52 protein-coding genes, 2 pseudogenes and 1 riboswitch (2 of these 55 only partly in view) are annotated in these 56741 nt (G+C 69.6%); of the genes and pseudogenes, 28 read left to right on the plus strand and 26 right to left on the minus strand.

Annotated elements, in window-relative coordinates:
• On the minus strand, positions 1 to 218 hold the 5' portion of the coding sequence (locus tag G406_RS0125625) for a PTS sugar transporter subunit IIB (protein ID WP_028935960.1). It extends 13 nt beyond the left edge of the window; 218 of the gene's 231 nt are visible here — the first part of the coding sequence; it begins with the start codon at positions 216 to 218; the stop codon falls past the left edge of the window.
• Between the two features lie 217 nt (positions 219 to 435).
• Between G406_RS0125625 and G406_RS49895 the strand changes: the two genes are divergently transcribed.
• From G406_RS49895 to G406_RS0125655, 6 genes are all read left to right on the plus strand, one after another.
• Complete coding sequence (locus tag G406_RS49895; protein ID WP_156935164.1) at positions 436 to 1701, plus strand: PTS transporter subunit EIIC; 1266 nt, start codon at positions 436 to 438, stop codon at positions 1699 to 1701.
• A gap of 35 nt (positions 1702 to 1736) precedes the next feature.
• Positions 1737 to 2006: an HPr family phosphocarrier protein gene (locus G406_RS0125635; protein ID WP_028935961.1), complete on the plus strand. Its 270-nt coding sequence runs from the start codon at positions 1737 to 1739 to the stop codon at positions 2004 to 2006.
• A complete protein-coding gene (ptsP, locus tag G406_RS49900) occupies positions 2003 to 3658 on the plus strand; it encodes a phosphoenolpyruvate--protein phosphotransferase (protein WP_064743024.1) in 1656 nt (551 codons plus the stop codon). Before G406_RS0125635 ends, ptsP begins: the two co-directional genes overlap by 4 nt.
• Complete coding sequence (locus G406_RS0125645; protein ID WP_211241255.1) at positions 3651 to 4832, plus strand: N-acetylglucosamine-6-phosphate deacetylase; 1182 nt, start codon at positions 3651 to 3653, stop codon at positions 4830 to 4832. The genes ptsP and G406_RS0125645 overlap by 8 nt, the downstream gene beginning before the upstream one ends.
• Before the next feature lie 2 nt (positions 4833 to 4834).
• Positions 4835 to 5611 (plus strand): glucosamine-6-phosphate deaminase, encoded by a 777-nt coding sequence (locus tag G406_RS0125650; RefSeq protein ID WP_028935963.1) that lies wholly within the window; start codon positions 4835 to 4837, stop codon positions 5609 to 5611.
• 77 nt (positions 5612 to 5688) lie between these two features.
• Positions 5689 to 6414, plus strand: a complete 726-nt coding sequence (locus G406_RS0125655) for a GntR family transcriptional regulator (RefSeq protein WP_028935964.1) — start codon at positions 5689 to 5691, stop codon at positions 6412 to 6414.
• A gap of 19 nt (positions 6415 to 6433) precedes the next feature.
• Here G406_RS0125655 and G406_RS0125660 read toward each other — a convergent pair whose 3' ends face one another.
• Positions 6434 to 6841: a hypothetical protein gene (locus tag G406_RS0125660; RefSeq protein WP_028935965.1), complete on the minus strand. Its 408-nt coding sequence runs from the start codon at positions 6839 to 6841 to the stop codon at positions 6434 to 6436.
• Positions 6842 to 7027: 186 nt separating this feature from the next.
• A complete protein-coding gene (locus tag G406_RS0125665; protein WP_156935165.1) occupies positions 7028 to 7210 on the minus strand; it encodes a hypothetical protein in 183 nt (60 codons plus the stop codon).
• A 374-nt stretch (positions 7211 to 7584) separates the two neighbouring features.
• Between G406_RS0125665 and G406_RS0125670 the strand changes: the two genes are divergently transcribed.
• Entirely contained in the window at positions 7585 to 8268 is a 684-nt protein-coding gene (locus G406_RS0125670; protein ID WP_156935166.1) for a hypothetical protein, read from the plus strand.
• A 170-nt stretch (positions 8269 to 8438) separates the two neighbouring features.
• Here the strand turns inward: G406_RS0125670 and G406_RS0125675 are convergent, their stop codons facing one another.
• Positions 8439 to 9038 carry a TetR/AcrR family transcriptional regulator gene (locus G406_RS0125675; protein ID WP_028935968.1) on the minus strand — a complete coding sequence of 200 codons (600 nt, stop codon included), beginning with the start codon at positions 9036 to 9038 and terminating at the stop codon, positions 8439 to 8441.
• Positions 9039 to 9135: 97 nt separating this feature from the next.
• Here G406_RS0125675 and G406_RS0125680 point away from each other — a divergent pair, with 97 nt between their 5' ends.
• The 4 genes from G406_RS0125680 (at position 9136) to G406_RS49905 (ending at position 13477) form a co-directional block, all read left to right on the plus strand.
• Positions 9136 to 9954 carry an enoyl-CoA hydratase-related protein gene (locus tag G406_RS0125680; RefSeq protein ID WP_028935969.1) on the plus strand — a complete coding sequence of 273 codons (819 nt, stop codon included), beginning with the start codon at positions 9136 to 9138 and terminating at the stop codon, positions 9952 to 9954.
• Positions 9955 to 9956: 2 nt separating this feature from the next.
• Positions 9957 to 11102, plus strand: a complete 1146-nt coding sequence (locus G406_RS0125685; protein WP_028935970.1) for an acyl-CoA dehydrogenase family protein — start codon at positions 9957 to 9959, stop codon at positions 11100 to 11102.
• Between the two features lie 31 nt (positions 11103 to 11133).
• On the plus strand, positions 11134 to 11880 hold the full coding sequence (locus G406_RS0125690; protein ID WP_028935971.1) for an SDR family NAD(P)-dependent oxidoreductase: 747 nt from the start codon (positions 11134 to 11136) through the stop codon (positions 11878 to 11880).
• Between the two features lie 64 nt (positions 11881 to 11944).
• Entirely contained in the window at positions 11945 to 13477 is a 1533-nt protein-coding gene (locus tag G406_RS49905; RefSeq protein WP_037078414.1) for a CYTH and CHAD domain-containing protein, read from the plus strand.
• An 87-nt stretch (positions 13478 to 13564) separates the two neighbouring features.
• Here G406_RS49905 and G406_RS0125700 read toward each other — a convergent pair whose 3' ends face one another.
• Genes G406_RS0125700 through G406_RS0125720 form a run of 5 tightly spaced genes read right to left on the minus strand, consistent with a single transcriptional unit; the run spans position 13565 to position 18689 of the window.
• Positions 13565 to 14896, minus strand: a complete 1332-nt coding sequence (locus G406_RS0125700) for an MFS transporter (RefSeq protein ID WP_028935972.1) — start codon at positions 14894 to 14896, stop codon at positions 13565 to 13567.
• Between the two features lie 31 nt (positions 14897 to 14927).
• Positions 14928 to 15950, minus strand: coding sequence for a 2Fe-2S iron-sulfur cluster-binding protein (locus G406_RS0125705; protein WP_028935973.1), 1023 nt, complete (start codon positions 15948 to 15950; stop codon positions 14928 to 14930).
• Complete coding sequence (locus G406_RS0125710; RefSeq protein WP_028935974.1) at positions 15947 to 16948, minus strand: PdxA family dehydrogenase; 1002 nt, start codon at positions 16946 to 16948, stop codon at positions 15947 to 15949. Before G406_RS0125710 ends, G406_RS0125705 begins: the two co-directional genes overlap by 4 nt.
• Positions 16945 to 17433 (minus strand): aromatic-ring-hydroxylating dioxygenase subunit beta, encoded by a 489-nt coding sequence (locus tag G406_RS0125715; protein ID WP_156935167.1) that lies wholly within the window; start codon positions 17431 to 17433, stop codon positions 16945 to 16947. Before G406_RS0125715 ends, G406_RS0125710 begins: the two co-directional genes overlap by 4 nt.
• The gene (locus G406_RS0125720; RefSeq protein WP_028935976.1) at positions 17430 to 18689 is read right to left on the minus strand and encodes an aromatic ring-hydroxylating dioxygenase subunit alpha; all 1260 of its coding nucleotides are present in this window, start codon (positions 18687 to 18689) and stop codon (positions 17430 to 17432) included. The genes G406_RS0125715 and G406_RS0125720 overlap by 4 nt, the downstream gene beginning before the upstream one ends.
• A 193-nt stretch (positions 18690 to 18882) precedes the next feature.
• Here G406_RS0125720 and G406_RS0125725 point away from each other — a divergent pair, with 193 nt between their 5' ends.
• A complete protein-coding gene (locus G406_RS0125725) occupies positions 18883 to 19617 on the plus strand; it encodes an IclR family transcriptional regulator domain-containing protein (RefSeq protein ID WP_028935977.1) in 735 nt (244 codons plus the stop codon).
• 10 nt (positions 19618 to 19627) lie between these two features.
• On the opposite strand, the gene G406_RS0125730 is transcribed toward G406_RS0125725, so the two are convergent.
• On the minus strand, positions 19628 to 20560 hold the full coding sequence (locus tag G406_RS0125730) for an aldose 1-epimerase family protein (protein ID WP_028935978.1): 933 nt from the start codon (positions 20558 to 20560) through the stop codon (positions 19628 to 19630).
• Between the two features lie 449 nt (positions 20561 to 21009).
• Between G406_RS0125730 and G406_RS54550 the strand changes: the two genes are divergently transcribed.
• The 3 genes from G406_RS54550 to G406_RS0125750 all read left to right on the plus strand — a co-directional run bounded on the left by G406_RS54550 (position 21010) and on the right by G406_RS0125750 (position 24182).
• Positions 21010 to 21933: a coiled-coil domain-containing protein gene (locus G406_RS54550; RefSeq protein ID WP_156935168.1), complete on the plus strand. Its 924-nt coding sequence runs from the start codon at positions 21010 to 21012 to the stop codon at positions 21931 to 21933.
• Between the two features lie 756 nt (positions 21934 to 22689).
• A complete protein-coding gene (locus G406_RS0125745; RefSeq protein WP_245607214.1) occupies positions 22690 to 23490 on the plus strand; it encodes an MOSC domain-containing protein in 801 nt (266 codons plus the stop codon).
• The gene (locus tag G406_RS0125750; RefSeq protein WP_028935981.1) at positions 23487 to 24182 is read left to right on the plus strand and encodes a hypothetical protein; all 696 of its coding nucleotides are present in this window, start codon (positions 23487 to 23489) and stop codon (positions 24180 to 24182) included. The genes G406_RS0125745 and G406_RS0125750 overlap by 4 nt, the downstream gene beginning before the upstream one ends.
• A gap of 8 nt (positions 24183 to 24190) precedes the next feature.
• On the opposite strand, the gene G406_RS0125755 is transcribed toward G406_RS0125750, so the two are convergent.
• On the minus strand, positions 24191 to 24829 hold the full coding sequence (locus G406_RS0125755) for an HD domain-containing protein (RefSeq protein WP_028935982.1): 639 nt from the start codon (positions 24827 to 24829) through the stop codon (positions 24191 to 24193).
• A gap of 77 nt (positions 24830 to 24906) precedes the next feature.
• Here G406_RS0125755 and G406_RS0125760 point away from each other — a divergent pair, with 77 nt between their 5' ends.
• Entirely contained in the window at positions 24907 to 25890 is a 984-nt protein-coding gene (locus G406_RS0125760; RefSeq protein ID WP_051342831.1) for a GlxA family transcriptional regulator, read from the plus strand.
• Here the strand turns inward: G406_RS0125760 and G406_RS49920 are convergent.
• Positions 25829 to 26707 carry a CPBP family intramembrane glutamic endopeptidase gene (locus G406_RS49920; RefSeq protein WP_084216380.1) on the minus strand — a complete coding sequence of 293 codons (879 nt, stop codon included), beginning with the start codon at positions 26705 to 26707 and terminating at the stop codon, positions 25829 to 25831. The genes G406_RS0125760 and G406_RS49920 overlap by 62 nt on opposite strands.
• Positions 26708 to 26800: 93 nt before the next feature.
• Between G406_RS49920 and G406_RS49925 the strand changes: the two genes are divergently transcribed.
• Positions 26801 to 29149: a glycerol-3-phosphate 1-O-acyltransferase gene (locus G406_RS49925; protein ID WP_156935169.1), complete on the plus strand. Its 2349-nt coding sequence runs from the start codon at positions 26801 to 26803 to the stop codon at positions 29147 to 29149.
• On the opposite strand, the gene G406_RS0125775 is transcribed toward G406_RS49925, so the two are convergent.
• The 4 genes from G406_RS0125775 to G406_RS0125790 form a co-directional block, all read right to left on the minus strand.
• The gene (locus G406_RS0125775; protein WP_245607215.1) at positions 29135 to 29740 is read right to left on the minus strand and encodes a TetR/AcrR family transcriptional regulator; all 606 of its coding nucleotides are present in this window, start codon (positions 29738 to 29740) and stop codon (positions 29135 to 29137) included. The genes G406_RS49925 and G406_RS0125775 overlap by 15 nt on opposite strands.
• 91 nt (positions 29741 to 29831) lie before the next feature.
• Complete coding sequence (locus G406_RS0125780; RefSeq protein WP_028935985.1) at positions 29832 to 30323, minus strand: SRPBCC family protein; 492 nt, start codon at positions 30321 to 30323, stop codon at positions 29832 to 29834.
• Positions 30324 to 30383: 60 nt separating this feature from the next.
• Entirely contained in the window at positions 30384 to 31016 is a 633-nt protein-coding gene (locus tag G406_RS49930; protein WP_064743026.1) for a L,D-transpeptidase, read from the minus strand.
• Positions 31017 to 31145: 129 nt separating this feature from the next.
• Positions 31146 to 32153, minus strand: coding sequence for an AraC family transcriptional regulator (locus G406_RS0125790; RefSeq protein WP_028935986.1), 1008 nt, complete (start codon positions 32151 to 32153; stop codon positions 31146 to 31148).
• Between the two features lie 249 nt (positions 32154 to 32402).
• Here G406_RS0125790 and G406_RS49935 point away from each other — a divergent pair, with 249 nt between their 5' ends.
• A complete protein-coding gene (locus tag G406_RS49935; protein ID WP_245607216.1) occupies positions 32403 to 33815 on the plus strand; it encodes an MCE family protein in 1413 nt (470 codons plus the stop codon).
• A gap of 6 nt (positions 33816 to 33821) precedes the next feature.
• Here the strand turns inward: G406_RS49935 and G406_RS49940 are convergent, their stop codons facing one another.
• From G406_RS49940 to G406_RS59845, 7 genes are all read right to left on the minus strand, one after another.
• Positions 33822 to 35129, minus strand: coding sequence for an amino acid permease (locus G406_RS49940; protein ID WP_037078877.1), 1308 nt, complete (start codon positions 35127 to 35129; stop codon positions 33822 to 33824).
• 53 nt (positions 35130 to 35182) lie between these two features.
• On the minus strand, positions 35183 to 36301 hold the full coding sequence (locus tag G406_RS49945; protein ID WP_051342689.1) for an LLM class flavin-dependent oxidoreductase: 1119 nt from the start codon (positions 36299 to 36301) through the stop codon (positions 35183 to 35185).
• Positions 36298 to 37929: a dipeptide ABC transporter ATP-binding protein gene (locus tag G406_RS0125810; RefSeq protein ID WP_211241291.1), complete on the minus strand. Its 1632-nt coding sequence runs from the start codon at positions 37927 to 37929 to the stop codon at positions 36298 to 36300. Before G406_RS0125810 ends, G406_RS49945 begins: the two co-directional genes overlap by 4 nt.
• Complete coding sequence (locus G406_RS0125815) at positions 37929 to 38834, minus strand: ABC transporter permease (RefSeq protein ID WP_028935988.1); 906 nt, start codon at positions 38832 to 38834, stop codon at positions 37929 to 37931. The genes G406_RS0125810 and G406_RS0125815 overlap by 1 nt, the downstream gene beginning before the upstream one ends.
• Positions 38831 to 39775 (minus strand): ABC transporter permease, encoded by a 945-nt coding sequence (locus G406_RS0125820; RefSeq protein ID WP_028935989.1) that lies wholly within the window; start codon positions 39773 to 39775, stop codon positions 38831 to 38833. The genes G406_RS0125815 and G406_RS0125820 overlap by 4 nt, the downstream gene beginning before the upstream one ends.
• Positions 39775 to 41391, minus strand: coding sequence for an ABC transporter substrate-binding protein (locus tag G406_RS0125825; RefSeq protein ID WP_028935990.1), 1617 nt, complete (start codon positions 41389 to 41391; stop codon positions 39775 to 39777). Before G406_RS0125825 ends, G406_RS0125820 begins: the two co-directional genes overlap by 1 nt.
• A 66-nt stretch (positions 41392 to 41457) precedes the next feature.
• Positions 41458 to 41544 (minus strand): putative leader peptide, encoded by an 87-nt coding sequence (locus G406_RS59845; protein WP_425414633.1) that lies wholly within the window; start codon positions 41542 to 41544, stop codon positions 41458 to 41460.
• Between the two features lie 215 nt (positions 41545 to 41759).
• A riboswitch (guanidine-I (ykkC/yxkD leader) is annotated at positions 41760 to 41869 on the plus strand.
• Positions 41870 to 41927: 58 nt separating this feature from the next.
• Between G406_RS59845 and G406_RS49950 the strand changes: the two genes are divergently transcribed.
• The 5 genes from G406_RS49950 to atzF are packed head-to-tail and all read left to right on the plus strand — an operon-like array spanning position 41928 to position 48582.
• Positions 41928 to 43487, plus strand: coding sequence for an amino acid permease (locus G406_RS49950; RefSeq protein ID WP_051342690.1), 1560 nt, complete (start codon positions 41928 to 41930; stop codon positions 43485 to 43487).
• On the plus strand, positions 43487 to 44179 hold the full coding sequence (locus G406_RS0125835; protein WP_028935991.1) for a DUF1989 domain-containing protein: 693 nt from the start codon (positions 43487 to 43489) through the stop codon (positions 44177 to 44179). The genes G406_RS49950 and G406_RS0125835 overlap by 1 nt, the downstream gene beginning before the upstream one ends.
• Positions 44176 to 44817 (plus strand): urea amidolyase associated protein UAAP2, encoded by a 642-nt coding sequence (locus tag G406_RS0125840; protein ID WP_028935992.1) that lies wholly within the window; start codon positions 44176 to 44178, stop codon positions 44815 to 44817. The genes G406_RS0125835 and G406_RS0125840 overlap by 4 nt, the downstream gene beginning before the upstream one ends.
• Before the next feature lie 2 nt (positions 44818 to 44819).
• The gene (locus G406_RS0125845; protein ID WP_084216449.1) at positions 44820 to 46883 is read left to right on the plus strand and encodes a 5-oxoprolinase/urea amidolyase family protein; all 2064 of its coding nucleotides are present in this window, start codon (positions 44820 to 44822) and stop codon (positions 46881 to 46883) included.
• Positions 46876 to 48582 (plus strand): allophanate hydrolase, encoded by a 1707-nt coding sequence (atzF, locus tag G406_RS0125850; RefSeq protein WP_037078887.1) that lies wholly within the window; start codon positions 46876 to 46878, stop codon positions 48580 to 48582. The genes G406_RS0125845 and atzF overlap by 8 nt, the downstream gene beginning before the upstream one ends.
• A gap of 66 nt (positions 48583 to 48648) precedes the next feature.
• On the opposite strand, the pseudogene G406_RS59850 reads toward atzF, so the two are convergent.
• Together G406_RS59850 and G406_RS57335 are read right to left on the minus strand one after the other, a co-directional pair.
• Positions 48649 to 49107: pseudogene (locus tag G406_RS59850) on the minus strand (hypothetical protein); the annotation flags it as partial.
• A 214-nt stretch (positions 49108 to 49321) separates the two neighbouring features.
• Positions 49322 to 50899, minus strand: a complete 1578-nt coding sequence (locus tag G406_RS57335; protein ID WP_169736785.1) for an HNH endonuclease signature motif containing protein — start codon at positions 50897 to 50899, stop codon at positions 49322 to 49324.
• Positions 50900 to 51226: 327 nt separating this feature from the next.
• Between G406_RS57335 and G406_RS0125860 the strand changes: the two genes are divergently transcribed.
• Genes G406_RS0125860 through G406_RS59055 form a run of 3 tightly spaced genes read left to right on the plus strand, consistent with a single transcriptional unit; the run spans position 51227 to position 54737 of the window.
• Positions 51227 to 52081: a tryptophan 2,3-dioxygenase gene (locus tag G406_RS0125860; protein ID WP_028935996.1), complete on the plus strand. Its 855-nt coding sequence runs from the start codon at positions 51227 to 51229 to the stop codon at positions 52079 to 52081.
• Positions 52078 to 53301, plus strand: a complete 1224-nt coding sequence (locus G406_RS0125865; protein WP_028935997.1) for a kynureninase — start codon at positions 52078 to 52080, stop codon at positions 53299 to 53301. Before G406_RS0125860 ends, G406_RS0125865 begins: the two co-directional genes overlap by 4 nt.
• Positions 53298 to 54737: an amino acid permease gene (locus G406_RS59055; RefSeq protein WP_051342691.1), complete on the plus strand. Its 1440-nt coding sequence runs from the start codon at positions 53298 to 53300 to the stop codon at positions 54735 to 54737. The genes G406_RS0125865 and G406_RS59055 overlap by 4 nt, the downstream gene beginning before the upstream one ends.
• Here the strand turns inward: G406_RS59055 and G406_RS56140 are convergent.
• Positions 54729 to 55538: pseudogene (locus tag G406_RS56140) on the minus strand (DMT family transporter); the annotation flags it as partial. The gene G406_RS59055 and the pseudogene G406_RS56140 overlap by 9 nt on opposite strands.
• 79 nt (positions 55539 to 55617) lie before the next feature.
• Between G406_RS56140 and G406_RS0125875 the strand changes: the two are divergent.
• Together G406_RS0125875 and G406_RS0125880 are read left to right on the plus strand one after the other, a co-directional pair.
• Positions 55618 to 56463, plus strand: coding sequence for an AraC family transcriptional regulator (locus tag G406_RS0125875; protein ID WP_028935998.1), 846 nt, complete (start codon positions 55618 to 55620; stop codon positions 56461 to 56463).
• 94 nt (positions 56464 to 56557) lie between these two features.
• Positions 56558 to 56741, plus strand: the start of a protein-coding gene (locus tag G406_RS0125880; RefSeq protein WP_051342692.1) for a VC0807 family protein. Its footprint extends 461 nt past the window's final position; the window shows 184 of its 645 coding nt (coding positions 1-184); its start codon is at positions 56558 to 56560; the stop codon falls past the right edge of the window.

A 56741-nucleotide genomic window follows, 5' to 3' on the forward strand; every position in this document is an offset into this window, starting at 1 on the left:
TGGATGTCGTCGGCGAGCGAGTCCGCCTCCGGGCCGACCACCACCTGCACCACCTGGCCGGCCTGGACGACGCCGAAGGCGCCGGTGCGCTTCAACGCCGCCTCGTCGACCAGCCTCGGGTCCTTGACCTCGGTGCGTAGCCGGGTGATGCATCCCTCGACCTCGACGATGTTCGCCGCGCCACCGAGACCGGCCACGATGTCATCCGCTTTCGACATGTCTGCTCCCTTGCAGGGTGCGTTGCGCACCCCGGCCGATGTCAGAACCGAGAAGATGCCAGACCGGCGGTTGACAGCACAGGGCCTGTCAGCCCATCCTCTCGTAACTGGTTATGACCGGACCGTACCGGTGCGCCCGAGGAGCCGCAATGGTCCACCGCGCATCCGGTCGGCCGGGAGTCCTGTCCATCTGAGCGAGCCAGAGGTCGCCATGAGCATGAGCGCCGCCACGCCGACGAAGAACCGTAGAGGACTTGCCGGGCTGCAACGCCTCGGCCGCAGCCTGATGCTGCCGATCGCCGCGCTGCCGGCCGCGGGTCTGTTGCTGAGACTGGGCCAGGACGACCTTCTCGGTCATTTCTCGGCGCTGAAGACCGTCGCGGCCGTGCTGGCCGCGGCCGGCGGCGCGCTGTTCGACCACCTGCCGCTGATCTTCGCGGTCGGCATCGCGATCGGCTGGGCACGGAAGGCGGACGGGTCGACGGCGCTGGCCGCGGTCGTCGGATACCTGGTGCTGGACGGGGTGTTCACCGCGTTGAGCCCGGTGCTGCTGCCCGGCAAGCTCGACAGCCACGGAAAACCCGAGCTGATCAACTACGGTGTTCTCGGCGGTATCGTCGTCGGCCTGCTCACCGGCATCCTGTGGCAGCGGCTCTACCGCACCAAACTGCCTACCTACCTGGGCTTCTTCGCCGGTCGCCGGTTCGTGCCTATCGTGGTCGCGATCGTCATGATGGTGCTCGCCGTCCTCATGAGCCTGGTCTACCCGCTGTTCAACGCGGGACTGACGGGCCTGGGAAACGCGGTGAACAGCAACGTCGTGGTCGGTGGCGGGGTGTACGGGGTGGCCAACCGGCTGCTCGTGCCACTCGGTCTGCACCACATCCTGAACTCCGTCGTCTGGTTCATCCTCGGCGACTTCAACGGCGCGCACGGTGACCTGAACCGGTTCTTCGCCGGCGACCCGACCGCCGGGACGTTCATGACCGGCTTCTTCCCGATCATGATGTTCGGTCTGCCCGCCGCCGCGCTGGCGATCTGGCACGAGGCGAAGCCCGCGCAGCGCAAGGTCGTCGGCGGCGTGATGCTCTCGGTCGCGCTGACCTCGTTCGTCACCGGCATCACCGAGCCACTGGAGTTCTCCTTCGTCTACGTCGCGTGGCCGCTCTACGTCATCCACGCGATCCTGACCGGCACGTCGATGGCGGTCACGAACGCGCTGGGCATCCACGACGGGTTCAGCTTCTCGGCGGGCGCCATCGACTACCTGATCAACTTCGGGCAGGCGACGAAACCGCTGCTGCTGATCGTGATCGGCCTGGTCTACGCGGCGATCTACTACGTGGTCTTCCGGTTCGTCATCCGTCGGTGGAACCTGCGCACTCCTGGCCGGGAGGACGAGATCGACGAGACCACGAGCGACGCACCGGCCGCCGTGTCCGGCGCGGTCCAGCCGAACGCCGACCCGACACCCAGCAGCTGACCACCTTCACCCCTGCCCGAGGAGTTGACCACGCCATGCCCAGCCGTACCGTCACCGTCGCGTCCGCCGTCGGACTGCACGCCCGGCCGGCGGCCACGTTCAGCCGCGCCGCGGCGGCCACCGGTTTCGCCGTGACGTTGAGCGTGCCCGACAAGGAACCGGTGAACGCCGCGAGCATCCTCGCGGTCATGGCGCTGGGCGTCGAACACGGACAGGAGGTCACGATCGCGGCGGAGGGTGAGGGCGCCGACGCCGCGCTGGAGAAGCTGGCCGATCTCCTCGCCACCGACCAGGACGTCCGATGAGCGACGCCGCCCTGCTCGGGAGGGGGGTCAGTCCCGGCGGCGTGTGCGCGCGGCTGGCCAGGCTGGCGCCGCCACCGGCGACCTCGGCGGACGACCCGGTCGGCGAGGATGTCAGGACCGAGCTGGCACGGGCGAACCAGGCGCTCGACGACGTCGCGGCGCTTCTCGAGGAACGCGCCGCGAAGGCCGAGGGGGTCGCGGCGGAGGTACTGGTGACGACGGCGGCCATGGCTGCCGATCCCACACTGCGCGACGCGGTGGCGGAACAGCTGAACCAGGGCAGACCGACGGCGCACGCGGTCACACTGGCGGTCGAGGGTTTCTGCGCCCAGTTGCGGGCGATCGGCGGTTACCTGGCCGAACGAGTCACCGACCTGCGCGATGTCGCCGCCAGGGCGGCTGCGCTGCTGCTCGGCGTCGACATGCCGGGGATCCCGTCGCCCGGCCATCCGATCGTGCTGACCGCTGTCGATCTGGCGCCCGCCGACACCGCGACGCTGCCGGGCAGTGACGTCGTGGCGTTGGTGACCGAGCAGGGTGGGCCGACCGGGCACACCGCGATCCTCGCCAAATCTCTCGGTCTGCCGGCGATCGTGGCGTGCCCGGCGATCGCCTCGGTCCCCGCCGGAACGTGGGTTCTGGTGGACGGATCGACTGGAACCGTTGAGGTCGATCCGTCGCGGGAGGCACGGGCCCGGGTCCACGCGGTGAAGCGGCCGGAGGGCGAACCCGGCCCCGGGCGAACCAGGGACGGCTCGCCGGTCGCGCTGCTCAGCAACATCGGCACCACCGCCGACGCCAGCCGGGCGGCGGCGAGCGGCACCGAGGGGGTCGGGCTGTTCCGGACCGAGTTCCTGTTCCTCGACCGCCGGACCGCGCCGACCGAGGCCGAACAGACCGAGACCTACGCTTCGGTGCTGGCCGGCTTCGGCGAGCGACCGGTCGTGGTGCGCACGCTCGACGCCGGCTCCGACAAACCGCTGCCGTTCCTCCCGCTCGGCGTGGAACAGAACCCGGCGCTCGGCGTCCGGGGACTGCGCACCTCGGCGCTGCACCCGGACGCTCTCGAGACCCAGCTGCGCGCGCTCGCCTCAGCGGCACGGGACACCGGGCGACCGGCGCGGGTGATGGCACCCATGGTGGCGACCGCCGACGAGGCGCGCCGGTTCGTCGAGCTCGCGCACGCCCATGGGCTGGCCGAGGCAGGGGTGATGATCGAGGTGCCCGCCGCCGCGCTACGCGCCGAGGAGATCCTGCGCGTCGTGGACTTCGTCAGCATCGGCACGAACGACCTCGGTCAGTACGTGATGGCGGCGGATCGCACGTCCGGGGCGCTGGCCGAGCTGCTCGATCCCTGGCAACCGGCCCTGCTCGACCTGATCGCGCTCGTCGGGCGTGCCGGAGCCCTGCACTCCACACCCGTCGGGGTGTGCGGTGAGGCGGCCGGCGATCCGCTGCTGGCCGCCGTGCTCGTCGGGCTCGGTGCGACGAGCCTGTCCATGGCGCCGCTCTCGCGGGCCGGTGTCCACGCCGAACTGGCGGCTCTGAGCAGGCCGGACTGCCGGGCGATCGCGGACGCGGCACTGGCCGGGACGGGCCCGGCCGACGCCAGGGCGCGGGCACTGGGCGTCCGGGAGCGTGTCGGTGGCTGAGCAGCTGCTGCGCGGTGTCGTCGTGAGCGCGGGGCAGCGGATCGACGACGGGTTGGTCGCGGTCGACGGTGACCGGCTGAGCTGGGTCGGACCGGTGAGGTCGTGGCGCGGGGCACCGCCGCCTCCGCCCACCGAGCGCTTCGTGCTTCCCGGCCTGATCGACGTGCATTGCCACGGTGGCGCGGGGTTCGGTTTCCCCGAGGCCGACGCCAGCGGCATGACGATCGCGGTCGAACACCATCAGGCGCACGGCACCACCTCGTTGCTCGGCAGCCTCGTCTCCGCGCCGGTCGATGTACTGGAGAAGCAGATCCGCATCCTGGTGCCGCTGGTCGAGAGCGGTCGGCTCGCCGGCATCCACCTCGAGGGCCCGTTCCTGGCCACGGCCCAGTGCGGCGCACAGGACCCGAACGCGATCATCCCCGGTGACCCCGAGGTACTCACCGGGCTGCTCACCGCGGGTGAGGGGCATGTCCGTTCGATGACGCTGGCACCGGAGACCCCCCGGTTCGGGGAGCTGCTGCGGGTCATGGAGGAGCACCGGGTGCTGCCGAGCTTCGGGCACACCGATGCCAGCGCCGCGGTGACCAGGGCAGCGATCGACCGGACCGGCGGCGCGCCGGTGAGTGCCACCCATCTGTTCAACGGCATGCCCCAGATGCATCACCGTGCGCCGGGACCGGTCGCCGCGTGCCTCGCCGGAGCCGCGCGCTGTGCGTTGGTCGTCGAGCTGATCGCCGACGGGGTGCACCTCGCCGACGACACGGTCTCCGCCGTGTTCGACATGGTGGGTCCCGACCACATCGCGCTGGTCACCGATGCGATGGCCGCCGCCGGGATGCCGGACGGGCGCTATCCACTGGGACCCAAGCTCGTCGAGGTGGTCGACGGTGTCGCCCGGCTCGTCGATCATCCGAGAGGTATCGCCGGCGGCACCGCGCGCCTCGTCGACGTGCTACGCCGAGTCGTACGGCGCGCCGGAGTCCCGCTGGTCGACGCGATCACCTCGGCCAGCTCGACACCGGCGCGTCTGCTGGGTATCGATGACGAGGTGGGCGACCTCGTCCCTGGCCGTCGGGCCGATGTCCTGGTCACCGACGCCGACCTGACGCCGGTCGCCGTGATGCGCTCCGGTGGCTGGACCACCGGATCCCCGCAGCAGAGAGGAAACTGACGATGGAGGTCGTAATCCTGCCGACCGCCGAACAGGGCGGAAAGCTGGTCGCGGACATCATCGCGTCGGCGCTGCGCACCCCGGGGACGATCGGGCTGGCCACCGGCTCGTCGCCGCTGCTGGCCTACCGCGAGCTGATCCGGCGCCACCGAGAGGAGGGGCTGTCCTTCTCCGGGGCACAGGCGTTCCTGCTGGACGAGTACGTCGGCCTGCCGTTCGGACACGAACAGTCCTACCGCCAGGTGATCCGGCGTGAGCTGACCGACCACGTTGACATCGACCCGGCGGCGGTGCACTCACCGGACGGCTCGGGCGACGACCCGTTGTCCGCCGCCGAGGCCTACGAGAAGGCGCTGGTGGCGGCAGGTCCGGTGCGGGTGCAGGTCCTGGGTATCGGCGCGAACGGGCACGTCGGCTTCAACGAGCCGGGCTCCTCGCTGTCCTCGACGACCAGGATCAAGACCCTGACCGAGCAGACCCGCCAGGACAACGCGCGCTTCTTCTCCTCAGCCGAGGAGGTGCCGCGCCACGTCATCACCCAGGGGCTGGGCACCATCCGCCGTGCCGAGCACCTGGTGCTCACCGCCGTCGGCGAGCACAAGGCAGCCGCCGTGGCGGCGGCGGTGGAAGGCCCACTGAGTGCCTCCTGCCCGGCGTCGATCCTGCAATGGCACCAGCACGCCACGGTCGTCATCGACGACGCCGCCGCCGCACAGCTGCACCGGGCCGACTACTACCGCTACACGTTCGAGCACAAACTGACCGGCCAGGGGTTCTGACGACCGGCTGGTTATGACCAGATGAGATACTCGGAAGCGTCCACGTTCATCCATGTCGACCGGCACGGAGGCCACCGATGGCGCAAGCCACGCGCATCGTCGACGGGGCCGTGCCCAAACACGAACAGCTGCGCTCGATCCTGATCGACCTGGCGACCCGGGAACTCACGCCCGGCGACATGTTGCCCAGTGAACGGCAGCTGTGCCTGGACCACAGCGTCAGCCGGATCACCGTCCGGGCGGCGATCGGTCAGCTGGTCAGTGAGGGGCTGCTGGTCCGGGTGCACGGTAAGGGCACGTTCGTCGCGGAGCGCACCGTCCGGTCACGGCTGCACCTGGCCTCCTTCGCGGAGGACATGCGCCGGATGGGGCTGGAACCGACCACCGTGCTGCTGTCGGTCCAACGCACCGTGCCGCCGGACCGCACAGCCGAGCTGTTCGCGTCCCGGGTCGGGCCGGAGGCACTGCACGTCCGGCGGCTGCGAGTGGCGGGCGGATCGCCGATGGGGGTCGACGACGCCTGGTACAACTCGGAGCTCGCGCCGGGGCTCGACGAGTTCGACCTGACCCGCTCGATCTACCGGACCCTGACCGAGCACTACGGACGCCGGCCCGATCGCGCTGAGCAGACGGTCGGTGCGATCGGCGCGGACCAGGAGATCGCCGCGCTGCTCGGCGTCTCGCCGTCGCACCCGATCTTCGTGTTCGACCGGATCACCTACAGCGGTGACCGGGTCATCGAGCACGCCCAGTCGTGGTACCGGGGTGACCGCTACGAACTCCAGATGACCCTGGAGAGCTGACCGGTCGGGCCCGAAGGCCTCAGCGACCGACCTTGATGTCGCCGTCCACCGGCATGGTGGCGACGTTCGGGTGGCAGCCGGGGAACGCGGCGGCGGGCGCGGGGCCCACGAACCCGATGGCGTCGGTCTGGCCGGGGCCGTTGTCCTGGGCGGTGATCAGGATGACCTGGCCCTTCAGCGCGGCGGGCCTGCTGTTGTCCTCCAGCGGATAGAGGAAGCCGACCTTGTTGCCATCGAAGGCGACGCAGGTCGCCGGTCCCTGAGGCGCGATCAGTGTGTCGGCGGGCGAGGTGGCCTTCGCGGAGAAGTAGCCGTGTGCGTGGCCGTCGGAGTCGCGGTGAACATCGAACTCGAATGCGAATAGTGCGGTCGTCCCGGATCCGCTCGCGCTGTTGTCATCGCTTTCTCGGGCGGACGCCACGCCCACCGTCGCAAATAGTGCACTGATTGTGACAACGGTGGTCACGGTCGCGGCAATGCGCACCCGAAGGCTCATGTCTCGACAACTTGCGGGAACCGCATTCGGTACGTGATCGGCGCCGAGTACAGCCAAACGTGGAGGCGCGACCGTGGAGAGAATGTAACTATAACTAAGAGTGAGCGACGATGGCGCTCAGTCGCGGTCTATCGGCTTGCGGTGACGCCCGCCCAGTCCAGGCCGGGACGACAACATGCGGACAACGGCCTGCCCTCCGGAGTCGTCCTCGTCCGAGAGCTGTCGGCGGGCTCGGGGCACGGTGTGGCCGAGCGCGGCCGACCTCGCGCGCAGCCCGTCGTAGATCGGGGTAACACTCACATCGGTCAAGGTATCCATTACTTGCGGCGATGCAACCGCACCACAGTGCGAATCGCTCAACACAATCGAGTGGTTCCTTGTCGAGTTTAATATTATATCAGCACTCTGGGCAATCGCATTGCTGGTCAAGGGCAGTTCTGCGGATCACGCTCTCTCGCTACGTGGGGTGAGGCGCTTGTTGCCTAATGGGGTGATGTCGGAGTGTCCTATTGGGTGGCGTCTCGCTTCGGTGATCACTATCCGATAGAGATCTGCGGGTCCGGAAAACCTGTCCCCGAGGAGGCTTCCAGCTCGTGACGAGCTCTGCTCCCGATCCCGGCGATCACCCTTCCGGGGATGCTCGGTCTCAACCCAGCGTGATCACGCTTGCCGACATGCTCGGCAAGCGAGCCCGTTCCCTGTCTCGTCGTGGTGCCGAGCCCACGCGGGAGGAAGGCTGCCCGTTGTACGCGGCGGCGGCCAGGCACAAGGCGACCGCCACCGCGGGAGTGGTCGTCGCGGTCGGCTCGCTCGTCGCCACGGCGGCCCTGTTCGGCCACGTCGACCGCGCGAATGCGCCAGGACAGCTTCCGCCGTCGAGGCACCCCGGAGGTGGGGCTCCCGGCGCGGACCAGCCAGCCGAGCTGCCGGGCCGGACGCGGGAGATGGTCCCCGGAACGCAGATGATGCGCGACCTGACCACGGTTGCGCTGCCGACCCTGTCGGACCTGACCGTGCCGAACCGCCCCGCGCGGGTTCGCGGTACGGGACGAACGGTGCGCGACACGACCACCGCGAGCCTGACCGCGGCGGACTCTCCGGCCTCCGCGGACCCGGAACAGCCTCGCGATGTCACCGGTCTGGTCGGTGGGACGGTCGAAGCGGTGGGGGAGACGCTCGGTGGACCGGGTGAACCGGTGGCCGAGGCTGGGCGCGGTGCCCGGCACGCGGCCCCGGTCGAGCACCGGGGCAACCGGTCGATCGGACCTCTGTCGAGTGCCCACCAGCGGACGGGCCGCCACGCCGCGCCCGACTCGGTCACCGGCGGAACGGTCAGGTCGATCGGCTTGCTCGGCTAGCACGACCTCGCAGACCCTGCTGTCGCATCGCGGACTGCGCCCGAACGGCCCGCGCCGAGCCCGACTTCGCAGAGCTTCACGTCGTGTCGCAGACGCTGCAGTGTCTGCGACACGACATGATCCTCTGCGAGACGGCACGGACGAGGCGTGTGGAGCTGGCGGGGCATCGTTCAGCGCACCAGCTTCAGCAGGGTCTCGGTCAGCTCGAGGATCGCCCGGTCGCGGTGTTCGTCGTCCAGCTCGCCGCACCATTGCGGCGCCTGGGTCATCGCGGCGTGCAGGCACTGCAGGACCGTGTCGACGGAGGTCACGGTGAACTCGCCGGACCCGACACCCTGCTCGACCACCGTGCGGAAGATCCTGTCGTGACGTCTGCGCAGTTCCTTGATGCGTGCCCGCTGTGCGTCCGGCCATTCGTTCGGGACGAGGAACAGGCGTAGCGCGGCGGGATGGTCGCGGACCGCGATGGCGATCTGCCGCTGGACCAGCGCGCGGAGGCGTTGGGTCGCGGTGCCGGTCTGTTCCTCGGCCAGTGCTTCCAGTCGGCTGCTCCAGTCGTTGCCGAGTGTCTCGATGGCGGCGGTGCCGAGCTCGTCCTTGCTGGCGAAGTAGTGGTACAGCGAGCCCTTCGTGACGTCCAGCCGTTCGGCGACGTCCTCGAGGCTGACCGAGTCGTAGCCGTGTCTGCCGAACAGCTCGGCGGCGGTCGCCAGGATCTCCTGGGTTCGCCGATCCCGCCTGCGTTCCCATCGGCTCGGCTGTTCCGTCATCGGTCCAGGGTGCCAACTACTGACTCTAGGGTCAACTCTTGACCATAGAGTCAAAAGTTGGCATGTTCGACACGACGCGAACGCGAAGGAGCCGACAGTGACGACGATTCCGGACAGTGCGGCGGGCTACGAGGACATCCGCTACGAGATCGACGGCCCGGCCGCGATCATCACGATCAACCGCCCGGAGCGCTACAACGCCTTCCGGGGCAAGACGGTCGAGGAGATGGTCAAGGCGTTCCGTTCGGCATGGGCGGACCGGCGGGTCCAGGCGGTGATCCTGACCGGGGCGGGCGAGAAGGCGTTCTGCACCGGCGGCGACGTCAAGCAGCGAGCTGAGACCGGTGACTACGGCCCGACCGAGAGCGGCATGTTCGAGATCGGCTACCTGCACAAGCTCATCCGGGACATCCCGAAGCCGGTCATCGCCGCGGTCAACGGCATCGCGGTGGGTGGCGGGCACGTGTTGCACGTGCTGTGTGACGTGTCGATCGCCAGCGAGACCGCGCGCTTCGGCCAGGCGGGCCCGCGCGTCGGCTCGTTCGACGCAGGCTTCGGCTCGGCCTACCTGGCCCGGGTGGTCGGGGAGAAGAAGGCACGCGAGATCTGGTTCTGGTGCCGCCAGTACAGTGCGGCGGAGGCGGAGCGGATGGGCCTGGTGAACGCGGTCGTGCCGGCCGACCGGCTGCTCGACGAAGCGAAGTCCTGGGCGTTCGAGGTCGCGGAGAAGAGCCCGACCGCGCTGCGGTTCCTGAAGCAGTCCTTCAACGCCGACACCGACCACCAGGCGGGCCTGAGCAACCTGGCGATGTCCGCGCTCGATCTGTTCACCGCATCCCCGGAAGGGCTGGAGGGGGCAGCCGCGTTCGCCGAGAAGCGCAAGCCGGACTTCGCCCAGCACGTGAACTGGCACTGACCGTGGATTTCCTGTTCGACTCCGACCAGGAGTCCTATCGCCAGGAACTGCGCCGGTTCGCCACCCGGATCCTCGCTCCGCACTACCAGCTCGACGACAAGGCGGCCCGGCTGCGGCCGGGGCTCGCCGAGGCGATGGCCGGCATGGGGCTCACCGGCCTGCGGATTCCGGAACGGTTCGGCGGTCAGGACGCGGGGGCGGTCGTCGCCGGGATCGCGGCCGAGGAGATCGGCAGGGCCGACTTCAACGCGACCTACCTGATCATCAACACCTCGCTGATCAGCGACGTGCTGGTTCGCAACGCGACCGCTGAGCAGCAGGCCGACTGGCTGCCGCCGATCGCGTCCGGACGGGCGCTGCCGTGTCTGTGCGTCACCGAACCCGGCCACGGCAGTGATGCGGCGAACCTGCAGCTGAAAGCCGAGCCCGACGGCGCCGGATGGCGCCTGATCGGCGAGAAGACCTCGATCACCCTGGGGATGAACGCCGACACCGCGCTCGTGCTCGCCAGGACGGGAGGGCCAGGCGCGCGTGGGGTCAGCGCCTTCTACGTCGACCTCGACGACCGGTACGTCCAGCGGTCGGCGTTCGACGACCTCGGCGGCAGATCCATCGGCCGGGCCGCCTTGCACTTCGACGGACTGCCGGTCGCGCCCGACCGGCTGATCGGCGAGCAGGGAGCCGGGTTCGTCTCCGTCATGCAGGGCTTCGACTACTCGCGGGCGGTGATCGGGCTCGGCTGCCTCGGCGCCGCCCAAATCTCGCTCGAGGAGGCGGTGGGGTGGGCCCGCGATCGAGAGGCGTTCGGCCAGCCGATCGGCCGGTTCCAGGGCGTCGCGTTCCCGCTGGCCGAGTACGCCACCCAGCTGCGAGGTGCCCGCCACGTGTGTTTCGAGGCGTTGTGGCGCAAGGACAACGGACTCGACCACAGCGCGGAAGCGGCGATGGCGAAGCTTTGGGCCCCGAAGCTCGCGGTCGACGTCATCCACCAGTGCCTGCTGACCTTCGGCCACCTGGCCTACTCGACCGACAGCCCGTTGGGCCAGCGGATGCGTGACGTCATCGGGCTGGAGATCGGCGACGGAACCGCGCAGGTGTCCAAGCTGATCATCTCCCGGCACCTGCTCGGCCGCGACTACGCGCCCTGACCTGGAATCGAATCACACCGGAGGCACGGACATGACAAGACTGCGGGACAAGATCGCCATCGTCACCGGGGCCGGTCGCGGCATCGGCAGAGGCATCGCGGAGAAGATGGCCGCCGAAGGCGCTACGGTGGTGGTCACCGACATCGACGAGACCACGGCCTCGGAGACCGCGGCGGCACTCGGTGGGGAGGCCATCGGAATCCGGACCGACGTCACCGCGCGTGACTCGGTGAACGCCATGGTCGAGCAGGTCACCGAGCGCTACGGCCGGATGGACGTGCTGGTCAACAACGCGGGCTGGGACAAGGTCGGCCCGTTCGTCGACTCGGACCCGGCGGACTGGGACCGGGTCATCCAGATCAACCTGTACGGCGTCCTCAACACCAGCTACGCGGTACTCCCGATCATGGGGGAGCAGGGGCACGGCTCGGTCGTCAACATCGCCTCGGACGCCGGCCGCGTCGGCTCGTCGGGTGAAGCGGTCTACTCGGCGGCCAAGGGCGGCATCATCGCGTTCACCAAGACCATGGCGAGGGAGATGTCGCGCCGTCAGGTGAACGTCAACTGCGTGTGCCCCGGCCCCGCCGACACCGCGCTGTTCAACTCGATCGGCGGCGACAACCCGAAGCTGCGTGAGGCGCTCATCAAGGCGATCCCGTTCCGGAGGCTCGCCCAGCCGTCCGACCTGGCCAACGTCGTCGCGTTCTTCGCCTCGGACGAGGCCGGCTACGTGACGGGCCAGACGATCAGCGTGAGCGGTGGCCTCACGATGGCGTAGAAGCCGTCAAGGTTACGTTGATCGGCGGGTTTGGAGTGGGGTACCGGTAGGGAAGGCTGTCCGTATGGTTGGTGCAGATGCAAGCGTCGTTCGGGAGACCGAACGCAAGTACGAGGTCAGTGGGAAGGCACGGTTGCCGGAGCCGGGGAAGCTGCTCGGTTCGGCGACCGGAGGCGCGCACGCACGTGAGCTGGTCGCGACCTACTTCGACACCGAGGACCTGCGCCTGCTCACTGCCGGGATCACCCTGCGTCGCCGCACCGGCGGCTCGGACGAGGGGTGGCATCTCAAGCTGCCCGCCGGCCCGGACAGCCGTGACGAGCTCCAGCTCCCGCTGGGCCGTTCCCTGGCCGAGAACCTCCCGCCCGCCGAGCTGCTCGGTCTGGTGCGGGTGCACACGCGTGGCGCGGCGGTGGCCCCGGTCGCCGAGCTCCGTACCCAACGGCGGAGCTGGCAGCTCGCCGAGACCGGCGGTGACGACCTCGCGGAGCTGGTGGACGACCAGGTCGTCGCTCGCACGATGGGCGCGAAGACGACCACGGTCTCCTGGCGCGAGCTGGAGGTGGAGCTCGCCGAGGCCGGCTCCACGAGGCTGCTGGACCGGATCGAGAAACGACTGCTGCGCGGTGGCGCCACCCGCTCCGCGTCGAGCTCGAAGCTGGCCAAGGTGCTGAAGGTCGAGCGCGCCGCGACACCCGCGCCGGTGGGAAAGTCCTCGTCGGCGGGCGAGGTCGTCCTGGCCTACCTGCGTGCCCAGGCAGACCAGCTGAGGACACAGGACCCGCTGGTGCGGCGGGACGCTCCGGACTCGGTCCACCAGATCCGGGTGGCCGCGCGCCGCATGCGCAGCACCCTGCGCGCGTTCGGGCGGGTCCTCGACCGGGAGAAGACCAAGCCGCTCGCCGACGAGCTGCGCTGGCTGGGCCGCGCCCTGGCGGATGACCGCGACAGCGAGGTACAGGACGAGCGCTTCTCCGATGCGGTGTCGCGGCTGCCCGACGACCTGGTGTTCGGCCCGGTCCACGCGACCCTCACGAGGGTCATGCAGCGCCGGCAGGCCGAGGCACGCGAAGCGACGCTCGAGGCGTTGAACAGCGATCGGTACCTGGCGCTACAGGCTCGGATCGACGAGCTGCTGACGAGCCCGCCGCTGACCCGCAAGGCACGTCGACCGGCGCGAAAGGTACTGGCCAAGGACGTGGCCAAGTCCTACCGGCGCCTGGAACGCCGGATGAGCGATGCGGCGGACCAGCCCGAGGGCGAACAGCGCGACCACGGCCTCCACGAGGCACGGAAGGCCGCCAAACGCGCCCGCTACGCCGTGGAGACGGCCGCGCCCGCGATCGGCAAGCCCGCGCGGCGCACGCGCAAGAACCTGAAGAAGATCCAGAGCGTGCTGGGCACCCACCAGGACACGGTGGTCGCGCGGTCCGTGCTGTGGCGCTTCGGCGCACTGGCCGGCCAGGAGGACCAGAACGGTTTCACCTACGGCGTCATGCACGCCAACGAGCGTGCCGAGGCCGACCGGGCGGAGCGCGCCCTGCCCGAGGTCTGGAAGAAGGCCACGAAGAAGAAGACCACGAAGTGGCTCACCTGACCTGACGAGCCGTGACCGCTCGGTTGGTCGTGAGTGTTGAGTATGGCTATGGCCACACTCAACACTCACGACACGGGCATGAGCTGATCAGGTCGAGTACCGGCGCCCGAGCACCAGAACCACCAGCCCGGCCACCAGCATCGGGACGGCCATCGCGTAGAACACCGAGCGAGGGTCCCACCCGGCGCTCAACGCGGCCCCGACGACGAGTGGGCCGGCGATTCCACCGAGCCGGCCGATGCCGAGTGCCCAGCCGACGCCGCTGGACCGCATCGCGGCCGGATAGAACACCGCGGCGAGCGCGATGACGCTCTTCTGACCGCCGCTGACACAGCATCCCGACAGGAAGGTCGCGGTCAGCAACAGCCACACCGGGCTGCCCAGCGCGAGCCCGGTGAGCGCGACGAACACGCAGCCGGCGAGATAGACGCAGGCGACCGTCCCGTACGCGCCGAGCCGGTCCATCGACGGCCCGGTCAGGAAGGCCGCGACGATGCCGCCGACGGTCGTCAGCGTGGTGGCGCTGACCACCGTGCTCATCGGGTAGTGCAGGTCGGTGAGGATGCTCGGCAGCCAGCTCTGCAACGCGTAGAACTCGCCAAGGTTGATCACGAAGACGAGCCAGAGCAGCACCGTGCCCCACACCCAGTGCCGGGTGAACAGGCTGCTCAGCGCGGCCCGCCCGGCGGTTGTCCGGTCCTCCACCGCGACGGCCGACGGCGTCCAGGTGTCATCCAGCGTGGGGTCCACCCGGCGTAGAACCGCCAGCACGCGGCTCGGGTCGTACCGGCGGCGGATCATGAACGTCGGGGACTCCGGCAGGTAGCGGATGAGCGCGGGCACCAGGACGAGCGGTACGAGCGCGCCGACCCAGAACAGCGAGCGCCACCCGTGGTGCGGCAGCAGCCAGCCCACCGCGAGCCCGGCCGCGACGAAACCGAGGGAGAAGCCGCAGTAGATCACCAGCACGAACGTGGCGCGCAGCCGGGCGGGGCTGAACTCGCCGGTCAGCGCGATCGCGCTGGGTGCGGCCGCGCCGAGACCGACGCCGGTCAGGAAACGCAGTGCGACCAGCTCGGTGACGTTGCCCGACCACACCGCGAGCAGCGTGAACACCGCGAACGACGCGGTCGCCACGACGAGCACGCGCTTGTGGCCGAACCGGTCGGACAACGGTGACAGCACGAGATAGCCGACCATCAGCCCGAGCAGCGCCGAGGAGAAGATCGGGCCGAGGACGGCCTGGGACAGTCCCCATTCCTTCGCGATGTGCGGTGCCAGGTAGCTGATGGCCTGGGTGTCGAACCCGTCGATGAACATCACCAACGCGCATAGCGTGATGACGCCGTACTGGAAGCGGCTCACCGGCCGCTGGTCGATCAGTTCGGGTAGTGGGGTGGAGCCGGTGTCGAGGGACATCGTTGGCCTCGTTTCGATGTTCGGGACGGCCTCACTGGTGGGCGGCGGGTTCGAGCTGGTCGCCGAGGCCGGAGGGGACGAATGCGTCGCAGTGGAAACGCTCGGGGGGCAGCCCGGCCGCGAGGAGGTCGCTGCGCGCGGCGTCGGTCATCGCGGGGTTGCCGCAGGCGAACACCTCGCGGTCGGACAGCTCGGGGTGATCGTCGACCACCGCCCGATGCACCGGGCCGGTCCGGCCGGACCACCTGGCGTCCGGCTCGGACAGCACCGGGGTGAACCGGAACCACGGGTATCGGCTCGCCCACCTCGACGGTAGGTCGGCCAGGTACAGGTCCGACGAGGTGCGAGCACCCCAGTACAGGTGCACCGGCCGGCCGTCGCGCCGCTGGATCAGGTCCTCGATGATCGACTTCGCGGGCGCGAACCCGGTACCGGTGACCAGCAGCACGATCGGCCGGGACGACACCGCGTCCACGGTGAACCCGCCGAACGGCAGCTCGACGGTCAGCTCGTCACCCCGGCGCAGTCCACTCACCACCTGCTCGGAGAAGCGCCCGCCGGGAACCCCGCGCACGTGCAGCAGCACCCCGTCGTTGCGGTGCGGGGGGTTGGCCATCGAGTAGTTGCGGGTGTCCCCGTCCGGAAGCCGCACGGTCAGGTACTGCCCCGCCCGGAACCTGACCCGTTTGCCGATCGGGTAGCGCAACACCAGCACCGCGACGTCCGGCGCCGGACGGGTGATCTTGTGAACGGTCGCGGTCATGGTGCGCCTGCTCGGCGGTTCACCACGGGTGACGCTGGCCGGCGCGATCTCCAGTGACGAGCACGCCGTCGCTCGGCACAACAGGAGATCCTCCGATGGCGCCTCGACCAGCCCCCGGCCGCTCTGCCGAGCGGTGCCGTCGACCAGGCCCGCCGCGCACGTCGTGCAGACACCCTTGCGGCACGAGTAGGGCAACAGGTAGCCCGCTCGTTCGGCCGCGTCCAGCACGGTCTCGTCAGGTCCGCAGTCGAATGCGATGTCGGTGCCCGCGACGCGGACGCTCGCCGTCATGACAGCACCTGCTCGGCGCGTTCCGACGGGGCACGCACGAGGCGGATGGCCCCGAGAACCGCATTGGGGTCGGCGCGGTCCCGGCCCGCGATGTCGAACGCGGCACCGTGACCGACGCTGCTGAAGACCAGCCCGGCGCCGAGCGCCACCGCGGCCGACATCCGGCCGGCGAGCATCTTGACCGGGATGTGCCCCTGGTCGTGGTACATCGCGAGGTGCGCGTCACAGCCTTCGCGGCGGCCCGGAGCGAACAGCAGGTCGGCGCCGAACGGGCCCACCGCGTCGATGCCCGCTGCGCGCAGCGTCGCGACGGCCGGCCGGGTGACACGTTCGTCGTCGTCGCCGAACAACCCGTTCTCCCCGGCATGCGGGTTGATCCCGCAGACCCCGATCCTCGGTGACCGGATCCCGCGCTGGGTCAGGAACGTGGCGACGGCCTGGCCCGCCGCGACGACGAGCTCCGGGGAGAGCCTGCCCAGTGCGCCGGCCAGGCTCTCGTGCAGGGTCACGTGCACGACGCGTAACCCTCCACCGACCAGCATCAGGAACACCTGATCCCTCGGGACCCCCGCGAGGTCGGCGAGCAGGCCGGGATAGCCGTCGAAGGCGATGCCCGAGGAGTTGACCGCGGTCTGCGAATGCGGACAGGCGACGATGGCGTTGCCGATGCCGGCGCGGACGGCGTCGACCGCGGCACGCAGGTAGGCGACCGTCGCCGCGCCCGCCTCGGCGCTGACGGTGCCGGGGGAGAAGCTTTCCTCGGGCAGCGCATCGACCGGCACGAGGTCGAGCACCCCTGGTGTCGCCTCGACGGGCGCGGACACCGGACGGATGTCGAGACCGTGCTCGTGAGCAAGCCCCTGTACGACATGCCGGTCCGCGACGAGGACCGGTGCCGCGACACCGTAGCGATCGGTGTCCAGCGCGGCGGCGGCCTTGACCGCGATCTCGGGCCCGACGCCGTTCGGGTCGCCGACGGACAACAGGACCCGGTTCACAGCGGGAGCGCCAGGAGCGTGTCGATCCGGTTGCTGTCGCACACGACCGTCCGCTCGACCAGCTTGGGCGTGGCTTCGGACAGCGTCCACCGGTCCAGGTAGCGGCCGGAGGCGAACAGGTCGGTACGACCGTCCCGCATGACCCGCACGACCATGAAGGACGTCTCGGTACGTGGCTCGTCGCCCGGGTCGTCCGGCGCCGCCGGACACAGCAGCGGCTGGCCGAGGATGTGCCGGTAGGTGTGCCGCTCGTAGATGTTCGCCTCGCGCAGCGCGGACACCCGGTCGGTCAACATGCCCTTGGTGTCGGCCCAGATCAGCCCGGCGGGCAGGCCCGCGCGGTGGTTGTCGGCCGTGGTGATCGAGTAGAAGCACGACGTGTCGGAGAAGAAGTCCGGCCAGGTCTCCAGCTGATCGGTGTCGATGCAGCGTGCGTACTCGGCCTGCGCCTGGCTGATCAGCCAGGCCTGGTCCCGGTCGATCATGCGCTCGCCCCGTTCGCGGCGCGCATGTCCATCGCGGCCAGGTAGGCCTGCCAGAACCCGCGCACGGACGCCTCGGTGACCCGGCTCTCGCTCGACTCGGCCGTCGCACCGCCCATCTGCAGCACCGCTGACTGGTCGGCGGCACCGGCGACACCACGCTGGACGAAGCCGCCGACGCAGCCGTCCTCCATGGAGATGTACCCGGCCGACCCGACGAGGTTGGCCTGCTTGAGCCGCACCCTACGCTGCTCCTCGGTGTCCTCCTCGAAGCCGAGCAGGGTCCAGTTCAGCTCGGTGCTGGCGACCCCGCGCGGCAGGATCTGGCGGACGGCCACCGAGTTCTGGATCTGCTGGAGCACGAAGGCAGGGAAGGTGGAGAGGATCTGCAGCGTCGTGTCGTCGCCGCACTCGGGGAACCCGTCGAGCAGGGACGGATCGGCGAGCCGGTAACCGCTGTCGGATCGGATCTTCTGCTCCGAGTAGCTCCCGTCCTGCTCGGCCTCGCGGTCGATCGCCGAGTAGCTGACGTGATGGCCGCCGTCGGGGCTCACGATGATCCCGCCGCGCATCGAGAGCTTGTTCAGCTCGAACGTCGTGAAGAACAGATGCAGGATGCTCGCGTGGTAGGAGTCCTTGACGTTCTCCACGTAGAGCTTCCAGTTGTTCGGCAGCATCTGGGTGAACCGCCCGAGTACCACCGGGGTGCGCCCGCCGAGGACGCGCTCGATGCGGTCGAGGATCTCCTCGCCGAAGTAGTCCTCGACGTCGGGGACGTCGTTGTCGAAGCTGCCGAAGATGAGTCCGTGCACGACGGCCAGGCGGAGCTTGCGGGGCCAGTGCCGTGCCATGCAGAACGACTCGGGCATCCCGCCCTTGCCCTTGATCCCGTCCTTGAACGCCACGCCGGTCAGCTCGCCCTCGACCGAGTAGGTCCAGGCGTGATAGACGCAGGTGAACTCGGTGGCGGTGCCCTGGGTGTCCAGTGCGATCAGGGCGCCGCGATGCGCGCACCGGTTCTCGAACGCGTACAGCTCGCCGTCGCGGCCCCGGCTGACGATCACCGGGGTGTCGCCGAGGAACGTCGTGCGGTACTGGCCCGGGTCGGTCAGCTCGCTCTCCAGGCACAGATAGTTCCAGTGCGGACCTCGGAACAGCTTCTGTTGTTCGGCGGCGTACACGTCCTCGCGTTGGAAGACCCAGTACGGAACCCGGGTCAGGCCCTCGGGCCAGGACGGGAGTTCGGTGGTGGCGGTCACCGGTCACCTCTGATCGCAAAATGTTCGAATAACGAACAATGAGTTCTTGTACGAACAGTAGAAAGGCCTCATTCTTGTTCTGTCAAGTGCGTCGGCCCGGATGCTTGACAGATCGAGTCGATGTTCGTATAACGAACGCGTGACGCCAGTCCGAACAAATGGTGGTGAGGGTCCGGTTCGTGCCCCGGAGGGGATGGCGGGGCTCGGGAAGGGCCTCGCGCTGATCGAGGCGTTCGGCAGGGAGCATCCTCGGCTCACCGTCGCCGACGCCGCGAGGGCGACCGATACGACGCGTGCCACGGCCCGGCGCTGCCTGCTGACCCTCGAAGCGCTCGGCTACGTGGTGCACGACGGCAAGTTCTTCCATCCCACGCCCAGGATGCTGCGGCTCGGTGCCTCGTTCCTGGAGACCTCGCCGCTGCCGACGCTCGCCCAGCCGCACCTGGAGTCGGCGAGGAACGAGCTCGCCGAGTCGATCTCGTTGGCGGTGCTGGAAGAGGACTGGTCGGTGTTCGTGGCGCGCGCCGAGGCCCAGCGCATCGTGTCCACGGGCGTCCGGCTCGGCGCCCGGCTGCCCGCGCACGCGTCGGCGACCGGGCGGGTGCTGCTCGCGGCGCTGTCGGACGAGGAGCTCGATGCGCACCTACGGCTGTGCCGGCCTCGGCGCCAGACGCCGCACACGATCACCGGGAAGGCCGCGATCCGGACGCGGGTCGAGACGGCACGTGACGAGCGGATGGCCTACACCGACGAGGAGCTGGAGCTCGGCATGCGCACGATGGCCGTGCCGGTCGCCGACGCGCGCGGCACGGTTCGCGCCGCGATGAGCGTCAGCACGTTCGCTGCGCGGGTCACCCTCGACGAGATGCGTGAACAGTTTCTCCCGGTACTCCGGGTGCACGCGGACCGGGTGGGCCGAATGCTCTAGCGCGGGCCGCTCAACCGGTTTGGATTCCCCATGTGCTGGTCGTCGACTCGCCAGGGGCCAGCGTCCTGATCCCGACGCCGGTCGCGAAACCGTTCGGTGGGCAGGTCATCGGCTCCACGGCGAGGCTACGTCGGCGCTTGTCCGGGGACTGAGTGTCACCGGTGAACAATTGAACGTACGGGTAGCTCTCATCGGCCCAGACTCGGTCGCACGTGCCGTCCGGAGCGGTGAGCTCCACCCGGGCCAGGCCGTCCTCGCCGCGGTGCAGGTCGGTGAAGGCGTTGTCGAGGCGGGTGTCGCCGATCCTGCGCGGGACCCGGAAGTCGAACGGTGTGTCGGCCACCGGGCGCTGACCGGTGGGAATGCCCCGCTCGTCGGTGGGTAACCAGGTGTCGGCGGGCATCCTCAGGGTGGCGTGGTCGATCCCGTTCTCACCGGCGACCAGATAGGGATGCTGACCCGCTGCATACGGGCAGGGATTGTCCCCGATATTTGTGGCCGTTGTGGTCACTGACAGTCCGCGCTGACTCTTTTCCGAGGGATTCTGCTGGACGGAATACGTGATGGTGACATCGAGAGAAAAGGGATAGCCGGGTTTCGGGTGCAGTACCGTCCCGAGCACGATGCTGGACGGGCTCTGTTCCCGAGGTGCCCAGTTTCGCCACCGCAGCAAACCGTGGATCGCATTACGGTGTGCCGGCTCGGTGAGTGAGAGCTGGTGACTCACGCCACTGAAAGTGAACTGTCCATTAAGGATTCGGTTGGGCCAGGGAATGAGGGGTGCGCCCCGGGCGCCGCCGCACATCTCGTCGACGCCGTAGCCGTCCAGTACGGCTCGGCCGTCGCTGGAGTACGCACGGATGCCGCCGCCGACCTCCACCAGCGTGGCGCGCTGGCCGCCGTCGGTGATCTCGTACTGCTCCCCGGACGGTGCATGTCCCATCGATGCTGCTCCTGACCTGGCGTTATTCAGCCGGCCGCGACGGCTGACAGGAGTGATCATGCTCGTGGTCGTCCGGTTGCGCCACTCGACTGCCGGTACCGTGCGGACCCATGCCGTCGACAGCCGCCCGGATCGCCGATCCCCTGTTTCACATCCGTACCAGTGGACATCAATTGCACTTTGTGCATCGTCATCTTTGATGAACTTGAGACCGGTCTGAAATGATCCAGGAGTGCTGAATGAAGAGTGCTTTTGGAAACAACTAGCAGGCGATTGAAGCCGAGGGGGTCGCCGTGATTCCCCTGTGATGTCGCGTGTATCGTCGCTCGCAGTGTTCCTGGAGTTCACTCGGTCGGGGTGGATTAGGGCTCCTGGAGCCCTGTCCTTTGCGCACTACTACGAAGAACCGGGGGTCCTTGTGTCCCATCAGTACTGCTGTGGCGCAACCGATGTCTGAGCCACTGGCGGAGCCGACCCAGATGTCGATGTTCGACCTTGTACGGCGTGGCTACGACCGCCGCCAGGTCGACGATCACATGCAGACCTTGAGTGCTCAGCTCGCCGAGGTGCAGCAGGCGCACCAGCGTGAACACCGCCGGGCCGACTGGGCCGAAGGTGAGCTGCGCAACGCTCGGAGCCAGCTGGAGCAGCAGAGCGCCCAGCTCGCGGAGAGCCAGAACTCCGGCGGGCCGCAGGGCTTCGGTTATCGCGTCGAGAAGCTCATGCGTACCGCCGAGCAGGAGGCCGCCGAGGTGCGTACCAGCGCGGCCCGTGAGGCCACCGCACTGCTGGAGCGGGCTCGCGCGGACGCCGAGGCACATCGCCACGAGGTGGAGCAGTCCCTGATCACGCGCACCGCGATGCTCGATCAGGAAGCCGCGCAGCGCAAGGTCGAGCTCGACGAGCGCGAGCGGCAGATCGGCGAGCAGGCGGCCGCGTCCCGGCAAGAAGCCGAGCGCATGCACGCCGACGTCAAGCGTCAGGCCGAGCAGGTTCGGCAGGAGGCGCAGGCCCGTGCCGAGCAGGAGCGGGTCAAGGTCGAGAAGGCGATCCGCGAGCGGCAGGCCGCCGCTGAGCAGGAGCTGACCCGGCTGCGCTCGCTGCACGACGAGGTCCGCGGTCAGCTGGCACGCCTGCTGGAGTCGCTGGCGGGGGAGTTCAGCACGTCACCGATCCCGTACCAGGCGCAGGCTCGCCAGCAGTCGCACCAGCAGCAGTCGCAGCAGCGCGCGCACTCACAGCAACATGCGCAGCAGCACCCGCAGCCGTACCCGCGCCAGTCGCTCGCCCAACACCGTTCCACGGAGCAGTCGATCCCGATGGGTCAGATCGATACGCACGAGGATCGACCGGAGCCGCAGACCGCGAACTAGTGGCCGGGCGCCCGCTCGCAGTCGTCGGGCGGGCGCCCATAGTCACAGCGCCCCGCGTCCGTCATCGGCCATCCGAGTGGCCACGCTCCCTCGTGGAGTACGAGGTTGTTGCGACAAATGTGAGCGGAGCGTCGCCTTGAGGGCCTATCGGCCACTCGAACTGGTCAATGTGATGGCGCCAGACGTGTGACGTAGCAGACGACGGCTGGAGCTGAGCCGTCCCGGGGATATTCTGGCGACAACGAGCGAGTCGTTACCACACACGACTTGCCGCTTGTCGCTGGGGAGCGGGCGAGCGGCTGCGCGGCCGGGGCCGGTCGTCTCGGGGGATGACCGCCCCGGCCCAAAGCGCCATTCAGAGTCTGCCGTTCAGAGCCCGGCGCTCAGAGTCTGGCAGTCCATGGCTCGGCGGCAGAGAGGCGGGTGGGGGACTTCCCCCACCCGCCTCGGCTTGCCGGACGCCTGCCTGAGAGCGACATCGGCGTTGCTGGGGAGCTGGCACCTTTGTTCTTAGTGTGCCGGCGGTCTCACCGCTACCGGGGACCTGCCTCCAGCGGTTAAGCGGAGAGCACCCAGCGGTTAATGAAAGTTTGGTCTCCTCGCCACGCCGGTCGCTCGACATGCGGCCGTTCGGCGCGCGGATCGGCACCGTCCGGCGCAGAGTGGGACCGTGGATCGCGCCGCGCTCCGACGTCGGCCGGTGAGCGGCCGCCGGTACCGGTACGGTCGGAATCTCGGACGCCGAGGAGGTTGCCGGTGGAGATCGTCGCCCTGTGGCGCTACCCCGTGAAATCGATGCTGGGTGAGCCGTTGACCAGCATGGTGGTCGACGATCAGGGCGCCGAGGGTGATCGTGGCCTGGCGCTCGTCGACGTCGAGACCGGCCGAGTGGCCACCGCGAAGCACCCGCGTCTGTGGCGGGGGTTGCTCCAGTTCTCCGCGAGCGGTGAACCCGGACAGGTGCACATCGAACTGCCCGATGGTCGACGAGTACCGGCCGTTGAACGAGACATCGATGAGCTGCTCTCCGCATTGCTGGGTCGGCAGGTCCACCTGGCGTCCGAGCGGGCCGACGGCGCGGAGGTCGAACGTCCCGCACCGGAGGACGTCCTCGAACACGGCGTCGACGCGCAGGTCGACTTCGTGACGCTGGCGATCTCCGGCGGCACGTCCGGGGCGAAGTTCGTGGACCACTCGCCGCTGCACCTGATCACGACGGCCACGCTGGAGCACATCGGCGCGGAAGCCGTCCGCTATCGGCCGAACCTGGTGGTGGCCTCGCCGCCCGGTCAGCGGCCGTTCGTCGAGAACGACTGGGTGGGGCGGGAGCTGACGGTCGGCGACGTGCGGCTGCGGGTCACACTGCCGACCCCGAGGTGCGCGGTCCCGACGCTGGAGCACGGCGACCTGCCCCGAGCGCCGCACGCCGTCCGGATCCCGATGGCCCGCAACCGGGTCGAGGTTCCCGGGTTCGGCACGCTGCCCTGTGCCGGGGTCTACCTGGAGGTCGTGGACGCCGGCACGATCCGCTCCGGTGACCGGGTCGAGCTGCGGTGAGCGCCGAGCAACCACACCATGAGCTCGACGCCTACCTCGACCGGCTGCGCACCGAGCTCGGCCCGGGCACCGGCTCCGAGGTGACGGACCTGATCGACGAGTGCCGCGACCACGTGCTCAGCCACGCCGAGGAGTCGGTCGCCCACGGCGGATCGCCCCGGTCGGCGATGGTCGAGGCGCTCAGTGACTTCGGCGCGGCGAGCTCCGTGGGCCCGGTGATGCGGGGTGAGCTGCGTCGGCGTCCGCTGCGACGGCTGAGCGCCGCGCTCCTGGCGGCGGGCGCCGTGCTCGGTGCGGGATGGCACTGTGTCATCGCGTTCGGGCCGCCCGCTCCGTGGACCGACGAGGCCCGGCCACTGCGGATCGAGGCGATCCGCGTGGTCGGTCACGTCAGCACGCTCGTCGCGGTCGTGCTCGCGCTGGCAAGCCTCGCGTTGCTGACCGTGCCAGGACGGCTCAACGCCTACTCGACCGCGCGCTCACTGTGCCAGGGGCTGGCGATGCGCGCGTGCGTGATCAGCGTGGTGCTCGGGGTGGTCGCGGCGACCCAGGTGGCGGCCTACCTGCTGTCTCGGGGCACGGTCCGGCCCGAGTCGCTGGCCTGGCCCGCGGTGTGGGCGGCCGTCGGGCTCACGGTGGCGGGCGTCCCGGTCGTCCTACGCCCGCTGCGCACCGTGGTCGCCCTCCGCTGACCCTCCGGTCACTCGGACCAGTCGGAGTTCTTGATCACCTCGACGAAGTCGCCGCGCTGGAAGCCCGGGACGAAATGCTCGAGCACGTCCGCCTTGACGTTGCCGAACGTCGTGTCCGGGCGGTCGGAGATGCCGTCGGTGAACGCGGCCAGAATTCGGTTCTTGAAGTCCGGTCGCGGGTGGACGGCGACGATCGCGGCACGGTCGGCGTCGCTCACCGTGTCGTAGCCGAGGCCCAGCACGTCGAGCTCGACCCCTCGGGTCACCAGCGCGATCTCGGGTTCCATGTGCAGCGGAACCTCGGGTGTGGTGTGCAGCGCGATCGCGGTCCAGACGCGCGCGGCGGGCTCCTGAGCGATCCCGTGGGCGAGCAGGAACCGTCGGGCCTCGTCCGCGCCGTCGATCTCGAAACGCTGGTCGGTGCGGCGGTAGCGTTCGGTCAGACCGAGGTCGTGGAACATCGCTCCCACGTAGAGCAGCTCGGGGTCGAACTCGAGCCCCTGCTGGTGGCCGCGCAGCGAGCCGAACAGGTACACGCGGCGCGAATGGTGGTAGATCAGCTCGGTCGCCACGTCCCGCACCAGCTCGGTGGCCTCGGCGGCCAGCTTGCTGTCCGGGATCGTCACCTGGGCGATGGTCTCGCTCATCGGGGGTCTCCTTCGAATCGGTCACTTCTGGGTGGGACCGATACTCGTCGGATGTATGCATGCGGCACCATGTCTGGATGGACAGCTACCCCACACATCTGGACAAAGGCACGTCGAGGCGTGTGGCCGTGCTGGTGTTCGACGGGGTGACGATGCTCGACGTCAGCGGACCGGCAGAGGTGCTGAGCAAGGCCGCCACGTTCGGGGCGCACTACGAGCTCACCCCGGTCTCACCGGCGGGTGGCGAGGTGCGCACCTCCACCGGGATGGTGCTCGCGGGGACCAGGCGGTTCGACGAGCTGCACGATCTGGACCTGGCGATCGTGGCCGGTAGCGATGACCTCCCGGTCGGGCCGATCGACGAGGAACTGAGCGCCGCGGCTCGCGGGCTGTGTTCCAGGGCGCGAGTGGTGGCTTCGGTGTGCACCGGCGCGTTCGTGCTCGCCGCGATCGGCCTGCTCGACGGGAAGCGGGCGGCGACCCACTGGCGGCACACCGCGACGCTCGCGCGGCGCCATCCCCGGGTCGACGTGCACCCGGACGCGATCTACGTGCGGGATGGAGACGTGCTCACCTCCGCGGGGGTGAGCGCCGGGATCGACCTCGCGCTGGCCGTCGTCGAGCACGATCACGGTGCCGAGACGGCCCGGCAGGTCGCTCGCGAGCTCGTGGTGTTCCTGCAGCGTCCGGGCGGGCAGTCGCAGTTCGGCGCGGCCACCCAAGGGCCGGCACCGCGCAGCGCGCCGCTGCGTGCGTTGCAGGCCGCGATCGTCGCGGAACCGACGGCCAACCACTCGCTGTCGAGTATGGCCGCGCTCGCCGCGATGAGCCCTCGCCAGCTCAGCAGGCTGTTCCACGAGCAGGTCGGCACCACACCGGTGCGCTGGGTGGAATCGGTGCGCCTGGAGACCGCGCAACGGCTGCTGCTGGACGGGTACAGCGTCACGGCGGCGGCCGAGAAGAGCGGCCTCGGCAGCGACGAGACACTGCGCCGGGTGTTCAGCCGTCGTGTCGGCGTCGCGCCGAGCGACTACCGGCAGCGCTTCGCCACCACGAGCTGAGCGTGCGTGGTCCCCACAGGAGGGTCACCGCGCCCGCGACGAGCACCAGGATCACCGCCGTGCTCACCGGGTCGTAGTGGGAGCCGTAGCGGGGGAACAGGGACTCGCTGACGTTGATCATGGCGTGGTGGAGCACGGCGATCGGGACGGCTCCTCCCACCTGGTTGTAGAGCCACACGACGAGGACCCGGCCGGCCACCGAGCCGACGAACTGACCGGTCGTCCAGGCCAGGGTGTGGCCGGACTGTGCGTACCAGGCGACGACGTGCCATACGGCCCAGATCGTGCCGACCACGAGCGCGGATGCGAGCGCCGACCAGCGTCGCGGCAGCGCGTCGATCAGGTAGCCCGACCAGCCGACCTCCTCACCGATGGCACCGGTCAGAAGAGCGCCGCACAGCAGCGCGGCGGTTCCGGGGGAGACCTGCCAGCAGGGGATCTCCGCGCCCATGAGGCGCAGGTAGAGATACGACGTGGTCAGGACGGCGGGCATCAGCAGGAGCGCGACGAGGTACCAGCGGGCGGGGCCGCCGAAATCCACCAGACGCCGCAGCAGCCTCCGCGCTCCGCCGGGCCCGTCGTCCCAGCGGACCAGGATCACAGCCACCAGGAGCGGACAGAACGCCTGCAGCGCGCTGAGCGGCACGTCGATCGGTATCGGCAGGCGGCCGACCACCGAACCGAGGACCCACAGCGGAACCGACGATGCGAACACGAGGACCGTGAACACGACCGGTCGCCGACGGGGCGGCGAACGACGGTCGTTCACGTGACCGGTCACACCTGCCTCCTGGGTAAAGCCCGTGAGTATGGTCATCGGGGTACCGTCGTGCGATGTTTTTCCGACGGTCCGGTTCTGGATCGTGCGGTGTGGCACGAGGTCACGGTGCGATGCGAGATCGGTGGGTGCATGTCGGAACAGCGTGATGGCGTACAGGTCGTGGTGCTCGGTGAGGTCGGCTCACGTACCGAGCGGGAGCTGGTCGAACGCTGGGCGGACACCGAGCATCCCGGCGCCCGGACGGTGCTCGTCGGGTCGCCCACCCCAGGCCCGGATCTGACGCCTGCGCTGGACCGTGACGACGTGCGGATCGTCCCGGCCCGTGTGGTGTGGCTGCCGCCGGAGCAGTCGGGCGGCAAGCGCGGCGGCGCCGTCGAGCTGTTGTCGGTGCTGGCGATGCGGCGCCCCTGGCCGGCGCTGCAGTCGCACGTACTGCGGGGTGCTCCCGGGTCGGCGCGCGTGGTCGCGGGCGCCGAAGCGACCGTGCGCGAGCTGCGTGAGTCCTTCGCCGGTCAGAGCCGGGACGAGGCGGAAGCGGGCTCGTTCGGGAGGTTCGTGCTGCGCCAGGCGACGCTGGCCTGCGATCGTGCCGAGCGCCAGGTCGTCGGCGACCGGTACAAGGTGCCTCGGCTGATGGTCGAGCAGATCACCGCGACCAGCCGGTTCGCCGATCTGGTCGCCCGGCTGGCCAGGACCGAGGAACGACCGCCGCGTGAGGTGGAGGCACGGCTCCGGGAGTGCCTGTCGGAGATGGTCGCGGTGCAGAGCGCGGCGGCGATCGACGCGTTCCGCGCCGCCATGGCGCCGTTGCACTCCAGGGCGTGGCACGTCGAGGTCGACGAGGCGGGGCTCGAACGGCTCCGGGCACTGAACCGGCAGCATTCGCTCGTCTTCCTGCCCTCGCACCGCTCGTACGCCGACCCGTTGCTGTTCGCCGAGGTACTGCACGAGAACGACTTCCCACGCAACCATGTGCTGGGCGGGGACAACCTGTCCTTCTGGCCGATCGGCCCGCTCGGCAAACGGGCCGGGCTGGTGTTCATCCGCAGGACGTTCGGTGCCGACACCGTCTACAAGGCGGCGATCCAGGAGTACCTCGGCCATCTGATGGAGAAGCGGTTCAACCTGGAGTGGTACATCGAGGGCGGACGCACCCGGACCGGCAAGCTGCGCCGGCCCCGGTACGGCCTGCTGCGCTACCTCGCCGCCGCGATGGAGGAACGGCCCGACGTCGACCCGCTGCTGGTCCCGGTGTCCATCGTGTACGACCAGCTGCACGAGGTCGGCGCCATGGCGGCCGAACAGCGCGGTGCCGCGAAGCCCGCCGAGGGATGGCAGTGGCTCGCCCGGTACGTCCGCGACCAGCGTCGCAACATCGGCACCGCACAGCTGCGGATCGGTGAGCCGTTCTCCTTCCGCGAGGCGCTGGCCGAGTCCGATCCCGGTTCGGCACAGCTGGAGAAGGTCGCCTTCCGGGTGTGCGCCGAGATCAATCGGATCACCCCGGTCACCGCGACGTCGCTCGTCACCTTCGCGCTGCTCAGCGCGAGGGACCGGGCGCTCACGCTGCCCCAGATCTGCGACGTGGTCGCACCGCTGGTCGACTACCTGCAGAGCCGCGACATCCCGGTGCCCGCGCAGGACCTGCGCTCGATCGACGGTCTGCGCCGAGCGCTGGACGAGCTGGCCGCCGCCGACGTGGTGGGCCGCTACGAACGGGGCACCGAGCCGGTGTTCTCGGTCCGGCCGGGCCGCCATCACGTCGCGGCCTTCTATCGCAACGGCGCGCTGCACCATCTGGTCAACCGGGCGCTCGTGGAGGTCGCGGGAGTGCGGGCGGCCACCCGGGGCGGGCAGGTTCCCTGGGCGACGGCCTGGGCTGAGCTGCTGCGGCTGCGGGACCTGGTCAAGTTCGAGTTCTTCTTCTCCGACAAGCACGAGCTGCGCTACGAGCTGCGGCGTGAGCTGGAGCTGATCGACCCCGAGTGGCGCTCGCGGGAAGCCACGGCCGACGGTGCTCTGCAGGTGCTGGGCAACGCGAAGTTCTACGTGGCCCACGCGGTGCTCCGGTCCTTCCTCGACGCGCAGCTGGTGGTCGCGGAGCAGCTGTTCTCGCTCGGCGACGACGCGCCAAGGGACTCGGAGAGCTTCCTGGACGACTGCCTGGGGCTCGGCCGCCAGATGTTGCTGCAGCACCGCATCGATCGCGCGGACTCGGTGTCCCGCGAGCTCTACGCGGGTGCGGTGCGTCTCGCGGAGAACCGGAACCTGCTCGGGCCGGGTGGTCCTGAGCTGATCGCGGCCCGGCGCACCTACCGCGCCGAGGTGCGGGCCTTCCTCGGGGCCTTGGCCTACACGGGGGAGATGGAGCACGCGAGGCTGGAGCGGATGCTCGACAGGTCTCAACGCTCACCGGTCTCGCCGGCCGTGGCCGAGCTCGTCGACGATCCGGGGATGGCGGACTCAGGGGCGCAGTGAGTGCAACACCATCGACTGGGCGGTCCTGATGACATCCTCCAGCGATCCGCGCTCCGGCTTCCACCACTCTGCGGCCCAGTTCAACGCACCCAGCACGATCATGCGGGCGACCGAGGGCTCCAGTCCGGAGCGCAGCTGGCCCGCGGTGTCGAGTTCGGTGACCAGGGTGCGCCAGATGTCGTTGTAGTGGGTGATCTCCGCGAGCGCCCGTTTGCTCACCTGCTCGGGCAGCTGGTTGCCGTTGCGAATGATCGACTTGGCGTAGTCGGAGATCTCCAGCTCGTGCCGCAGGTGGGCCTCGACGGCGGCGGAGATCCGTTCGACGGGTGTCGCGTCCGAGGGCAGCCCGGCGAGGACCTCGTCCAGATGGGCGCGCATCGCCGCCGCACCGACGAACATGACCTCCTCGATGAGGTCTTCCCGTGACGGGTAGTAGTAGTAGATGGCGGGCGCCTGGACGTTCGCCCGCTCCGCGATGTCCGAGAGCCGGGTGCCGGCGAAGCCCTTCTCGGCGAGAACCTGTGCCGCGGCGTCGAGCAGCCTCTCACGGGTCCGGTTCGACTTGGCGGTCGAGGAATCCGGATCGGTCACGGCATTGCTCCGGCGAGGCACCCCACGATCGTAAGTTAGCCCATCCTGGGAACCCAGCCACCAGGCCGCATTAATCTAATCTAAAGACGAATCAGGTGGCGCTCCGAGTCGCTGTCTCCAGGTTGTCCAGGGTGTCCGCCAGCTGCTCTTCGCTCACCCGAGGATACAGAGGGAGCGCGTCGGCGTCGGTCACGCCGCTCCAGTCGTAGATGTGGGTCACCAGGGTGTGACCGTCCGGCGTGGGTTCCAGGCGCCACTCGAACCGATGTCCGCTCGGGTCGAGCGGGCCGATCACGTGCTCCAGTGCACCCGGTGGATGGATGGCCGGGGCCCAGGCAATGTGGCGGTTGCGCTCGAAGACCACCACCTCGCTGCGCATCTGGTAGTCGCCGAGGCCGTCCTGGTTCATGTTCATCACGAACGCCTGGCCGGTTCCGGTCACGATGGCACCCGACTCCAGACCTCGCAGCATGCCCGCGCCGTCCAGCTCAGTGTGCCGCGCCGGATCCGAGAGCAGGCTGAAAATCTGCTCCGGTGACGCCGGGATCCTACGTTGAACCTGCAGTCGTCTGTCGCCGCTCAACTGTGCCTCCCTCATCTGTGAGGGATTCAGTATAAGGTTTAGGCAGGGTCTGTTCGGTGCTCAGTCGCCCGACGGCGAGAGCAGCGAGGAGCGCGGCGAAGCGGTCGGCTTGGGGCTGGGCTTGGCCGACGTTGTGGGCTCGCTGGACGGGGTCGCCTCGGGCTCGGCGTCACCGTCGGTGGCCGGCTTGGTGCTCGGCGCCTTGGCGCGCACCTGCACCTGGTCACCGATCTTCAGGTTGTCGTAGAAGACGATCGCGTCCTGGTCGTCCAGGTGGACACAACCGGCGGACGCCCTGCTCAGGCTGCCGCCGTGGAACGCGACGCCGCCTTCGGCGAAGAACACCGAGTAGGGCATCGGGGTGCCGACCGACTCGGTCGACACGTGGTTGCGGTCCTTCCACTGCACCTTGAAGGTGCCGACCGGCGTCTCCTTGCCGGGGCCGCCGGAGCTCGTCTTGACCGGGCCGTAGGTGATCTTGCCGTTCTCCAGTAGCCACGCCTTCTGGGCCAGGAGATCGACGCAGGCCTTTGCGGTGCTCGTGCACGGGGTATCGGCGAACGTGCCCTCGTCAGCGGGTGCGGCGGACGCGGGAGTCGCCACGGAGGCGAATCCGGCCAGTCCCAGTCCGACCAGTACGGCGACCGTGGCGCCGACCGCGACGAATCGAACCCCACCCGAGTTGCGGCCCACCCGTTTCCTCCCGTGTACTCCCAGGGGTCAACGACTGACACCCACAACGGTCACTGACAACTCAACGCCGATGACTGATAACACACTGTAAGCGAGGGCGGTCCCCGTCCGTGTGTCAGGGTCGGTGTGTCATGGTTCGGACCGTAACCGCAGTGTATGACCGGGCACCTCGCCGAACTTCGCGCGGTAGGCGGCCGCGAAGTGCCCGTGGTGGATGAAGCCCCACCGCGATGCCACCTCCGTCACCGTGACGTCGGACGGTGCCCCGGAGAGCAGTTCGGCGTGCACCCTGGCGAGGCGGATGCCGCGCAGATAACGCATCGGAGACGTCCCGGTCGACTTGGCGAACGCGTCCTGCAGCGCCCGAACGCTCAGATGGACACTGCCCGCCAGCTCTCCGACGGTCCACGGATGCGCCGGTCGTTCCTGGAGGAGCTCGATCGCCGCACGTACCGCGCGGGGTGACGCCGATGCCGCCGGCGCCTCCAGCTCCTGGCTGTAGTTGTGCCGCTGGGTCACCAGCAGGCTGTCGACGAGCAGGTTCTCCAACGTGCCGATGGTGAGCGGGTGCAGCGGTCGCCCGTTTGAGCGGTCCGCCTCGTTGAGCACCAGACGCAGCGCGTCCAACCAGCCCCGGCTGGCGAGCGAGGTCAGGTCCATCTCCATGTCGAACTCGACCGACTCGCCGAGGGTGTGGCCGAGATGTCGTTCCAGCTCACGCTCGATGCTGGAGCGTGGAATCAGGAGACAGATCTGCGCGCAGCCGCCGTCCCAGACCAGATCGGCCTCCGGTGTCGGACTGAACACCCCGGCGACGCCCGGTGTCGTATGCACGACGTGCCGGCCTTCGCGAAAAATGGCGTTTCCGACGAGCGGGATATTGACGTAGTAACTGTCCGTCGCGCTCGTGATGACATGCACGGCGGAACCGAAACGGACATAGCTCGTGGTGAGGGAGCCCACGTCGACCGCATTCATGTGCATGTCGAACGCAGTGGCCGGGATTGCCGTGCGCATTCGAACCGGAACCCGGGGGAGTATCCGCTCCAGCACCTCGGTGGCCTGCGAAATGTCGTTCGTTCGGGCCACCGGGTAGCCGGCGAGCTCCTCCTCGACATCGTCGTCGATCACCGTCATCCGAACCTCCCGTGCACTGCCTAGGAGAGAAACTAACCCAGGCTTAATTCTGGTCGCGCGGTGCCCCCGCGAATCAGACGTACAGCGTAAATATGACGGGTTGGCGCGCTTTTCGGATCGCGCCCGGCATATCCGCGTGTATTGGATGTCAGGACCGGTCGGGATGGGGTTCGAACCGGTTCAGTGATCATGATTCGAGGAGTAACACCACATGTTGACCGTGCTGACCTGTCCGGACGGACATCGACCGTGAGCGAGCGGATGCACCGGATGGGACGGACGTTCGAGCGGGTCAGGACCGAGCCGGGCCTGGCCAAGAACACGATCGTGGTGCTCGCACTCGTCGTCGTCGCCGGCGTGGTCGGCGGAATCCTCCTCGCCAACCAACGGTTCGTGGTGCCGTGGGACGACCGGCAGGTGTTCTACGCGGAGTTCGAGGCGGCCCCGGGCATCAGCCCGGGCAACGGCCAGGAGGTCCGGGTCGCCGGGGTGAACGTCGGCTCGATCGTCGGTGCGCAGGTCGGCTCCCAGGGGCGCGCGATGCTGACGATGTCGATCGAGCGGGGTCATCGCGTGTTCGAGAACGCGAGGCTCGTGCTGAGGCCGAAGAGCCCGTTGAACGAGATGTACGTGACGGTCGCGCCGGGCGGCCCGCCCGCGAAGGAGATCCGGGACGGCCACGTGTTCCCGGTCTCCAGTACCCAGCGACCGATCCAGGTCGACGAGGTGCTCGACCATCTCGACGACGGTGCTCAGCGCGCTCTGACCTCGTTGCTCGCCGAGTCGGACGTTGCGCTGACGGCCGCGGCGAGCAGGCTGCCTCAGGGGCTCGACGCGACGCGGGGCGTCGCCAATGACCTCAGGCCGGTCACCGAGGAGCTGGCGCGGCGCAAGGAGCTGATCCGTCGCCTGATCACGTCTCTCGGGCAGATCTCCGCCGCGGTGGGTGGCGATGACCAGCGGGTCAGCGCGCTGGCGGCCGCGTTGCAGACCACACTCCGGTCGCTCGCCGACCATGATCCGAAGCTCGACGAGTCGTTGGCCGCGCTTCCCGGCCTGGTCAGCAACCTGCACCGGTCGACCGACTCCGTGCAGGGGCTCTCGGACCAGCTCGATCCCACGCTGCGCAATCTGCAGCGCGCCTCGGACGAGCTCCCGGACGCGTTGGGCCGTCTGCGGGACACCTCGGACCGGATCGACGACGTGGTCGATGCGGCACGGCCGTTCGTGCGGGAGGCCCGGCCGGTACTGCGGGACCTGCGACCGTTCACCGCCGAGCTGAACCGTGCCCTTCCCGAGCTGCACGGCGCGACCCGAGAGTTGGACCCGCTGACGAACGGACTCGTCCCATACCTGCCTGACCTGGCCGCGTTCACGATCCAGACCCGGTCCCTGATGGGCTTCGACGATGCGAACGGCGGCTACCTTCGCTCGTTCCTGGAGTCCAGCCCCCGGTCGCTTCCGCCGGTGCTGGGACCGAACAACGGTGTCAAACCCGTGCCCGCGCCTGCCCTGGACAGCGGAACCACGACACTGCAGAAGTCGGTCCCGAGGGGCCCGGGTAGCCGTCCCTCGCTGCCCCAGGACGGCTCGATCCCGGAGAAGCGCCAGGACAATGAGCCCGACGACGTGCAGCGGCTCGTCCCGCCCCTGCCCGGCTGAGCCGGGTCAGCTGCTCCGGCTCCTCGACACCCGGAGCTGATAGGCACCGAGCAGTACCGCGACCGTGAGCAGGCTCAGGAAGAACTGCGAGCGGGTGTCCGGCAGGACGGCCATCGCGAGGATGACCGCCGCCATCGCGGCGATCGTCAGGTAGCTGCTCCACGGGAACAACCACATCGTCAGCGGCAGCGTGGTGCCGTCGCGCTCGGCACGCCGACGGCTGACGATCTGGGACACCGCGATCATCAGGTAGACGAACAGCGCGACCGCTCCGTAGGAGTTGACGATGAACGCGAACACCCGGTCCGGCGAGACGTACTCGAAGACCACCGAGATGAACCCGACGACGGTGCCCGCGAGGATCGCCCTCGTGGGCACCCCGTTCGAGCTGAGCCTGGTGAGGCCACTGGGCGCGTCGCCGTTCCTGGTGAGCGCGAACAGCATGCGGGACGTGGTGTAGAGCGCGGAGTTGAGGCAGGACAGGACCGCGACGAGCACGACGGCGTTCATGATCGTCTCGACGGCGGGGATGTGCAGGGCGCCCAGGACCGCCGCGTACGGGCTGACCTTGATCCCCGCGTCGTCCCACGGCAGGACCGACACCACGATGAAGACCGACAGCACGTAGAAGGCCAGCACCCGTAGCACGATCGACCGCATCGCCCTGGCCACGGCCTTCGCCGGTTCGGTCGACTCGGCCGCGGCGATCGTGACGATCTCCGCGCCGGTGTAGAAGCCGATGCAGGGCACCACGGCGGCCAGCACGGCGGCCCATCCGTGGGGCGCGAACCCACCGTGGTCCACCAGGTTGGCCACGCCGGGCGTCGAGCCCGGCCACAGCCCGGTCAGGTACAGGACGCCGAGGAACAGGAACACGACGATCGCGGCGACCTTGATCCCGGAGAACCAGTACTCGAACTCGCCGTAGGACCGCGCGGAGATCAGGTTGGTCCCGGTCAGCAGCGCCATCAGCACGAGGCACGTGGCCCACTGCGGCACCTGGGGCAGCCATAATCCGACGATGCGCGCTCCGGCCACCGCCTCCAGCGCCACGACGATCACGAAGAAGTACCAGTACATCCAGCCGACGACGAAGCCGGCGCGTGGGCCGAGCGCGTCCCTCGCGTAGACGTAGAACGAGCCGACAGCGGGCTTCGCCACGGCCATCTCGGCGAGCATCCGCAGCACCGCGACGATGATCAGGCCGGCGACCAGGAACGAGATGACCACGGCCGGGCCGGTCGCGTTGATGACCACGCCGCTGCCGACGAACAACCCGGCCCCGATCACACCGCCGAGCGCGATCAGGTTCATGTGGCGGCGTCGCAGCGACCGACGCAGGTCGGTCGGCCTGTCCTGGGTGGTCGTCATGCCGGCTGTCCCGTCGAGGTCAGGCGCTCGTCAGCGGACGCGGGTGTGGACAGCTGACGCTCCAGCGGGATGGCTGAGGCGAACGGGCGGCTGGGGATGTCCCGGCGCAGCAACGGCGCCACGTCGCTCTGGAACAGCTCAAGCGATCGGCGGTGCTCGTCCGGGGTGAGACCGTCGCCGTCGGCGTGCAGGTGGATGACCTCGTGCCCGAACGCCTCGTGGTAGCGGTGGACCTTCTCCAGCACCTGGGCAGGGCTGCCGACCAGTGCCGAGCTGCGCTCGACGAAATCCTCCAGGGTGGGGAAGACGACCGGCAGACCCAGCCGCTCGAACGAGGCGAGCCGCGCCTGGTAGATCGGGCGGTAGGTGTCCAGGGCCTCCTGGGAGGTCCGCGCCAGGTAGAAGCCCGCGGTTCCGGCGCCGACCAGCGCATCCGCCGGGTCGTAGCCGTGGTGCGCCCAGCGTTCCCGGTAGTGGTCGACGAGCTCGGCGTACGGTTCGATCGAGTTGGTGACGTTCGCGGAGAACAGCGGGTCACCGTACTTCGCCGCCAGCTCGACCGACTCGCGGCTGGTCGCGCTGCCGTGCCAGATGCGGATCGGCTGCTGCAGCGGTCTCGGCCACACCTCGGCATCGGCCAGCGCGGGACGGAAGTGACCTTCCCAGGTGACCTTGTTCTCCCGCCACAGCCTGCGGAACAGCTCGTAACCCTCCCGGTTGCGGTCCCACTGGTCCTGCGCCGTCACGTGGAACAGCTCGGCCTGTGCCGAGCCGTTGCCCTTGCCGATGATCAGCTCGATCCGCCCGTCGGACAGGTGATCGAGCGTCGAGTAGTCCTCGAAGGCGCGCACCGGATCGAGCAGGCTCAACGTGGTGACGCCGGTGAACAGCCGGATTCGGCTGGTCCGCGCCGCAATGTGGCTGAGCACCACCGGTGGGGCCGAGGAGAAGAACGGGCGCTCGTGGCGCTCTCCGACCGCGTAGCCGTCGAAGCCCAGCTCCTCGGCGAGCACCGCGTGGTCGACGACCCTGCGGAACCGCTCGTGCGCGCTGGGAGTGCGCCCGGTGACCGGGTCCGGACCGTTGGAGATCAGGGTCAGTACCAGGAACTTCATCGGTTCTCCTCATCAGGTGCGGTCAGCGCGAAGGTGCCGGCGATCGAGGCCAGCAGGTCACGGGTGTACTGCTCGCGGGGTGCCGCGAAGAGGTCCTGGGTCGGGCGCAGTTCCAGGAGCCGTCCGTGGCGCATCACCCCGACGCGGTGCGCGATCTGGCGCACCACCGCCAGGTCGTGGGAGATGAACAGGTAGCTCAGTCCCGCCTCGCGCTGCAGCTCGGCCAGCAGCTGCAGCACCTGTGCCTGGACCGAGACGTCCAGCGCGGACACCGGCTCGTCGCACACGACGAGCTCGGGCGAGAGGGCGAGCGCGCGGGCGATGGCGACCCGCTGGCGTTGGCCGCCGGACAGCTCGACCGGTCGACGAGCCGCCGTCGACGCGGCCAACGCGACCCGGTCGAGCAGCTCGGCCGCACGTTCGCGCCGCGCCGAGGCGGTTCCGACGTCGAACGCGCGCAACGGCTCGACGAGGATCTGCTCGACGGTGAACGTCGGGTCGAGCGAGGCGTACGGGTTCTGGTAGATGAGCTGCGCGCGACGGCGCAGCTCGCGCCACTGCCGGCCCCGCGCGGTCGTGACGTCGACACCACCGAAGCGCACCTGGCCCTTGGTCGGATCGGCCAGCCGCAGCAGCAGCCGGGCGGTGGTCGACTTGCCCGACCCGGACTCGCCGACCAGTGCCAGCGTCTCGCCGCGACCGACGGTGAAGCTCACGTCGTCCACGGCGCGCACCACACCCCGGCGACCGCCGACGCGCGGTAGAGGGAACTCCTTGACCAGGTTGACGACCTCGGCAACCGGAGTGGGATCGGTCACCGCGACGGGCGGCGCGGTGACCGTGGCCCGTCCGGGCACGCTGTCGATCAAGAGACGTGTGTAGGCGGTCGACGGGTTCGACAGGACCTGGTGGACGGGTCCCTGCTCGACGATCCGGCCCTGCCGCATGACGACCACCCGGTCGGCGCGGTCGGCCGCGACGCCCAGGTCGTGGGTGACCAGCAGGACCGAGGTGTCCGTACGGGCCGTGAGCCGCTGCAGCTCGTCGAGGATCCGGCGTTGCACGGTGACGTCGAGTGCACTGGTCGGCTCGTCCGCGATGACCAGGTCGGGGCCGGCGGCGATCGCGACGGCGATCAGGACACGCTGTCGCATCCCACCGGACAACGTGTGCGGGTAGCGCCGCGCGGTCAGCTCCGGGTCCGGCAGCCCGACCGTGCCGAGGAGCTCGACCGCATCCAGCCATGCGCCGCGCCGATCGGCCAGCCGGTGCCTCCGCAGCACCTCGGCGACCTGGGCGCCGACGGTTCTGACCGGGTTCAGCGAGATCGTCGGATCCTGCGGCACCAGCCCGATCCGGCGTCCCCTGATCGCACGGAGGCGTTTCTCGCCGAGTGTCGTGAGCTCGTCGCCGTCCAACCTGATGCTGCCGCCGTCGACCCGGCCGTTGCTCGGCAACAGCCCGATGACGGCGTGGGCGAGGGTGCTCTTGCCCGAGCCCGACTCGCCGACCACCGCGACGACCTCGCCCTTGGCGACGCTCAGCGACACGCCCCGGAGCGCTTCCACAGTCCCGGATGCCGTCCGGTAGGAGACGCGCAGCCGGTCGATGTCCACGAGAGGTTCGATCACCGGAATCTGCCCCACTCGCCGTCGATCGCCCTGGACACCCGGTTGACCGCGAGCACCGTGGCGGCGATGGCGAAGCCGGGCATCGCGCACAGCCACCACGACCTGGCGAGGTAGTTGCGGCCGTCGGCGATCAGGGCGCCCCACTCGGGAGCGGGTGGCGGGGTGCCGTAGCCCAGGAAGCTCAGCGAGGACACCTGGAGGATCGCCAGGCCGAACTCCAGGACGGCGAGCACCAGGACCGGCCCGACGGCGTTGGGCAGGACGTGCCGCCAGAGCGTCGTGTACCAGCGCGTACCGAGCGAGCGTGCCGCTTCGACGAACTCGGACTGCCGGATGCGCAGTGTCTCCGCGCGCATCACCCTGGCGAAGCCGGCCACACCCGCGACACCGACCGCGACGGCCACCTTGCCGGTCCCGTAGCCGAGCGCGGTGATGAGCGTCAGTGACAGCAGTATCGGCGGGATGGACAGCAGGACGTCGACGACACGCATGAGCCCTTCGTCGACCCAGCGGCCGACGAAGCCGGCGAGCAGGCCGATCAGTCCGCCCACGACGAGACCGATGGCCACCGCGATGACCGTCGCGCGCAACGACAGCGATGCACCGTGCACGACGCGGGTGAACACGTCGCGGCCCAGGTAGTCGGTGCCGAACAGATGGGTGAGATCGGGCGCCCGCAGCCGCTGTGCGGGTATGCCGGTCAGCGGGTTGCCCGGTGCGAGCACCCGGGGCGCGAAGGCAGCGCACAGAACGAGCGCGAGGTAGACGACGGAGACGACGAGGCCGGGTCTGGTGGCGAGGAAGCGAGCGGCGCGGCCGACTCTGTCCCGAGGGCTGGTCGCCTCGGACCGTTCGATGGGGCCCGCGTCGCGCGCTGTGGGAAGGACGGCGAGTTCGGTCATGACGTGGCTCCCACCGTGATGCGGGGATCGAGCAACGGATAGGCCAGATCGACCAGCAGGTTCACCACGACGTAGACCAGCGCGGCGAACAGCACGATGCCCTGTACCAGCGGAATGTCCTGGACACCGACGGCGGACACGGTGAGCCGGCCGAGGCCGGGGCGGGTGAACACGGTCTCGACGACGACCGTCCCGGCCAGCAGGCTGCCCGTCACGTGGCCGAGCGCGGTCATCGCCGGCATGGCCGCGTTGCGCAGCGCATGGCCGAGCTGGATCGACACCCTGCCCACGCCCTTGGCTCGCGCCGTGACGATGTAGGGCGACTCGAGGGCCTGGGCCAGGCTCTTGGCGAGCACCTGCGCGATGACGGCCCCGGTGGGCAGTCCTAGCGTGATCGCGGGCAACACGACCGACTCCGCGCCGCGCGCCCCGACCGAGGGCAGCAGCCGCAGCTGGAAGGAGAACAGCTGGACCAGCATCAACCCGACCCAGAAGACCGGCAACGACACCGCGAGCGACGGCAGCGACATGAGCAGCTGGCGTAGCCAGCGCAGGGTGGTGTATGTGGCGACCAGCGCCAGTCCCGCCCCGAACACGACGGCGAACACCAGCCCGGCCACCGCGATCTCCAGCGTGGGCGGCAGCGCGTGCTCGATCTGGCCGCGCACGTCCAGCCCGCTGGACAGCGAGGTACCGAGGTCGCCGTGCAGGGCCGCGACGAGCCGGTGCCAGTACTGGACGACCAACGGTTGGTCGAGGCCGTACCGGGCGCGCAGCTCGTCGAGCTGGGCCGGGCTGAGCGGCTCACCGTCCGGGCCGCCACCCGCCATGATCGCAACCGGGTCGCTGGGGAGCAGGTAGAGCATCAGGAAGGACACGGTGAAGGCGGCCCATCCGACGCCGAGCGCGAAGCCGATCCGGCGAAGCAGGTAGCGGCCCATCAGTCCTGCGCCTTCCAGACATCGGACAGGGTGACCCGCGACGACGCGTCGAACCGGATGCCCTGGACACCGGGGGCGACGCCGAGGACGGTGCTCAGCTCCACCACCGGGACGGTGGTGTAGTCCGTCAGGAGCAGTTGCTGGGCCTGTGCCACCAGCTGTGCCCGCCGGTTCGGGTCGGTCGCCGAGGCCTGCCCGGTGAGCGGGATGTCCAGCGGGCCGGGTGGGAGGCGGTAGTAGTTCGCGCCGCCACTGAAGAAGTAGGTGCGCAGGATGTCCGGGTCCGCCCTGGTGATATTGCCCCACAGCGCCTCGAAGTCGCCGCTGGTCTGGATCTGGGGGAGATCCGAGATGGGGCGTTGGATGATGCGCAGCTCGATCCCGGCACGCCGGGCTTGTTGCTGGATCAGCTCCAGCGCCGGTTTGTTGGTCGCGGCGTTGGCGGAGAACGTGATGCTGAACGAGAGCTTGGTCCCGTCCTTCGCCCTGACGCCGTCCGGTCCGGAGTGCCACCCGGCGGCGTCGAGTGTCGCGTTCGCGGCCTGAAGGTCGAAGCCGAGCGCGGCGGGCGTGTAGTCCGGGGTGGTCGAGGCCAGCACGCCGGTCGCGGGCTTCGTGTGGCTGGTGAACACCGAGGACGCGACCTCGGCGCGGTCGATGGCCAGCGACAGCGCCCGGCGAACCGAGGGATCGGACACCAGCGGCTTGGACAGGTTGAAGCTGATGCCGAACGGCAGCCCGGGGTTGGCGCGGTCGACCAAGCGGATGCCGGCGTCGGTCAGCGGCAGCTCGTCCTGCTGCCCGATGCTGCCGATGGCGTCGACCTCACCGGACTCGACGCTGCCGGTACGCACGCCGGACTCGGGCACGATCTGGAACTCGATCGCGTTCAGGTGCGCCTCACCGGGATGGGCCCACAGCGGGGAGCCCCAGTGATAACCGGGCCGCCGGTGCAGGGTGATCGTCTGGTTCTGCACATACCCGGCCAGCACGAACGGGCCGGAGCCGACGGTCTGCCGGCAGCGCTCGTCGTCGGAGCGGGCGAGTGCGGAGGCGGAGAGCAACCCGAGGCTGACCGTCGACGTGCCCTGCAGGAACTGCACGTTCGGGGTGGCGAAGTGCACGGTCAGCTGAGTCGGGCTGGACACCGTGCTGCCCTGGTAGCCGGCCAGGTAGCCCTTGGCCAGGGTCGCCCGGGCTCCCAGCTGCCCCACCCGGTCGAAGTTGGCCTTGACCACGTCGGCGGTCAGCGGTGATCCGTCGCTGAACATGACGTCGGGGCGCAGCGTGAACGTGTAGGCCGTCGCATCGGGATTGGTCTGCCACTCGGTGGCGAGCCATGGGGTGATGCGTCCGGTCGCGGGGTCCTGGTCGGTCAGCGAGTCGACCAGCTGCCTGGTCGCGTAGATCGTGTCGTTGCTGGTGACCTGCTGCGGATCGAGGCAGCCCTGGTCGCTGGACACCGCGAACCGCAGGGTGCCGCCCGATCTCGGCGGGCCGGCGGGCGCCTCGGCGCCGTCCGGGCGCGCGGGTCCGCAGGCGAGGAGCGTCAGCGCGGTGAGGAGCAGTATCCCGACTAGGAGCGGCCGTGGTCGACCGGTGTCCACGGTGGACATGGGGGAGTCACTTTCTTGACGGCGATCATCGCCGACGGCGCGAGGAGTCGGATGGGTGAGCTGTGCTCACGCCCGACAGGCGGCACTCGCAACGCGCAGCAGGTCCACGTGTCGTCGGTAGCAGCAGCCACCGTCTCCGTAGAACGAGCGCACACACCACTCTAGGTAGCCGTGGGCCCACTTTGTCAACCTGACCGGTTGAGTTTTGTTTCACGCGGCTGAGCTGGGCCGGAAACCGAGGTAACCCAGCGGAAACAAGCATGACATGCAACGGAGACGTCCGAGGACGGTGCGGAAACACGATCGTCACGGCGGAACAGCCTCGGTGAAATGCCGCCCGGGTGAACTTGTCCTCGACCCGCCACCTGGCGGGGCGCGTCTAGGGTTCCGCCTCCCGCACCGGGGAGGGACTGGTCCGAGAGATGCAGGCGTCGCGTTCGTGCGCGACGTTCCACGGCGGGAGAAAAGCCCGGGAGGCCGTCAGGGCCCGGGCGTGGTGTGCGTGCGTTCGGCCCCTTGTCCGCAAGGGAGTGCCGATGACAACTCTCGACGACCGACCGATCGCCGATCTGCGCGGCTTCGGTTACGAGCAACAACTCGAACGCAAGGTGGGTACGTTCGCCTCCTTCGCGGTCGGGTTCTCCTTCGTCTCCATCCTGACCACGGTCTTCCAGCTGTTCGGTCTCGGCTACGGCTTCGGGGGCACGGCGTTCTTCTGGACCTGGCCCGCCGTGTTCGCCGGGCAGCTGATGGTCGCTCTGTGTTTCGCCGAGCTCGCGGCCCGCTACCCGATCTCCGGCGCGATCTACCAGTGGTCGCGGCGCCTCGGTGGCGCGGTCGTCGGCTGGTTCGCCGGCTGGACGATGATCATCGCCCAGATCGTGACGCTCGCCTCGGCCGCGATCGCCCTGCAGGTCGTGCTCCCGGTCGTGTGGAGCGGGTTCCAGCTGGTCGGCTCCGATCCGACGCTCAGCTCGGTGAGTGGCGCCGCCAACGCGGTGCTGCTCGGGGTGCTGCTGCTCGTGGTGACCACGGCGCTCAACGCTGCCAGCGTGCGGATGACCGCCGTCGCAAGCTCGGTCGGTGTCGTCTGTGAGCTGGTGGGCGTTGCGCTCGTGGTGGCGCTGCTGTTCACGAACGCCGAACGTGGCCCTTCGGTGGTCCTGCACACCACCAACCTCGACTCCTCGACCGGCTACCTTGCTCCGCTGCTGGTGTCCGCGCTGATGGCGGCCTATGTTCTGGTCGGCTTCGACAGCGCGGGTGAGCTGTCCGAGGAGACGCACAACCCGCGCCGGACCGCGCCGAGGACGATCCTGCGCGCGGTCGCCGTCTCCGGGTTCGGGGGTGCGTTGCTGATCGTCGCCGCGCTGATGGCCGCACCGAGCCTGACCGACGGCCGACTGGCGACCGAAGGCCTGCCCTACGTGCTGACCAGCAGGCTCGGGACGGTCCCTGGCAAGCTGCTGCTGATCGACGTGGCGATCGCGGTCTTCGTCTGCACGCTGGCCATCCAGACCTCGGCGACCCGCATGATCTTCTCCATGGCCCGGGACCGGGTGCTGCCGTTCTCCCGGATGCTGGCGACGGTGTCGAACCGGACCGGGACCCCGGTCGCGCCGACGGTCGTCGCGGGACTGGCCGCGGCGCTGCTGCTCATGGTGAACGTCGGCAACCCGGCGTTGTTCCTCGCGCTGACCAGCGTGTGCATCATGCTGATGTACCTGGCCTACCTGATGGTCACCGTGCCGATGCTGGTTCGGCGGCTACGCGGACGGCTGGTCGACGCCGAGCCGGACGAAACCGGCAGGCCGGCGTTCTCCCTGGGCCGCTGGGGCGTACCGGTCAACTGCATCGCGGTGCTGTACGGCCTCGGCATGGCGGTCAACCTGGGCTGGCCCCGGGCGGAGGTCTTCGACCCCGAGGGCGGCCACTGGTACCTGCGGTTCCTCGGACCGATCGCGCTCGGGGTGACGTTGCTGCTCGGGCTCGTCGCCTATCTCGTCCAGCGACACGACTATCACGCCGCAGTCGGTTCCCCGGCGCCGCGGCTGAGGTTCTCTCGTCCGGCGACCGTCGTGGCGGAGGAGGTCTGATGGGGTACGCACACGACATCCCCGGCGGCGCGGCGTGGTCCGCGCGGGTGCGCGCCGGTCGAACGATCACCTTCACCGCCGATGCCGCCGACGCCAACCTGTCCGTGCTGCTGATCGGCGCCGATCGGCTGGACCGGCTGAACGTCCCGGACACGCTCAAGGCCCAGATGAGCGTCTGCATCCACGCCCCGATGGTGCTCATGTCCGACCGGGGGCAGGCGCTCGCCTCGGTCGTCGCGTCCTCCGTCGACTGGCACGACGCGTTGACCGGGTTCGGCCACGAGTCACATCTGGGGCGGTTCGGACCGTCGAGCTACGCAACCGACCGCAACGCGTGGCGACGGGCAGCGCACACCGGACTGGTGAGCGAGCTGACCAAGCACGGGCTGTCCGGGACGGACCTGCACGGCTGCGTCAACGTGTTCACCAAGATCGCGGTCGACGACCGGGCCGGGCTGCGCTACCTGCCGGGGCACTGCACGGCGGGCGACACGCTGGTCCTGCGCACCGAACAGGACCTGCTGCTGGTCGCGGCGGCCGTCCCGCATCCGATGAACCCCGCGGACTGGGCTCCGGTGGGAGTGCGGGTCGACATCGACCTCGCGGAACCACCGGAGCCGGACGACCCGTCCCACACGTTCCGCCCGGAGAGCGCGCGCGCTCTCGACGAGACCCGGAAGGCACTCCTGTGACGCACACCGTGACACCCGCGCCGGCCGGCGCCCGGCGGGGCATCGCATACGACCAGGTCGTCGAGGCGGGCGACGGCGCGCTGGTGGCCGTGCCGGCGGGCGGGGAGCTGCGCATCGTGGACCTGCACGGCAACCAGGCCGTGGACACCCTGCTGTACGACCGGCACGACATCGACAACCGCTACTCGGCCTTCGACACCGTGCGGGAGCAACGCGCGGTCTACCTCACGACCGGATCGAGGCTGCTGTCCACCCGGCTCGACGAGCTCGCCGTCCTGTCCGAGGACACGTGCGGCCGGCACGACACGATCGGCGGTGCGTGCTCCCAGGAGTCGAACGTCGTCCGCTACGGCGAGCACACCCGCCACCAGCACGCCTGTCGGCAGACCTTCCTGCGGTACGGCGCAACCGCCGGCATCGGGCAGCGCGAGCTGGGCCACAACATCAACTTCTTCATGAACGTCCCGGTGACCCCGGACGGCGGCCTGCACTTCGCCGACGGGCTGTCCGCGCCCGGTAAACACGTGCAGCTGCGTGCGTCGCGCGACCTGTTCGTGCTGGTCAGTAATTGTCCGCAGCTGAACAACCCGTGCAACGGCTGGAACCCGACGTCGGTCCGGCTGCTGGGGTGGTGGTGACGATGAGCGTGCTGACCGAGGTGATCACCGAACCTCGCGCGCCGTTCCCGACCGGCTCGGTCCAGGTGCTGAGCGCCGGCATCCAGACCACGGTGCAGGACGTCGAGGGCAGGCGTGGGTACTGGGCCGTGGGTGTGCCGCCGTCCGGCGCGTTCGACGAGCTGTCCTCGGCGCTCGGCGCGCTGGCGGTCGGCAACCCTCCGGCGGCCGCCGGACTGGAGTGTGTCGTTCGGGGCCCAGTCCTGCGCTTCGCGCGGCCGAGCCGGGTGTGCCTGACCGGCGCGCTGCACGCCGCCACACTGGACGGACGGCCGGTCCGCCGAGGAGTGGTGCTCGCGGTCCCGGCGGGAGGTGTGCTCGATCTGGGGCCGGTCGGCGGCCCGGGGATGCGCGGATATCTCGCCGTCGGCGGCGGCGTCGACGTGCCCGCGGTGTTGGGCAGCCGGGCCACCTTCCTCCTCGGCGGTTTCGGCGGGGTTCACGGGCGGGCGCTGCGGGACGGTGATCTGCTGCGGGTGGGGCGCACGGAGAACCTGGCGGCGCCGCTCGATGTCACGCCGCTGTTGCCCGAGCTCACCGACAGCTGGACGCTGCGGGTCGTTCCCGGACCGCACGGCGCACCGGACTATCTGACCGAGGACGGCGTCCGCGAGTTCTTCGGCGCGCGCTGGCGAGTGGACCACCGGGCCGATCGGACCGGTGTCCGGCTGCTCGGGCCGACACCGGGCTGGTCCCGCGCCGACGGCGGCGAGGCCGGGTTGCACGCGTCCAACCTGCACGACTCGGCCTACCCGGTCGGCGGCATCATGCTCTCCGGTGACACCCCGGTGGTCGTCGGACCGGACGGTCCGAGCCTCGGCGGGTTCGTCGTCGCGGCGGTCGTCATCGGTGCGGACCGGTGGAAGCTGGGTCAGCTACGGCCAGGTGACTCGGTGCTGCTGGAGGCGGTCAGCCCCGAGCGGGCCGACGAACTGGCCCTCGGTCGTCGGGAACTGCTCGCCGATCCGCGCACCGCGCTGGCGGACCGTTTCGAGACCGCGCTCGGCCGCAGGATCAGCCCCTCGACCGCCGCTCGAGGTCCCCAGGAGTCCGTCCGGCCCGAGCCGCTGAGCGAACGGCCCGCCGGGGCCACCGCGCCGAGCTTCACGATCCGCCGCTCCGGCGACCGGCACCTGCTGGTCGAGGCAGGTCCGGCGGAGCTGGACCTCACCGTGCGCATGTGGGTCCATCTGCTGGCGAACGCCCTGCGTGCGGCGGCCGCCCCCGGGGTCACCGAGATCGTGGAGGGTGTGCGATCGCTGCTGGTCGCGGTGGACGATGCCCTGGTGAGTCTGCCGGCACTCGCGGCGCGGCTCGTGGAGCTCACCGAGGACCTGCCCGATCCCGCGACGGTCACACTGACCGTGCGTGAGGTGGCGCTGCCGATCGCCTTCGACCATCCCGAGACGCATGAGGCGATGCGCAGATATGCGACGTCCGTGCGTCCGGACGCGCCCTGGTGCCCGGACAACGTCGAGTTCATCCGCAGGGTCAACGACCTGGCGGAGCGCTCCGAGGTGTTCGACATCGTGAACGCGGCGACCTACCTGGTGGTCGGCCTGGGTGACGTGTACCTGGGCGCTCCGGTCGCGGTGCCGATCGACCCCCGGCACCGGCTCGTCACGACGAAGTACAACCCGGCGCGCACCTGGACACCGCAGAACGCGGTCGGCATCGGCGGGATCTACCTGTGCGTCTACGGGATGGAGGGACCGGGCGGGTACCAGCTCGTCGGTCGGACCGTTCCGGTGTGGCGGGCGCCCGGCGGCCCGGCGAACGATCCGCACCCCTGGTTGCTCCGCCAGTTCGACCGGATTCGGTTCCATCCCGTGTCCACCGACGAGCTGGCCGATCTGCGGGCCGACATCAAGGCCGGCCGCCGCGATCTCGATGTCACGCCCGCGACCTTCTCGGTGCGCGAGGTGGCCGCGATTGAGGCCGCACACAGCCAGGAGATCGAGGCACTGCGCGCGACCCGCCGGGCCGCCTTCGGTGCCGAGCGGGACCGGTGGGTGGCACATGCCTGACCAGCTGAACATCGGTGAGCGGGTCCGTGCGGCCTACCGGCGCATCGCCGAGGTGGATCGCCCCGAAGTGTGGATCATGCTGCGCGACGAGGACGAGGTGCTGGTCGCGGCGAAGGACCTGGAGACCCGGCTGGCGGCGGGCGAGGACCTGCCGCTGGCCGGGCGACTGGTCGCGGTCAAGGACAACATCGATGTCGCCGGCCTGCCGACCACGGCGGCATGCCCGTCCTACGCCTACACGCCCGTGACGAGCGCGTCGGCGGTGTCCCGGCTGACCGACGCCGGGGCACTGGTGCTCGGCAAGACCAACCTGGACCAGTTCGCCACCGGCCTGGTGGGCACCCGGAGCCCGTACGGCGCCGTACGGCATGCGCACCGGTCCGACCGGATCGCGGGCGGGTCCAGCTCGGGCTCGGCGGTCGCGGTCGCCCTGGGGCTCGTCGACTTCGCGCTGGGCACCGACACGGCCGGCTCCGGCCGGGTACCCGCCGCGCTCCAAGGCCTGGTCGGCATCAAACTGACGCTGGGCCTGGTACCCAACACCGGTGTGGTGCCCGCGGCGCGGCCCTACGACTGCGTGACGGTCTTCGCCGAGACACTGGATGTCGCACGGGACGCCGTCGCGCTGATGATCGGTCCGGACGGCGTGGACCCGACCTGCCGGACCTGGCCGGACTCGGTACGGCTTGCCGCCGGACCGGCGCCGAGGATCGCTGTTCCGGCTAGCGAGGGGCTCGCGCACGTGACGTCGGAAGCCCGGCTCGCGTTCGGACGGACCAGGGATCGGCTGGCGGCCGAGGGCGCGCGGCTAGCGGAGATCGACATCGAACCGCTGCTGGCTGCCGCGACGCTGCTCTACGGAGGTGCGCTCGTCGCGGAACGCTACGCGGCCGTCGGGGACTTCCTCTCCCGGCGGCCCGCCGACGCAGACCCCGCGGTCGCGGGAATCATCCTGGCAGCCGAGGACATCCCGGCACACCGGCTCGCGGCGGACCTCGAACTGCTCGACCGGTACAAGGCGACGGCCGCCCGGGCACTGGACGGCTTCGACGCGCTCCTGCTGCCGACCACGACCGGGCACCCCAGCCTCGACCAGGTGCGGGCCGACCCCGTCGGCGTCAACTCACGGATGGGCGTGTACACGAACTTCGTGAACCTGCTCGACATGGCGGCGGTCGCGGTGCCGGCCGGTGTCGCCGATGGGAGCCCGTTCGGGGTGAGCGTCATCTGCCGGGCCTTCGACGACCAGATCGCGCTCGACATCGCCGCGCTGCTCACCGGTGAACCGACGGTGGAGCCGATCGCCCCGGTCGGAGTCGACCTGGCCGTCTTCGGTGCCCACCTGCGTGGTCAACCACTCAACGGCCAGCTGGTCGCACTCGGTGCGCGGTACGCGGGGACGGTGTCGACGGCGCCGGAATATCGGATGGTCGCGCTGGCCGGTGACCCGGCGAAACCCGGCGTTGTGCGAGCAGGTCCGGGAGGAGGAGTGCTCGCCGGAGAACGCTGGACCCTCGCACCGGCCGCGTTGGGACGATTCCTCGCCGCACTTCCCGAGCCGATGAGCCTCGGCCGGATCAGGCTCGCGGACGGTGGCACGGTGATCGGCTTCTGTTGTGACCCGGCGACGGCCGCGAGCGCGCCGGACATCACGAGGTACGGCAGCTGGCCGAACTACCTGGCGGCCGAGGCGCGCTGACCACCATCGGGGGCTTTCCCACCGGCGTCGCCGGAAGTGAACGGCGGCGCCGGGCGGTGACTGGGCGAGCAGAGCGACCAGGTGCCCGGACGGTGGGACCTGGATCGATCCGGGGACCATGCCTCCCAAGAACAGCTGACCGGACCGTTCGATGCGGATGCGAGGGCCGGACAGTCGCATACCGACTCGTTCAGGCCGAGGGGTGGCGTCCCGGCGCGCGGTCTCGAACATGCGCAACACCGACGCGGTGAACCGGCCGTCGCGGGGGACTCCGCGGTAGCCGAGCTCCACTGGATAGGTGCCTGCAAGCGTGGCCACGAGTCCGGCGGCCGGGGCGGTGTCGTTCGCTCGGTTCCGAGCTCCACGACGTGGCCGGCACGTGGCGGTGCGGGCCACATGCCGGAGAGCGTGTCGGTGAAGCGGCAGCCGAGGGTCGACGCGGCTGGAAACCGCCGATGGAGAGGTGGGCAGCCCGTAGACGGGCCGACCGGGTTCAAAGTCTGTCCCTCGGCCGCTCGACGCCATTCGCCGACGGGATCGGGAGCCCGTCGAGCCGGGTGGATGCCGGTGCTCCGGTGAGCACGAACGAGGCCGACCGCCGGAACAGCAGCGCCGCGCAACGGGCCTGGCGCGCTTTCCGTGGCTGGCCGACGCCCCGATGGTCGGTCGGAGCCTGCGAATGGCCCGTGTCACCGAGGTATCCCGGCAGACGAACTCCTTGGCGTTCTGACGCCATCTCTCAGAACGGCGGTGGGTCGGGGTCGGTGATGGGTTCTCCCCTGGTCGGATAGATGCGGCCGAGTGGGCTTTTCCAGCGGAAATAGCCGGGTCGGGGTTGGGTGACCTTCCAGCCTCCTCGGTGTTTGAGCCCGTGGTCGTGTGTGCAGGCGGGTGCCAGGTTGGTGCTGGTGGTGGGCCCACCGTGTTGGATGTCGTGGGTGTGGTCGAGTTCGGAGTGGATTGCTGATCGTCGGCAGCCTGGTGCGGTGCAGGTGCGGTCGCGGATTTGGGTGTATCGCCGTAGTGCGTTCGCTGGATGTCGCCGCCCCGGCTGAGCATCCAACCTCCCGACAGGATCGCGCTCGCGGGCCCGCTGGTATTGGGTGGCGATGTCGGTGATGACCTTTGCCCAGGCTCGGGGTGGGTCTTTGGTCAGTGTGGCCAGCGCGGGGGCGGGGATCGCCAGTTCGACGATCCCGCCTTCGGCGCGGTGGCTGGGTGGGCTGGTGGCGGGTCGGCGACGGGTGATGCCTTCGGCGATGAGGTAGCCATCGGTGTCGGTGACCACCCACCGCCACTGGCCGCGGTGTTGGCGCCCAGCAGCGCGTCGGGCGACCGATCCGAGGATCGGGCCCCAGCCGGGGAGTTCACCGGGGAGGTTGTTGAGCCCGGCCAGGGTGTCCAGTCGGGCCCGCACCTCGATCCCCGACACCCGCCCCACCACCTCAGCAACAGCCTCGGCCGACTCCTCGACGCCGCATTCGGCGTCCGCCGGCTCAGTGTCGGCCGGCTGGGTGGCCGGGCTTGGTGGGGAGGTTTCGGCTAGCAGGGCGGCGATCATCTGAGCGTGAGTCAGGTGATGGAACCGCCCGTCCAGCAGCCGTAGGAAGATGTCGGCGCGCAGCTGATCGATCCGGCCTCGATGCCCCGCGCGTTTCGCGTCCAGCGCGAGCTTCGCGATCCGCTCGGTCGCCGCCGCTGCTTCATCCGGTGGCAGCCCGGTGGCGGTGACCGTGGCGGTACCCGCAGAGTCGAGGTAGCCCACCACCATCCGATCAGCCAGGGCTTGCTCGTACTGGTCCTCGGCCCGGTCCGGCTCCACCGTGATGATCAGCTTCAGGATTCGGGCCCGCAGTTGCCCGGTGGTCAACCCTGGCGCGATCGGCAGTATCCGGGCGATCACAGTGGCAGTCAGGTCTTCGGGCAGGCCGGCGAGGTGATGGGTGAACACCATCGCCCGGTCACGGTCGACCAGCCCCGCCAGCATCGCCGCGTGCACCGCGGGTAGCTCCAGACACAAGATCTGGGCGAAGTCGCATTCGGTCCGCGCCCGGTTCCGCGACAACACCAACGCGGCCCGCACCTCATCAGAGGCGTACTGCTCCGACCCCACAACCGCGGCGCGCTGCACCACCGTGGCGACCGCCGCCGCGTACAGCCCTTCCACATGCGCGCGCTGACGCCCGCACGCCTGCAGGACGTCCACGACGGAGTCGTCAGGAACAGCGTCCATGTCCAGGGCGGAAAGGACAGCGCCGAGGACCGGCCCGGCGGACATACCCGCGAGCCAGGAACCGACCGACACCCCACCCTGCATGCCATCGATCATACGTTCGAACACCGACAAAAACAGAGAACCAGCAGGTCAACCAGCCAACAAACCCCCACCAGCGGCAAACGGTCACGACCGGAACGAAGCGCTCAGACCCCCGCCGACCACCCACCCAACGCGGCCAGAAGGGACTTCATTGGCAACCCAAGCCGCACCACAGGGCCGCCAAGGCCCTGCGGTGCGGCTTGGGGCGGCAGCCCAAGTAGTAAAAGCCCCCGGGCGCAGCCCGAAGACCCAAGCCGCGGCCCCGAAAAGTCAAACAGATGTATAGCGCCCTTGTTACCGCAGTAACCAGACTGCTATAACCACCCGATGAGGGGGAACGAACGGCCCATAGAACCAGGCGTTCACCGAGACCTGCGAACCGAACTGACCTACGAGAGCTACCTGAGCCTGGAAACGGTCCTCGCGGGACAACGGCCGCTCAGCACCCCGGAGCACCACGACGAGATGCTCTTCATCATCCAGCACCAGACGTCCGAGCTGTGGCTCAAACTGGTCATCCACGAGCTCCGCTACGCGATCGGACGGATCGAACAGGACGATCTCGGCCCGGCTCTCAAGGCGCTGGCCAGGGTCAAGGCGGTGCAACGTCAGCTGTTCGAACAGTGGGCGGTCCTCGAGACACTCACCCCCACGGAGTACGTCCAGTTCAGGCCGTTCCTGGCACATTCGTCGGGATTCCAGTCGGTGCAGTACCGGGTGGTGGAGTTCCTGCTGGGCAACAAGAACGCGGACATGATCGATGTGTTCGCGCACAACCCGGCGGCGGCAGCAGAGCTGCGCGACACGTTGCACACGCCGAGCCTGTACGACGAGTTCCTCCGCCATCTGGCCCGCAAGGGGCACCCGGTGCCGGCGGAGCTGCTGGACCGGGACGTGACCAGAGCGCATCGGTTCAGTCCCGAGCTGGTCACCGTGCTCGGCGACATCTACCGGGACCCGACCGGCAACTGGGCGGCCTACGAGACGTGTGAGGCTCTCGTCGATGTCGAGGAGAGTTTCCAGCTGTGGCGCTTCCGGCACATGAAGACCGTCGAGCGCATCATCGGTCACAAACGGGGGACCGGCGGGTCCAGCGGTGTCGGTTTCCTGAAGGCCGCACTGGAGCTGACGTTCTTCCCCGAGATACTCGCCGTCCGTACTGATCTGGGGGAGCAGCGATGATCGTCGATGACGTGCGCCGGCTGGACGAGCACGATCCGCTCGCGGCGTTCGCCAGCCGGTTCGTCGAGCCAGGAGAGCGGGACCGGGTGGTCGCCTACCTGGACGGCAACTCCCTGGGCAGGCCTCCGCTCGCCACCAGGCGACGGCTGCTCGAACTGGTCGACGAGCAATGGGGTGGCAGGCTGATCCGCGCCTGGTCCGAAGGGTGGATGGAGCTGCCGACGACCATCGGGGACCAGCTCGCGTCCGCCGCGCTGGGGGCCGTGCCCGGGCAGACGATCATTGCGGACTCGACGACCGTGTGCCTGTACAAGGCGCTGCGCGCGGCGGTGGCGATGCGTCCGGATCGCGGTGAGATCCTCACCGATCGGCACAACTTCCCCACCGACGGCTATGTCGTCGACGGTGTCGCGGAGCAGCTCGGCCTGACCGTGCGCCGCATCGACTCCGACCCGGCGTCCGGGGTGACCGTCGAGCAGGTCGCGGCCCAGCTGTCCTCGCGCACCTCGGCGGTCCTGCTCTCGCACGTCGCGTACCGCTCGGCCTTCATCGCCGACATGGCCGCGATCACCGAGATCACCCACGACAGCGGTGCGCTGGTGGTGTGGGACCTGTGCCACAGCGTCGGATGCATCCCGATCCTGCTGGACGACCACGACGTCGACTTCGCGGTGGGCTGCACCTACAAGTACCTCAACGCGGGGCCGGGCGCGCCTGCCTTCCTGTACATCCGAGCCGAGCACCAGGACGGTTTCGTCCCGGCGGTGCCCGGATGGATGGGGCACGCCGATCCGTTCGCGATGCAGCCGACCTACAGCCCGGGCCACGGGATCCGGCGGGCGCTGTCCGGCACGCCACCGATCACCGGTCTGATCGGTGTCCAGGAGGGTGTCGGGCTGGTCGAGGAGGCGGGCATCGACCGCATCCGGGCCAAGGCGGTCGCGCTGACCGAGCTGGTCACAGCGCTGGTCGACGACTGGCTGGTTCCGCTGGGCGCGGGTCTCGGCTCACCACGTGACGCCTCGGTGCGTGGCGGGCACGTGACGGTGACCCACCCGGAGGCTGCCGACATCAGCAGGAGGCTCATCGACGAGGGGGTCATCATCGACTACCGGCCACCGGACGGCATCCGGATCGGACTGTCACCGCTCACGACGAGCTTCACCCGGACCTGGGCCGCGATGGAGGTCTTCCGCGACGTACTGGCCGGTGAGCGATGACCACGACGAGCGAGCACGGCACCGGTGAGCTGCGCAGACTGCTCAGCACCCGGCAGATCGTGATGCTCGGGCTGGGCTCCTCGATCAGCACCGGCCTGTTCCTCGGCGCCGGCACGAACATCTCCGTCGCCGGGCCAGGCGTGATCATCAGCTTCGTCGCCGCCTCGCTGATCGCCGGCGCGGTGGCCGCCGCGCTCGCCGAGATGTGCAGCGTGCACCCGGTACGCGGATCGTTCGGCACGATCAGCGCCCGATACCTCGGCCGGCCCGCCGGGTTCGCCATCCGGTGGATGTACTGGTTGGCCGTGGTATCCGCGATCGGTGGTGAGGTCGTCGCCGCCGCGATCTACCTCCGCTACTGGTGGCCCGCCGTCCCGCTGTGGCTGGCGGTCGTCGTCCTGTCCGTCGCGCTGGCGGCCGTGAACATGTGGAACGTCGGCATGTTCGGTTACGCGGAGTCGATCCTGTCCGCGATCAAGGTGGCCGCGGTCGTCGTGTTCCTGGTGATCGGGTTCCTGCTGATCGTGATCGGCCTGCCCGGCCGACCCAGGACCGGCGTCGTCAACTGGACCGCCGACGGCGGATTCCTGCCCAACGGCGGTCTCGCGGTATGGCTCGTGATGGCGACCGTGATCTTCAGCTTCACCGGGGTCGAGCTGATCGGCATCTCCTCGCCAGAAGCCGTCGAGCCGGCGAGGTCGATGCGCAAGGCGATGCGTTCGGTGGTTCTGCGCCTCACGCTGTTCTACGTCGGCGCGATCGCGGTGATGGTCGCGGTGCTGCCCTGGCGTCAGGTCGGGCAGACCCACGGACTGGAGCAGAGCCCGTTCGTCACGATGTTCGCCTACGCCGGTATCCCGGCCGCGGCGTCGATCACCAACGCGGTGGTGCTGGTCGCTGCGTTGTCCGCGGCGAACGCAAACCTCTACGCGGCTGCCCGGATGCTGCACTCGCTGGCCCACGACGGGTTCGCGCCCCGCGCGCTGCGCGCCACCAGCCGTGCCGGGAGCCCGGTGGCCTGCGTCGGGGTGTCGCTGGCCGGTCTCGTCGCGGCGGGCGTGTTGTCGGGGTACGCACCGGACACCGCGTTCCTGCTGCTGATCTCGCTGGCCAGCTTCGCGGTGATCGCGGTGTGGATCGGTATCTTGGTCACTCTGATCGCGTTCCGCCGCGCCGGCGCCCACGAGACGGCCTCACTGCACCTGCCCGGCGGCCGGGTGAGCGCCGCGATCGCCGCGACCGCCCTGCTGTCGATCTACGGAACCGCCTTCGCGGTCCCGGAGATGGCCATGGCCTGCCTCGTCGGCGTGCCCTTCATGGTCCTGCTGGTCGCGGTCTACCTGCTGATCCGCAACCGCACGGTGCTGGAGCAACCACGCGCCGAGCAGCATGAGGACCACGCCGACGGCCTGCCAGGGGGAGATCGTCTCGCCTAGCAGGAGATAGGACCAGACGAGCCCGGCACCGGGGACGATCAGCATGAACGTGGTGGCGCGCGCCGGGCCGATCCTGCTCACCCCGAGGTAGTACAGCGGGTTGGCCAACGCCGTGGGCAGCACGGCCAGATAGAGCTGGGTGAGCCAGAACCCGGTGCCCAGCGAGCCCCATGCGACGTGGGGCAGTGACGGCGCGGCGAACAGCAGGAGCGCCGCCGAGCCGACCACCGTCGCGTAGGTCGTGACCTTCAGCGGTGCGACCCGGCCGAGAACCGGCTTCCCGAGGATGGTGAACGTGGCCCAGGTCCCGGCCGCGAGAACGAAGACCAGGTCCCCGAGCAGCCGGTCCCCGCCGGCCGCCCCGTCGAGGAATACGATCGCTCCGGCCGGGGCGAGCACAAGACCGACGAGCCGGGGCGGGCCGGGCAGCCGACGGTCGAGCAGAGCGACCGCGACGGCCGTCAGTACCGGGCTGAGCACGGGGATGATGACGCCCGCGTCGGACGAGGGTGCGAGCGTGAGCCCGCCGAAGAACAGGACGTTGTAGAGGAAGACCCCGGTCAGGCCGAGCACCACGACCCGGCCGCGGTCGGCCGTCGAGATCGGCGCCGAGGGGGACCGCCGGGACACGAGGGCCGACACGCACAGCAACACCGCGGCCCCACCGGCGAACCGGAGCAGTGCCGCCACCTCGTGCGGCACCTCGCCGACGGCGAGCTTCGACCACGCGAACGCACTGGCCCAGAGCAGCACGGCGATCAGGACGGGCAACCGGGAACGCATCGGACCACCGTGGGGCATCAGCGGGGCCGGATGATTGAACGGTGGAGCGACATCCGGCGCACCAGCGTTCAATCATCCGTCGGTGATACTGGCCGATGTGAAGCATGCGGTGCGCGGGCAGTCCTGGGTGCGGTACTGGCGGTCCCCGGACCAGCCGGTCGAAGCCATGCACGCGAGCTTCCACCGCGAGGTCTACCACCGGCACAGCCACGAGACCTACTCGTTCGGAGTGACCGAGGTCGGTGCACAGACGTTCCACTGCCGGGGCGCCTCGCACGTCAGCGCCCAGGGCATGGTGATGATCTTCAATCCGGACGAGCCGCACGACGGACGGGCCGCGGCCGAGATCGGGTTCAACTACCGGATCATCCATCTCGGGCCCGAGCTGGTGCGCGACGTGCTGTCCGATGCGCAGGGCAGGTCGTACGGTCTGCCGTTGTTCACCAGCCCGGTGATCGACGACCCGATGCTCGCCGCCGCCCTGCGCGGGCTGCACGCCACCCTCACCGGCGGCGCGACCGCGGCCCGGCGTGACGAGCGGCTGACCGAGGTCCTCACCCTGGTCGCGCGACGCCAGGCGAGCCGCCCGCCGGGCGACCCGGGCCGTGAACCCGTCCTCCCCGAGGCGTTCCGGTCGGTCCGGGACCTGATCCACGCGGACCCGGCGGCCGAGCTGACCACCGACGAGCTGGCGGCGGCGGCGGGGGCGAGCCGCTTCACCGTCTACCGTGCGTTCCAGGCAGCTGTCGGGATGTCGCCGAGCGACTATCAACGGCAGCTGCGGCTGCGCAGGGCACGGGCGCTGCTGGCCGAGGGGAGACCGGCGGGTGACGTCGCCGCCGAGGTCGGGTTCGCCGACCAGGCGCATCTCATCCGCTGGTTCAGCAGGCACTACGGGGTGACCCCCGGCGCCTACCAACGGGCGGGTCGAACTCCGGCCTGACAAATGTCATGCGGATCCGGTGACAGTTGTCCGGGGGCGCGAAGCGGGATTCGGGACAGGCTCTTCTCATCGGAACACGATGAGAGGGAGACCGATGAACACGACCGACAACACAGCCGCTGACCCGGTGCAGGTGGACCGGAGCGCCCACGTGCGCGCCATGATGTGGCCGTTGATCTGGGACGTCGGTCTGGCGATCGGGGTCTACTACGGGCTCAAGCTGGTGGGCGCGACCGACTATCTGGCGCTGTTGGCCGCCTCGGTCGTCTCGGCGGGCC

Source organism: Actinospineispora spinosispora DSM 44797 (genome assembly GCF_000429025.1).
Lineage (GTDB): Bacteria > Actinomycetota > Actinomycetes > Mycobacteriales > Pseudonocardiaceae > Pseudonocardia > Pseudonocardia spinosispora.

Excerpts from the sequence above, each read along its gene's own strand:
- G406_RS0125755 (WP_028935982.1), bottom strand. The coding sequence starts at position 24,829 with ATGAGCGAGACCATCGCCCAGGTGACGATCCCGGACAGCAAGCTGGCC.
- G406_RS0125815 (WP_028935988.1), bottom strand. The coding sequence starts at position 38,834 with ATGACCGAACTCGCCGTCCTTCCCACAGCGCGCGACGCGGGCCCCATC.
- G406_RS0125725 (WP_028935977.1), top strand. The coding sequence starts at position 18,883 with ATGGCGGGGCTCGGGAAGGGCCTCGCGCTGATCGAGGCGTTCGGCAGG.
- G406_RS0125730 (WP_028935978.1), bottom strand. The coding sequence starts at position 20,560 with ATGGGACATGCACCGTCCGGGGAGCAGTACGAGATCACCGACGGCGGC.
- G406_RS49905 (WP_037078414.1), top strand. The coding sequence starts at position 11,945 with ATGGTTGGTGCAGATGCAAGCGTCGTTCGGGAGACCGAACGCAAGTAC.
- G406_RS49950 (WP_051342690.1), top strand. The coding sequence starts at position 41,928 with ATGACAACTCTCGACGACCGACCGATCGCCGATCTGCGCGGCTTCGGT.
- G406_RS0125820 (WP_028935989.1), bottom strand. The coding sequence starts at position 39,775 with ATGGGCCGCTACCTGCTTCGCCGGATCGGCTTCGCGCTCGGCGTCGGA.
- G406_RS59055 (WP_051342691.1), top strand. The coding sequence starts at position 53,298 with ATGACCACGACGAGCGAGCACGGCACCGGTGAGCTGCGCAGACTGCTC.
- G406_RS0125790 (WP_028935986.1), bottom strand. The coding sequence starts at position 32,153 with ATGACGGTGATCGACGACGATGTCGAGGAGGAGCTCGCCGGCTACCCG.
- G406_RS0125705 (WP_028935973.1), bottom strand. The coding sequence starts at position 15,950 with ATGACGGCGAGCGTCCGCGTCGCGGGCACCGACATCGCATTCGACTGC.
- G406_RS49940 (WP_037078877.1), bottom strand. The coding sequence starts at position 35,129 with ATGAACCTGATCGCGCTCGGCGGTGTGATCGGGGCCGGGTTGTTCGTC.
- atzF (WP_037078887.1), top strand. The coding sequence starts at position 46,876 with ATGCCTGACCAGCTGAACATCGGTGAGCGGGTCCGTGCGGCCTACCGG.
- G406_RS0125655 (WP_028935964.1), top strand. The coding sequence starts at position 5,689 with ATGGCGCAAGCCACGCGCATCGTCGACGGGGCCGTGCCCAAACACGAA.
- G406_RS49895 (WP_156935164.1), top strand. The coding sequence starts at position 436 with ATGAGCGCCGCCACGCCGACGAAGAACCGTAGAGGACTTGCCGGGCTG.
- G406_RS49925 (WP_156935169.1), top strand. The coding sequence starts at position 26,801 with ATGTCGGAACAGCGTGATGGCGTACAGGTCGTGGTGCTCGGTGAGGTC.
- G406_RS0125715 (WP_156935167.1), bottom strand. The coding sequence starts at position 17,433 with ATGATCGACCGGGACCAGGCCTGGCTGATCAGCCAGGCGCAGGCCGAG.
- G406_RS0125845 (WP_084216449.1), top strand. The coding sequence starts at position 44,820 with ATGAGCGTGCTGACCGAGGTGATCACCGAACCTCGCGCGCCGTTCCCG.
- G406_RS0125690 (WP_028935971.1), top strand. The coding sequence starts at position 11,134 with ATGACAAGACTGCGGGACAAGATCGCCATCGTCACCGGGGCCGGTCGC.
- G406_RS49920 (WP_084216380.1), bottom strand. The coding sequence starts at position 26,707 with ATGACCATACTCACGGGCTTTACCCAGGAGGCAGGTGTGACCGGTCAC.
- G406_RS0125635 (WP_028935961.1), top strand. The coding sequence starts at position 1,737 with ATGCCCAGCCGTACCGTCACCGTCGCGTCCGCCGTCGGACTGCACGCC.
- G406_RS0125670 (WP_156935166.1), top strand. The coding sequence starts at position 7,585 with ATGCTCGGCAAGCGAGCCCGTTCCCTGTCTCGTCGTGGTGCCGAGCCC.
- G406_RS0125860 (WP_028935996.1), top strand. The coding sequence starts at position 51,227 with ATGAGGGGGAACGAACGGCCCATAGAACCAGGCGTTCACCGAGACCTG.
- G406_RS57335 (WP_169736785.1), bottom strand. The coding sequence starts at position 50,899 with ATGCAGGGTGGGGTGTCGGTCGGTTCCTGGCTCGCGGGTATGTCCGCC.
- G406_RS0125700 (WP_028935972.1), bottom strand. The coding sequence starts at position 14,896 with ATGTCCCTCGACACCGGCTCCACCCCACTACCCGAACTGATCGACCAG.
- G406_RS0125835 (WP_028935991.1), top strand. The coding sequence starts at position 43,487 with ATGGGGTACGCACACGACATCCCCGGCGGCGCGGCGTGGTCCGCGCGG.
- G406_RS0125825 (WP_028935990.1), bottom strand. The coding sequence starts at position 41,391 with ATGTCCACCGTGGACACCGGTCGACCACGGCCGCTCCTAGTCGGGATA.
- G406_RS49945 (WP_051342689.1), bottom strand. The coding sequence starts at position 36,301 with ATGAAGTTCCTGGTACTGACCCTGATCTCCAACGGTCCGGACCCGGTC.
- G406_RS54550 (WP_156935168.1), top strand. The coding sequence starts at position 21,010 with ATGTCTGAGCCACTGGCGGAGCCGACCCAGATGTCGATGTTCGACCTT.
- G406_RS0125650 (WP_028935963.1), top strand. The coding sequence starts at position 4,835 with ATGGAGGTCGTAATCCTGCCGACCGCCGAACAGGGCGGAAAGCTGGTC.
- ptsP (WP_064743024.1), top strand. The coding sequence starts at position 2,003 with ATGAGCGACGCCGCCCTGCTCGGGAGGGGGGTCAGTCCCGGCGGCGTG.
- G406_RS0125675 (WP_028935968.1), bottom strand. The coding sequence starts at position 9,038 with ATGACGGAACAGCCGAGCCGATGGGAACGCAGGCGGGATCGGCGAACC.
- G406_RS0125865 (WP_028935997.1), top strand. The coding sequence starts at position 52,078 with ATGATCGTCGATGACGTGCGCCGGCTGGACGAGCACGATCCGCTCGCG.
- G406_RS0125760 (WP_051342831.1), top strand. The coding sequence starts at position 24,907 with ATGGACAGCTACCCCACACATCTGGACAAAGGCACGTCGAGGCGTGTG.